Source organism: Paenibacillus sp. SAFN-054 (assembly GCF_051966755.1).
Taxonomy (GTDB): domain Bacteria; phylum Bacillota; class Bacilli; order Paenibacillales; family Paenibacillaceae; genus Paenibacillus_AQ.
Window position 1 is genome coordinate 157,478 of record NZ_JBQCKS010000003.1, and the last position, 57,671, is coordinate 215,148.

Here is a 57,671-nt window from a genome sequence, read left to right on the forward strand (position 1 = left end):
CGCGTCGCCCCATGTGTTCGGATTATCGCATACATTTGCCTCGGTTACTGTCCGCGTCGCATCATGTATTCGAATTTTCGCATACATTCACCTAGTTACGTCTGCGCTGCCCCATGTATTCGTATTATCGCATACATTCCCCTTAGTTACTGTCCGCGTCGCCCCATGTATTCGTATTTTCGCATACATTCCCCTTAGTTACTGTCCGCGTCGCCCCATGTGTTCGGATTATCGCATACATTTGCCTCGGTTACTGTCCGCGTCGCATCATGTATTCGAATTTCCGCATACATTCGCCTCAGTTACAGTCCGCGCTGCCCCATTGTATTCGGATTATCGCATACATTGCCGCTGGTTTGCTGTTCCTGGAGCAGACGAAAAAGAAAATACCTATAAGTTTCAGGAGTATTTCCTGCGTGTCCTGCGTGTGCTGCGTGTGCCGAATCATTCAGCTCGTACGAATGCCTTCAAATGCGTTTGTTACTAATTGCTTTACATAAGGCTCATCCAACGCTTCGCCCGTCACAAGCAGACGATAGAATATCGGACCATAAATGAGATCAATGCAAATGCCAATATCGAGATGGCCCTTTAACTCCCCGCGCTGAACCCCTTTATCCAACAGACCTCTGGCCTCAAGCCGGCGGGGACGGAAGAAACGATCCCGGTAGGCCTCCGCCAAGCCGGAATCAAACTGCCCTTCGCCTAATAGCTGCGTGATGATGGTCCCCTCGCGGCTTGTCAAAAACCGGGTTAAATTCGTGGCGTGAATGAGAATATCGTTAAAAGTCGAGCCCGTATCCGGAACGGGCAGCCTGTCCGTGGCGGCATCCATAAATCCGTCCATGACCACGGCCGCCTTGTTAGGCCACCATTTATAGATCGTCGCCTTGCTTACTTGGGCGCGCTCGGCAATTTTATCCACGGTGACGGCTTGAAAGCCGTTCTCCAGCAATAGCTCATACGATGCGGATAGGATCGACTTTTGCGCTTCTACATTACGCGGTCGGCCTCTTTTTGCATTCATCATCAACATCTCCCTTCATTCTTATCTAATCCTGACAGCCAAAAAATAAACTATACGTTCAGTATACCCCTTATGAATAAAAAATAAAGTTGCGTCCGCCTATTTACAAAACTAAACGTTTAGTATATTATTCACTTATACAAATTAATGAACTAAACGTTTAGTATTTAATTAAATCGAGTAAGAGCCTCGGCCAATCAGAATGCCGAGTATCCCGCTTGTCCGCCAAGTCATGAAGGTGCAGATCGTTGTAACAAAACTATATTCTTATAAGGAGTGATCGAAAGTGATTAATGTAAAAGAGCAATCCAGCGAAAAAAATATCCCGGCATGGCTCATCCTGTTTCTGGCTGCTGCATGCGGCATTATCGTAGCCAACCTGTACTACGCACAGCCCCTGGTGGGGGTCATCAGCTCATCCATCGGCCTGCCCGAGGGCAGTTCCGGATTGATCGTGACGTTGACGCAGATCGGATATGTGGTCGGTTTGTTATTGATCGTCCCGCTGGGAGATATCGTGGAGAATCGGAAGCTGGTAGTCGCATCTTTGCTCCTTACGGGGGCTGCCCTTGCGGTCACGGCATTGTCCAAACAAGTGGTGCCATTCCTGGCTGCTTCGTTTGCCGTCGGTCTGGGTTCGGTCGCAGCGCAGGTACTTGTGCCTTTCGCGTCATACCTGGCTTCGGATTCTTCGCGCGGCCGCGTTGTCGGTAATGTCATGAGCGGTCTGCTGCTTGGTATTATGCTCTCGCGCCCTTTGTCCAGCCTGGTGGCTGACTTCCTGGGCTGGCATGCCGTATTCGCCTTGTCTGCAGCGGCGGTTATTATTCTGGCCATCGTACTGTCCAAAGTGCTGCCTGCACGGAAGCCCGTGACGAATACACGTTATGCGGCTCTGCTCGCTTCGATGTGGCATCTGCTGCGCACCACTCCGATCCTGCGCCGCCGGGCCGCTTACCATGCCTTCGTGTTTGCAACGTTCAGCTTGTTCTGGACCACGGTTCCGCAGCTGCTGTCCGGCCCGCTCTTTCACTTTTCACAGATGGACATTGCCTTGTTCGCTCTTGTCGGCGTCGCCGGAGCGGTTGCTGCACCTGTGGCCGGCCGTTTGGCTGACCGCGGCTGGACGAAGCCCGCAACAGGAATTGCGCTCGCCACGGTCGTCATTTCGATGCTGCTGCCGCTTGTGTTCCATATGGGCTCAATTGCCGGAATCGTTAGTCTCGTCGTTTCAGCCATTCTTTTGGACGCCGGCGTTTCCGCCAATCTTGTGCTTGGACAACGGGCGCTCTTCTCGTTGAGCCCGGAAACACGGAGCCGTCTGAATGGGCTCTTTATGGCGATCTTCTTCTTTGGCGGCGCTATCGGCTCTGCGGTTGGGGGATGGGCGTATGCCACGGGAGGATGGAGCGTCGCGTTATGGATCGGAATGGCTTTTCCGATCGTTGCCATCCTTTATTTTTCAACAGAGAAGAAGTAATCCGGGAATTGGGTATACGCAGGGAATGCGGATATAATGAGACGTAGAGTAATGACTTGAAGATGTCCCATAAGTGCCCGATCGACGAAGCAGTCGGCGTTCGGAGCCGCGGTTCATCATCAAGCGAGAATGTGGATTGAATATAAGTTGCCTCCCTCCGGTATTTGCGCCTCGATTAGGTAAAACCGAAGGGAGTTATACTAGAATAAGCAGTGAATAATCCACTCGAAAAAAGAAACTTAGGAGGGCCTACGTAAATGCGTAACGAAACAGGCTGGAATTTGGACAACAGCTATGCCCGTCTACCGGAATCATTCTATACCCGGATTCAACCGACTCCCGTACGTTCACCGAAGTTGGCCGTTCTCAATCAACCCCTGGCTGAATCCCTTGGCCTACTGGTTCAAAGGCTGCAAAGCGAGGCAGGCGTGTCGGTACTGGCAGGGAATGAAGTTCCGGAAGGCGCGGATCCTCTTGCACAAGCTTATGCGGGGCACCAGTTCGGCTATTTGAACATGCTGGGGGACGGCCGGGCGGTGCTGCTGGGTGAGCAGCTGACTCCCGGTGGCAAGAGGGTGGATATTCAGCTGAAGGGCTCAGGCAGAACGCCATACTCCCGCGGCGGAGACGGCAGGGCCGCACTTGGACCGATGCTGCGCGAATACATCATCAGCGAGGCGATGCACGCTTTGGGCATTCCCACGACACGCAGTCTTGCCGTCGTGGCAACCGGGCAGCCCATCACCCGCGAAAAGACCCTCCCGGGCGCTGTTCTGACCCGTGTTGCTGCCAGCCATATCCGCGTGGGCACTTTTCAATATGCAGCCCATCTGGGTGTGGAACAAGGGCTGCGGGCCCTTGCCGATTACACCATAGAGCGCCATTATCCCGAGGCTAAAGAGGCGGGAAATCGCTATCTGGCGCTGCTTGGGGAAGTGATCAAACGTCAGGCTTCGCTTATTGCCAAGTGGCAGCTCGTCGGGTTTATTCACGGGGTGATGAATACGGATAACATGGCCATCAGCGGCGAAACGATCGATTACGGTCCCTGCGCTTTCATGGATACCTATGACCCGGCCACGGTGTTCAGCTCCATCGATTCACAAGGCCGCTATGCATACGGCAACCAGCCGAACATTGCTGGCTGGAATCTTGCCCGCTTTGCCGAGACGCTGCTGCCGCTGCTGCATGAAGATCAGGAACAGGCCGTTCAGCTGGCGCAGAACGAGATAGCGAAATTTATGGACTTGTATCAAGGCGAATGGCTTAAGGGCATGAGAGCGAAGCTGGGAATATCGAATGAAGAAGACCAGGATGAACAACTCGCTGCTGATCTTCTCCGTCTGATGGAAGAATATCGTGCGGATTATACCAATACGTTCCGTGCATTAACCTTGGGTGCGATCGGAAGCGGAGAGCTGTTCGAGACTCCGGAGTTCACCGAATGGAAGGAGCGCTGGAATGCGAGACTCGCCAGACAAGAGCTATCCGAAGCCGCCTCCCGGCAGTTGATGCAAAGCAGCAATCCTGCGGTCATTCCGAGGAATCACCGGGTCGAGGCGGCTCTGGAGGCCGCAGCGGAACGCGAAGATTACAGCGTGATGGAGCAGCTGCTTGCCGTTCTGTCCAATCCGTACGCATACACCGCGGAGCAGGAGGAATACTGCGCGCTGCCTGTGTCGACCCAGCCTTACCGGACGTATTGCGGGACATAAGCGGGGCGGAGGTACTGCTGTCTGTCATGCTTTCTTTTGCCAGATGATTTCAAATCAATGCGGAGTATGGCAGGCGGTGAACGACATGAAAGACTCCTGGCTTTTTAGGATAGTTGAGCTTGTGATGATCCATAAGTAGGCGGCAGTACTGCGCAAAAAAACCAAGACCCAACCCTGTTCGAAGCAGCCGGGCCAAGGACTTGGTTTTTTTGCGCATCCAAAATGGCATATAACTATTATTTAATAGTGTATAAATTAGTGATATACTAATAAAAGGTTATCATTCATATAGAAAAGGTGTGTAACCGTTATTCTGGCTCGTTTGTGAGAGCGCCTACATCTTTTCTTCAAATATTAGCGTGTAAGGACGGTAAACATGAGTAACAGACAAACCGAAACAGACGTTATTTTAATTGGTGCCGGAATCATGAGTGCGACTCTCGGGACCATGCTGAAAGAATTAGTACCCGACTGGAACATTACCGTGTTTGAGAAGCTGGCAAGCCCAGGCGTCGAAAGCTCCAACGAATGGAATAACGCTGGAACGGGGCATGCTGCGCTGTGCGAGCTTAACTACACGACCGAAAAGCCGGATGGATCGATTGACATCAGCAAGGCGATCCATGTGAATGAGCAGTTTCAAGATTCCATGCAGTTTTGGTCTTATCTCGTTAAAAGTAACCTGATCCGTAATCCGCAAGATTTTATTATGCCATTGTCACATATGAGTTTAGTCCAAGGGGAGAAGGACGTCGCGTTTTTGAAGAAACGTTTTGAAACGATGTCGAACAATCCTCTGTTTCAAGGAATGGAATTTTCCGATGATCCGAAGAAACTGCGGGAATGGATTCCGCTCATTATGAAAGACCGTACATCGAATGAACCGATCGCAGCTACAAAAATGGACTCCGGAACGGACGTTAACTTTGGTGCTTTAACGCGCATGCTGTTCGATCACTTGAAAAATAAAAACGTCAACATCCATTACAAGCATGGCGTTGACGATATTAAACGCACAAGCGATGGCTTGTGGGAATTGAAAGTGCGTAATGCCGATAGCGGTCATGTTGAACGCCATACGGCCAAATTCGTCTTTATCGGCGGTGGCGGGGGAAGTCTGCCCCTGCTTCAAAAGTCGGGCATTCCGGAAGGAAAGCATATCGGAGGATTCCCGATCAGCGGTCTGTTCATGGTGTGTAACAACCCAGAGGTTATTGCCCAGCATCATGCCAAGGTATACGGCAAGGCCAAGGTAGGCGCGCCTCCGATGTCCGTTCCGCATCTGGACACCCGATTCATCGATCATAAAAAGACGCTGCTGTTCGGACCTTTCGCTGGCTTCTCGCCGAAGTTCCTGAAGACGGGTTCCATGTTCGATCTGCTCGGTTCCGTAAAACCGAACAATGTGTTCACGATGCTCGCCGCAGGCGCCAAGAACCTGTCGCTGACCAAATACCTGATCCAGCAGGTCATGCTGTCCAAGGAAAAGCGCATGGAAGAGCTGCGTGAGTTTATTCCAAACGCCAAAAGCGAAGACTGGGAACTGCTCGTAGCCGGCCAGCGCGTACAGGTCATCAAGGATACGGAAGCCGGAGGCAAAGGAACGCTCCAATTCGGCACGGAAGTGGTCAGCGCTGCAGACGGATCGATTGCCGCCTTGCTTGGCGCATCGCCGGGGGCTTCGACCGCGGTTTCCGTCATGATCGAAATCATCCAAAAGTGCTTCCCGCAGCATCTCAAAGCGTGGGAACCAAAGTTAAAAGAGATGATTCCTTCGTATGGCGTCAAATTGTTGAAGCATCCGGAACTAATTCGTGAAATCCACACTTCGACGGCACAGGCGCTCGGCCTTACGAAAGAGCTGCGCTCCGTCAAGTAGACGGTTACCCCTATATCATAACGAATGAAGCGGCCTTTATCCCCAGCTCGACGGGATAAAGGCCGTACTTGCTTTGTTCATCACCGAATAAGAGGTGCAACATGCTGATATCGGACCTGTGAATTATTGGGTGAACATTCGGATCAGGGAGATGAGCGCATGGAAGCAGGAACATTGGAAGGAAAACTTCGCTTTGTCACGGGGCAATGGCTCGATGCGAGCGGCGGGTCAATTGATACCTATCGCGCTCGGTGAAATGCAAATTTGCGGCAACGTATTCCATTCTACAATATAGTTACGGAAAAAGGGGGATCATTCATGTATATGGTATCTCGGCCAAAGCCGCTGCCGGTCAGCCATAATGGAGCGCTTGCGAAGGAAAACGAAGCCTTCTTTCCGCCAGGCTACCCGTTGTTTTTGCATCATTACGGGGAGGGCACCTATAGGGGCTGGATGAATGTGCAGCGGCCGGATACGGAGGTGCTTAAGCCTTTTGCCGAGTATGGCTTATGGGAGCATGACGAGGACAGTCCGATTACGGAGCGTCAGATCGGCGAGTGCACGGCCATAGGGACGACGGTGGACGGCGACTTTCTGGCGGTGCATGCCAAGACGGGGCAACTGCTCTGGCTGCCTCGGCACGGGGACCGCGTGACGGCGATTGCGCTGCAAACACGGGAGCCAGAAGGTGCGGAGACGTATGCGGCCGTGCTGGACGAGATTTATAGCCAGGTGTATGGAACTCCGCAAGCTGGGGCGGTTTATTATGAGCCGTGGACAGGTTCCCGGAATCACCAGTTTTTACGTTTGCCACCGGATCGGAGCGAGCTTACGCTGCCGGAGCTGGCTGGAAAGTGCCGGGAGGCCTTTCTGCCCGATCTCTCTATAGAAACCGAGTATAGCTGCCATTTGTTCTATCGGGAGCTGGGCGGATACGTACGTTTTAATCTGGCCTACGGGCAAGAGGTGGCCGTGATGTATGAACAGGATGAACAGCAGGCCTTTTCTGTTATAGAGAAGTGGCTGTTGGCGATGGGATGCGAAGCGTTGTAAGACAAAGAGGTTCTTCATGAGTAGTGAGCATAACGACGTTAAGCGAGTGCAGCAGCGAGCGGCACTCGCTTTTTTGATGCTCACCCCGGCATGGGGCCAGCTGAATTTTAAGATTTTACCATGTCGTAATACTTTCGCCCTGTTTACGCCGATTGATATGTGGGAAGATGAATCCATCAAAGGTTCAAGGTCATGGACCTGGCGAGCTTTTGATCCTCAGGCTATTGCGATCCTTCCTTCTATATTCAATTTGGTGAACTAGGGTCGCAGCTTCCCTGATGGAGTTTAAACCAGAGAGGAGGCGTCCAGGCTATCATATTCCTTCCTTCTATACTCCTTAAACCCTATTAGGGATATGGCTCTCCTGGACTCTTATCATGATGATGAATTCGATATATGTGAGAAGAGCAAACAAATTGATCGTTAACCAAGCCGAGGGAGTAAACCCACTCCCGGGGGCTTATCTGGCTACGGCTTTGAAAAATATTGAGGAGCTCGGATATACGTTCTCGCATGCTCTCATGCGTGCTTTACGGGCCTTGCCCAAAGAGCGATTCGAAGCGCTGTATCTGCAGCTGGTTGCCGACCTGAAGGTCATGGTGGGCGCACATGTAGAGTATCAGCCGATGTATTCAGGGTTTCCGATGCAGGTGATGGAGGAAGAAGAGGCGGTGCTGTATCTGAACGCCTTATATCATTATCTGACACTGGATTTGCCGGAGTATGAGGCTGCAAGCAGGCTTCCGCTGCCGGATAAGGGCCATCTGAAAGTGATTGATCTCGGCAGCACGGCCGAGTTTCATGTCCTGGTACGCCGAATCATAGAGGCTAAGACCTCCATCTCGGACGCAGACAAACAAGATATCGATGCCGTGTTCGAGTTGGCGGAACCGGAAGACCTGCAAGCGATTCTCCCGGAGGAAATTCCGTTCAAGGAGAACGCCGGCTTCGTGGCCGCGTCCCTTTTGAAGCATGATAAAGCGAATATGACGCTGATAGGACGCTATTTTAAGACGGCGACGGATGTCCTGCGTTTGGCTGTCGCTTGGTCGGATGGCGATGTCAGCTTGGCGGCGCCGGCTCGCTTCCGCAAATTCAAGCGGTCCGAGCGCCGGCTGCTGCTGGGTCTTCTGGAGCAATGCGGGTCGATTACGGAGGATATGCTCCGGTATAAGGAGCGCTGGATTCGGCTGGGCGAAATTTTGCATCCTTCCGAGTACAAGCACCGGTATATGCGCTGCGAGGAAGCTTTTGATATTTTGCGTAACGACAAGCCTTTCACGACCTTTAACGGAAGCGTTGAGCTGGCGTTCCAATATGATCAGATTTGGAACGCGCTCGATTTATTGATGCAGCGTCCGGGAGAATTCGCGCGCCGACTGGATCAGCTGCTGCGGTCGACGGAATACGCCGAATACGTCGTGCTGGCTTTCGGCGAGGTCGCAAGCCGGGTATCGACGCCGGTCCTGCTGCAGGTGAAGAACCATTTTGCCCACCGCCAAGAGCGGCAGAATCTGCGCGTCTTTTTCCCGAAAGGGAACGTGGCCAAGGCGTTTGCCGTTCCGGATAAGCTTCCTGGCATTGATGAAGCGGCATGCGCAGACATCGTGCATTGCTGCGAGGATACGCTGATCCAGCGTTTCGCCGCACTGCCGCCGCTCGGGAAGGCTTATGTCGACGAACGGTTGAAGGATTACCATGTGCCTTTCTCGCAGAGATCGGCAAGCAAGGCGCTGCATACGCTTGTACGGGGAAGCCGTGTGCCGATGCCGGAGGGGGATACCATCCGCTTCTTCAACTGGTGGAAAGAGGGGGAGGTCGGCGGAAAGCCCACGGGCCGCGTGGATATCGACCTGTCCGCCGTCATGTATGACCGCAACTGGCAGTATGTCGAGCATATCTCGTACACGAACCTTCGCTCTTCGAAGTACCTGGCCGTCCATAGCGGGGATATCGTGTCGGCGCCGCAGGGTGCATGCGAATTCATCGATCTGCACATTCCTTCGATCTTCGATTACGGCGGCCGTTATATCGTGGCTACCCTGCACTCGTTTACGAGCCAGCCGTACTGCGATTTGCCGGAATGCTTTACCGGCTGGATGATGCGCAAGAAGCCGGGCTCCGGAGAGATATTCGAGCCTAAGACGGTGGCGAATAAAATCGACGTCACAGCCGATACGCAGATTGCCATTCCCGTCATTATGGATCTGGTGGAACGCAAGGTCATCTGGACCGATCTGGCTTTGACGAGACATCCGCACTATTACAACAACGTCGAAGGAAACCAGAAGGGGATGGTTTTAATGGGCCAAGCGATGACGGCGCTGCGGAAACCGGACCTGTACGACTTATTTATGCTCCATGCGAAGGCCAGAGGGGAAATCGTGAATACGCCGGGTCAGGCGGATGCGACATTTTCGGTGGAACAGGGTGTCACACCGTTTGATATCGAGCACATTATGGCGGATTTCCTGGTTTGAGCATCCGTGCGCATGACGCCACTTAGCGGGAATAGATACGGAATTTTATCCCAAAAGCATGACAGATCGTCGCCGTTCCGGCCTGCCGGAGCGGCTTTTTATATGATCCATCCGAATCCTAACGATTCCTATTTTCCCCGTTGCGCTCGAATAAATATTCTGATAGTATTTAGACGTCCAATATTTTGATATCTAAATATTAGGTATACTACAAGTATAAAATGATGCCAAGATCCTCTGCGAACATGGCATCAACCTAATCGCAGCTCAAAGCTGCAGGATACGAGCGAATGGGGGAACGACAAACGTTATGAGTCACGACAAACGAAAAATTCACTACGCTTGGTGGATTTTGCTGGGGCTTTGCCTGATGGTTGGTCTGGGGAAAGCCGGATTAAATAACTCTGCCGGGCTTTTCTTGAAGCAGGTGTCAAATGAACTGGGCGTGGGAATGGGCAGCTTGTCCCTGTATTTCAGCGTATCAGCCATCATCACGATGATCTTCTTGCCGATTGGCGGTAAATTGATGGCGAAGTATGATACCCGGCTCATTTTGACGATTGCTATTATATTGCAGGCGGGGGCTTTTGCCGCGTTCGGCTTTATGCACTCCGTATGGGGCTGGTACATTCTGGCTGTCCCGCTGGCTGTGGGCGGCGTATTTATTACCGTCATCGCGGGTCCCGTGCTCATCAATCAATGGTTTAAGAAAAGCAAAGGATTGGCGCTTGGGATCATGGGTGCGGCCGGCGGCGTGCTTGGCGCGATTACCCAACCGGTTGTCGGCAACCTGATCGCGGGTCAAGGCTGGAGAGCTTCCTACATGATTGTCGGCATCGCAGTCATCATTATCGTGGTGCCGATCGTGATGCTGTTGATCAGAAAGTCACCGCAGGATAAGAAAACGCTTCCTTATGGAGCGGAATCAGCGGGCGGCGCTCATGAGGCCTCTGCCCATACATCAGCGGATGATAAAGGCGTGACGTTGGCTGCCGCCAGAAAGTCTTCCGCTTTCTATGCGCTTATCGCCTTTTTCTTTCTCATTACATCTGCGGCCAGCTTTTCGATGCATATTCCGACGTACCTAATGAACAAGGGATTTGATGTGTCTTTTGCCGGGAATGTCATGGCAACCAATATGATCGGCGTGCTGATCGGCTCGCTGTTGATCGGGTATGCAAGCGATAAAATCGGCACCCGGAACACGGCGATGGGAACCATGCTCCTTGGCATGCTGTCCATAGGGCTGTTGTTATTCTCGCCTTCGAGCACGGTCGTCATATCGATTGCCGTTCTGCTGTTCGGCTTGGTCTCTGCCTCTATCGGAACGCTTGGCCCGGCGCTTACATCAAGTTTGTTCGGCAATAAGGAGTACAGCCAGATATACTCCAACGCTTCCTTGGGACTGGCCATTTCATCGATCGTTGCTCTGCCGGCATACGGATTCGTATTTGATTACACCGGGAGCTATACGCCTGTATTGTATGCCATCGGAATCATGATGATTATTAATATCGTCTGCATCGGCATGGCCTTCAAAGGCAAGAAGAAGCTGGAGCAGGCAGGCTTGTGGAATTAACGCAGCAGGTATATGGACGGCGGTTCAATCAATGAATGAGAGGAGCATGCGAAATGGGTAAATTGGACAATAAAGTAGCAATAATTACGGGCGGGGCCTCGGGCATCGGTGAATGCATGGTGGATCTGTTCGCGCAGGAGGGCGCCATCGTGATTGCTGCTGATATTAACGAAGCAGCGCTGGAGCAGGCAAGCCGGAAACCGAATGTCTTCGGAATGAAGTTGAATGTGGCTTCGGATGACGATTGGCAGGCACTGGCGAAAGAAGTTCATGATCGCTGCGGCCGGATCGATATTCTGGTGAACAACGCGGGCATTTCTTCTGAGAAGCCTTACGAACAAATCAATGTGGAGGATTGGCAGAAAATGCTCTCCATTAATGGCTTTGGCCCGTTTGCGGGTATTAAGCATGTCGCGCCTTATATGGCTGCCAACAAGAAAGGCTCCATTATTAACATCTCTTCCTACACGGCGATGATCGGCCAGGGCTTTAACCATTACTCGGCGTCCAAGGGTGCTGTTCGCGCATTATCCAAAGCAGCCGCCACGACGTTCGGTCGTCAGGGTGTCCGGGTCAATGCCCTGTTCCCGGGGATTATCGAAACGCCGATGACCCAAGCCTTAAGCGCCTCTAAGGATTTACTGGGTCAACTGATTCAGGCCACGCCTCTGCAGCGGCTAGGTCAGCCGGATGATATCGCCAAGGCGGCATTGTTCCTGGCTTCCGACGATTCTTCTTATATTACCGGCTCCGAGCTGGTTATTGACGGTGGATACTCCGCCCAATAGCGTGTAAAATTGATGACAGTCCTTCGTTGAGGGGCTGTCGTTTTCTTTTTACAAGGAGGATTACATGGAAGAGCAGAGCATTTTTGAACTTATTCACAACATGGAGAATTTTACGAATAAATTGATCGTTCAGTGGAACAAAACATTCAACGAGGACCTCGGCGTTTCCCATGTGCTCGTGCTCGGGCACTTGAAGCAAAACGGACCGAGCCGGCCGTCGGACATCGCAAAAGCGCTGGGGCTTACCCCGCCTACGCTCAGTTATTTATCGGACAAGCTTGTCGCGAAGAAATTAGCCGTCAGAAGCGTCCACGAGTCGGATCGGCGCATTGTGTATTTGGAGATCACGGATCAGGGCGCCGAAGTGTTGAAACGGGCGACATTGGAAGGACAAAGGCTGAAGAGAGACTTGTTCGCGAAGCTAAACGAGCAGGATCGGATACAGATGACGGAGATTTATAAAAGGCTGAACAAGGAGCTCATGGAATCCGGATTTCCATCCTAAAGAAAAGGTATGATGTAGTGAAAGGCTCGACTTAATCCCTGCACCGGAGGGAATTATAGGATGGAGTCTGCCTTAAGATAGCGGGCTTTTGCTTTTCGTGCCATACGTTCCGCACCTATAAAAGATTGCAGCAACCTAAGAATATACAGAACGGAAGGTGCTTCAAATGCTACGCAACATTGCAAGTCGGGTGTATTACATGCCGCATGTGCAGGAGACAGACCGCCCGACGCTGGGACTGATCTGCGGGGACGACTACAGCGTGCTCGTCGATTCGGGCAATTCGCCTGCGCATGCCAAGGATTTGCTGAAGCTGGTCCACAGCATGCATATCGCGCCGGTGAGGTTCGTCATCATCACGCACTGGCATTGGGATCACATTTTCGGCATGAAAACGATAGATTTACCGGCCATTAGCCATGAGGATACGAAAAAAAGAATACAATATTTGAAGACCCTGAAATGGGACGATGCCTCTCTGGATGCACGGGTCGCGACAGGCGAGGAAATTGAATTTTGCAGGGATATGATTAAGCGCGAAATGCCTGTCAGGGATCATTTGGAGCTTAAATCGCCGGAGCTTGCGTTCGAAGACCGCCTCGAGCTGAACCTGGGTGGCGTCACCTGCATCGTTGAACATGTGGGAGGCGTTCATGCGCGGGATTCGTCTATCGTATACATTCCGGAGGCCCAAACGATGTTTCTCGGGGACTGCATCTATCAGGACTTTTATAGCGGCGATTGGAGCTATGATAGGCAGGAACTGGGCATCCTACTGGATAAGATCAGAAAGTACGATGCAAAATGGTATTTGACGGGGCATCAGGCTCCGAAATCCCGAGCGGACATGTGGCGTCTTCTGGACGACCTGTCCCGGATTGGGGAAATCGTAGGAGACGAAACTTCCCTGGAACAGGCTGCAGCCAGGTTTCAAGAGGTACGGAAGGAAGCGCCGGATGAGGAGCAGTCCGAGTACATCCGCAACTTTGTAAGCGGGAACCGAAAGAAGTTTTTACGAAGCGAAGCCAAATAAATGCACTAATAAAGGGGAGATCAGCACGGATGCTGATCTCCCCTTTTTGACGACAAGCGGCCTAGGTTACTTTTTTCCTTTGCGGACCTTCAGCAGCTTGCCTTTGACCGTGGTGTTCTGCATCATTTCGAGCACGAGCGGCCCTTTGCCGTTCAGAATCTCCACGTCCGTCACAAAATCAAGGATGGTAATAATCCCGATGTCGTCTGCGGTTACCCCGTCCAGCTTCGCAATCGTTCCGACAAAGTCTACCGCGCGGAGCTTTTTCTTCTTGCCGCCATTGAAGTTCAGCTTCATGATCTGTTTGTTTAACTGCTCGCGCTTGTCTTTTTTCGGTTCAGGCTTGAACTTCAGCTTCTTCTCGAAATCTCCCCGGTGACGATCCACGTCCTCTGCAGATGGAGCTTCCATCCTCGGTATCTCAAATCCGATATAGGCTTCGATTTCGGCTAATCGATGGGCATCCCTTGACGTCACGAACGTGATGGCTTTGCCTGTCTTGCCTGCCCGCCCGGTACGTCCCGTGCGGTGGACATAACTCTCCTTCTCCAGCGGAATATCATAGTTGATCACATGCGTTATGTTCGTAATATCGATGCCTCTTGCGGCGACATCGGTCGCAATCAGGTAACGGAATTGGCCTCTGCGGAACGCATTCATCACTTCGAACCGCTCGTCCTGTTCCATTCCGCCATGAATGCGGTCGCATGGATAACCGAGGTCGGCCAGTTCTCTGAACAGTCCGTCGACATGTTCCTGCGTGCGGCAGAACATGATGCAGCTGTCCGGGTTCTCGACGATCAGCACGTCCTGAAGAAGGGCCAGCTTGTCCGCTTCTTTGACCTGGATCAGCGCGTGTTCGATCGTCGCCGTCGTCAGGCCGCTCGCCTCAATCTCGATTGAAACGGGATCATCCATATATTCTCGGGCGAGCCGTTCCACATCTTCAGGAAACGTAGCGGAAAACAGCATTGTAACCCGGTCTTGGGGCAGCGCCTGAATGATCGATTGAACCTGTTCGATAAAACCCATGTTCAGCATCTCATCGGCCTCGTCGATGACCAGATAAGCGATCCGGTCCAGCGCCAGCGTGCCGCGCTCAATATGATCCAGCACGCGCCCCGGCGTACCGACGACCATATGAGTTCTTTGCTTGAGCTCCGCCTTTTGTATGTGAAAAGGATGCCTTCCAAAAAGCGGCGTCGCCTTAATCCGCTTAAAGCGTCCAATATTGGAGAGATCTTCGTTCACCTGCAGCGCAAGTTCGCGGGTTGGCGTCAGAATCAAGGCTTGCGGTTTATTCTCGTTCCAGTCGACGAGCTCGCAGAGCGGAATTCCATACGCGGCGGTTTTGCCGCTGCCGGTTTGCGATTTGACAACCAGGTCGCGCTTCCCAAGGGCAACAGGGAGCACTTTCGTCTGAACCTCCGTGGGCGTGTCAAAGCCCAGGTCACTCAGCGCCCGCAGGATTTCCTGGCTTAATGGATAATCTGTAAAGGACTTTGCCGTCATATTTAACCTCTTCTACTTTGATATTCGAATGCTTGTAACCCATTCCCAAACGTTAATCTTCTATATACTGCTCCATTATACTCGAATCCCGGCATTTTTATCGGTACATTCCTGAAAAGGATCAGGAGCGCTTCAGCGCTCACATGCCTGCCTTCACATAATACCCTCGCTTCGTTCATATTCAGTTCATAAAAGTATCTTATGATCCCTTATGTAAACAGCAAAGCAACCGGCAACCGTGTGGGCCTAAGAAGAACGACGCGGTAATATCCGTCTGGCGGACGGAGGTTACTTTCCGGTGCAGGTCCATGTTAGAAATAGCGAATGCGAATTACAGTGATGACGGAAGAGGAGGGTTCTTAAATGAACAATAGGAACGGAATGGAACGAAAAGCGTCCCAAAGCGAATGGGCCGTCGAAGCACGCGGGCTCGTCAAGAATTTCGGGGATAACCGGGCGGTGGACGGAGTGGATTTGAACGTGCGCGCCGGCAAGATCTATGGCGTGCTGGGGCCGAACGGGGCAGGGAAGACCACCACGATCCGCATGCTGGCGACCCTGCTGCGGGCCGACGTGGGCACGACGCGCATCTTCGGGTACGACGTGGCGAAGGATCCCAATATCGTGCGCCAGCTGATTGGCGTCACCGGACAGTACGCCTCCGTGGATGAGTCGCTTAGCGCGACCGAGAATCTGATCATTTTCTCCCGGCTTCTGGGGCTTAGCCGCATGGAAGCGAAGCGCAAGGCAGCAGAGCTGCTGGAGGAATTCAGCTTGACGGAGGCTGCGAAGCGCCCGCTCAAGAACTTCTCCGGCGGCATGCGGCGCCGGCTGGATTTGGCGGCAAGCCTCATCGCGCAGCCGCCTCTGATCTTCCTGGATGAGCCGACGACGGGGCTGGATCCAAGGACGCGCAATCAAATGTGGGATACGATCCGCCGCTTGGTTCAAACGGGGTCTACCGTGCTGTTAACGACACAGTATTTGCAGGAGGCCGATGAGCTTGCGGACCGGATTGCCGTGATCGACCGCGGACGGGTGGTCGCCGAGGGCACCGTGAATGAGCTGAAAGCGTCCGTAGGCACCTCGTCCCTGCACCTTGGCATCAAGCATCCACAGGACATCCAAGAAGCCCGCCGGACGGTGGAGCGGGTGCTGAAGGTCCAGTCGGCGGTGTCGCCGGAAGGCGGCCGGATAACGGCTCCGATGGCGGATGCCGACCGGGTGACGGACCTGCTGATCGCTCTGCGCGAAGCCGGCATTCCGCTCGCGGAGATGAGCGTGCAGAAGCCGACCCTGGACGAAGTTTTCCTCACTATTACCGGCCACGGGGCCGACGGGGATGCTCCGAAGGCATCCGATGAAGCGAAGGAGGCAAGTGCATGAACACGACGACGACCACAATAACCAAGAACGCGAATCGCCAGCTGCGCGGCAGAACAAGCTTGGGGCAATCGATACGCAATTCGCTCACGATGGCTTATCGCGGCCTGCTGAAGATACGGCGCACGCCAGAGCAGCTGTTTGACGTGACGCTGCAGCCGATTATTTTCACCTTGATGTTCACCTATATTTTTGGCGGGGCCATTTCCGGAGACGTTCAGAGCTATCTGCCCTTAATCATTCCGGGCATCCTTGTGCAGACTGTCATCACCACCTCGGTCGTCACCGGCGTCCAGCTCCGGGAGGATATGGATAAGGGCGTATTCGACCGGTTCAAGTCGCTGCCGATCGCACGCATCGCCCCGCTTGCAGGTGCACTGCTGGCGGACACGGTGCGGTATACGATCGCGACCGTCCTGACGTTCGGCATGGGATATGTCATGGGTTATCGCCCGGAAGGCGGGCTCGGCTTCGTCGCTCTCGCAGCCCTGCTCGTGATTGCATGCTCCTGGGCGATCAGCTGGATCTTTGCCTTCTTCGGCGTCATTGCGCGTACGGCTTCAAGCGTACAGGGCATTTCGATGATCGTGCTGTTTCCGCTTACGTTCCTCTCCAATGCTTTCGTCCCTGCGGATACCCTGCCGAGCTGGCTGCAGTGGTTCGCGAAGATCAACCCGATCTCGCACCTTGTGACGGCCGTGAGAGATTTGACCAACTCGGGCACCGCGGGCTGGGACTTAGGCATCTCCCTGATCGGGGCCGCCGTCATCGTGGCCATCTTCGCACCCATTACGGTGCGTGCCTATATGAGACGGACGTAAACCAACGAAGAATGAAGAAAGTACGATGAATAGCATTTCATCCTGAGGGGCTTATATAGCCCTTCTTTTTCATATTCTTCTTTGCAGGGCCGGCCAAGCTGGAGCCGCCTACACCGTTAATGTTATACTTGAAAAAAGGCTTAAATTGGGAGGCATGCACGGTGAGAGAAGATCTTTTGGCACAGCTGGATGCGTGGCATGAAGAAGATGAATACGGGAAAATCGTTGATGCGATCATGGAGATTCCCGAGGAGGAACGGGATTATGAGCTGGTCAGCCATTTGGGAAGAGCGCTGAATAACCTTGAGCAGTATGAAGAAGCGGTAGCGCAGTTCTTAACTATTGCAGAAGAGGGCAAGGAGGACCCGCTTTGGCACTATCGGATCGGACTGGCTTACTATTATCTGGATCGCTACGAGGAAGCGCTTGGAGCATTCGAAGCTGCGCATGAGCTTGATCCCGGGGATGAGGATACGCTGGAGTTCCTGGAAGATATCCGGAGCAAGCTTTCCGAGGAGACAGACGAAGAACAAGATGAAGATCAGGAGGAAGATGATGCGGCATTCGATCTGCCGGGGGAACCTTCCGCAGAACCGGTCGTTCCGGCAACTGCGGCAGAGCCTCTCGTCACCGCCGATTTGGACGTGCCGGTGGAAGCATCCGGCTTCTGGAACGACACTCCGCAGGCAATAGAGCTCTATGTATCCGAGCCGCCAATGGACGAAACGATCTCTGCCGTGGAAGAGAAGCTTGTGTTCAAGCTGCCGGCCTCCTATATCGAGATGATGAAGGTACATAACGGGGGCATTCCCCACAACCGCTGCTTTCCGATCGCGGAGGCTGCATCCGGAGGCGCGGCGTATATTACGATTTCCGGCATTCTCGGGATCGGATTCGATAAAAAGTACTCGCTGTGCGGAGAGATGGGCAGCCGGTCTGTCATTGAAAACGGCGGCTATCCCGAAATCGGCGTCATGATTTGTCCTGCCGATTCGGGCATCGTGATGCTCGATTACCGTGAATCCTTGAACGACGGGGAACCTGAGGTGGTATACGTCGATAAAGAAAACGGCCACAAGGTTACGAAGCTGGCTGCGAATTTCGAAGCTTTTATCAGCGGATTAGTGCATGAGCGGAGCTGCGTGCAGTAAAGCTGACTTATCCTAATGAGCCACTCCATGAACGGAGTGGCTTTTCCGTTTATCATCGTTTTCTCTTGACCCTCACACTAATGTCACGGTTTATAATGATTGCGAAATGAACATTCAGGAGGCATGAATCATGAAAATCGGGGAGCTATCGGCATGTACGGGAGTCAGCATCCGCTCGCTTCGTTATTACGAGCAGCAGGGCTTGCTGACACCGATCCGGCTGGAGAACGGGTACCGGGAATATTCGCCGTTTGCGGAAGAACAGGTACGGACGATCCAATTGTACCTCAATCTCGGGCTGTCGACGGAGCAGATCGCCGGTTTTCTGCACTGCGTCCTGAAGAACAAGGAATCGTTCTGCCAAGAAATCGTTCCGGTATACCGCCAAAAGCTGGAGGAGATCGACGGGCAAATCAAACTGCTGCAGAGCATCAAATCCAATCTGGAGGAGAGAATGCGGTCGATTATGGAAGAACAACCGAGCCATGAGAGGGAGGAATGAACATGAGTGTGCAGACCATTAGCGCAGACCATTTTGAGCATGCGATTCAGGAAAAGGAATTGACGTTCGTCGATTTCGTCACGCCGTGGTGCCCGCCCTGCAAAACGCTGCTCCCCATTCTGGAGGAGATGGTACAGGAGGAGGAGCATCGCTTGTCGATCGTCAAAGTGGACTGCAACGAGTCGCCGGAGCTTGCCGCGAAGTTCGGCGTCATGGGTACGCCGACCGTCATCGTGTTTCATAAAGGCGAGCCCGTGGATAAATTGGTCGGACTTCGGCCCAAGAGCGTGTATCAAGCAGCGCTTTCGCGGTATGCGTAACGGAAGATAACGGTCATCTGCGGATGGATGCCGCCGACTCTGGGCATGTTATATTAAAAATATGTTCCGGGAGTGAGCGAAGCAATGTCCAGAAGAAACCGAAAATACGCGGTGCCGGGAGCCGAACGCGGAATGCAGGCCTTCAAGGCCGAAGTGATGAAGCGCGAGGGCTATGATGTCGATCCGGATCGTCCGGATGACGTGAAATACGAGGTCGCCAGAGAATTGGGAGTCCCGCTGAAGCAAGGCGGCAACGGAGAACTGTCTACCGAATCGGCCGGACAGATCGGCGGCAAAATCGGCGGGTCCATGGTTCGCGAAATGGTCCGGCTTGCCCAGCAGCAGATGGCGAATCAAGAACGCGAGTAGTTACTCCTTAATACAAAACCCCCGAATGGCAGTAAGAAGTCTGCCGTTTGGGGGTTTTTCACACCTGGCTGTAAGAATTCCGCATGGAGTCAAGGAAATGCGGGATAATCTTCAGCTCATTTTACAGCTGCACATAAAAACAGGTTTTTTCGTTGGGCACGCTTCTCGCATAGATCTTTCCCTTATGCTGCTCCACGATCGACTTGGCAATCGCAAGCCCGAGTCCGTATCCGCCATGCTTGCGTGAGCGGGAGGAGTCGATACGGTAAAAGCGGTCAAAGATGCGCTCCAGATGATCGGGAGCGATCCCCGCGCCCGTATTGCTCACGATCAGCAGCAGATGGTTATGCTGCTTTTTCAAATCGAGATGGATTGACCCTTGCGGATTAACATACTTGATGGCGTTATCCAGCAAAATCATGACCACCTGCTTGATCTGCTCGCTGCTTCCCGTCATCATATGGCCCGGTTCGATGTCATAGGTGAATGAGATTTCCTTCTCGAAAATAATGGCTTCCATGGTCAGAATGACGCCTTCCACGGCTTCGCTCAGATCAAAGGGAATGAAGATCCGCCGGCTTTGGGCGTCGTCCATTTGGGTGAGATACAACAGATCGTTCGTGAGCGTCTTCATGCGCTCGGTTTCCGACTTGATGCGCTGGAGCCATTTGGACTGCGACTCGATGGTTTCCTCGCTGGTGGCCAGAAGCACGTCTGCGTTGGTGTTGATGACAGCCAGCGGTGTTTTCAGCTCATGGGAGGCATCGGCGATAAAGCGTTTCTGCTTGTCGAAGGCTTCCTGGACCGGGGCGATCGAGCGATTGGCAAAATAGCGGCTCGTCACATAGATGACGACCAGCATGACCAGGGCCACGACCGAGAAGGTGTAGATCAGGTTAGTGGTGATTTTCAGCTGCGCGGTGACGTCCAGAAACACGATCGTATAACCGTCCGCGCCCTTCTTCACGGTGTACGCCCACCGCGTGTCCTCCAGCGTGAATTGCCCCACCTCGCCTGGATGCGCGGCCGCTTCGTCCCTCGCACTCTCATAAAAATCATCATCCATATCGAACCGGGAATTGACCGAGAGGATATTCCACTCCCGGTCCGTCTTCAGGGCAAAGGAAACCGACAGCTCGGGCGGAGGATTCTGTCCTCCAACCCGGGGTTTGGACAAGTCGGCGCCATCCCCGGGCATGTCTTCGTCTTCTGTAGAGGGTGTGCCGCCTGGATCCGTCCATCCTCCCGAAGGGCCGCTGGCCGGATTTCGGGACGCGCCATCCCCGGGAGCTCCTTGCCGACCGCCGGCATTCTTGCCGACATTCTTATGGTAAAGGTCCGAAACGCGAAGCAGGTCCATTTGGATGTCGCGGTGCACGTTTTGGTACGTAATCGTATAAATCGCCGCGAAGGCGACCAGCATGATGATGGTAATGATGACCATATTCATAAGCAGGAACCGGTTGCGCAGCTTGTTGAACATCAGATGCCAGCCTCCAGTACATAACCCACGCCTCGAATGGTGTTAATCCGCACGGATGCATTCAAGAAGGTCAGCTTTTTCCGCAGAAATGAAATGTATACCTCCACATTGTTGTGTTCAGCCTCCGAATCAAAGCCCCACAGCTTCTCGATCATCTGCTCTTTGGATGTGACCGCCTGCTTCCTCGTCATCAGCAGCTCCAGCAGCTCGCTTTCTTTCAGAATCAGCTTTAGTTCTTTTCCTTGGCAGCTCAGCTTCAGCGTCGAGGTGTTCAGCTCGATATCGCCGAATTTCAATCCGTCTTCGGGGATCACTTCGCCCTTTCGTCGCAGGGCTGCCCGGATCCGGGCCAGCAGCTCCCCTGTCGAAAAGGGCTTCGCAATATAGTCGTCCGCCCCGCAGTCCAGCCCGGCGATGGTATCCGAGGTCTCCCCTTTGGCGGTAAGCATGATGACCGGGGTGGCGATCCCCTCAGAACGCAGCGTCTTCAGCAGCGTGATGCCGTCCATTTCCGGCAGCATGATATCGAGCAGCAGCAGGTCATAAATACCGCTAAGGGCATGGTCCAAACCCGCCCGGCCTTCGTGAACGGCATCCACGGAGTAATGGTTTTTTCTCAATATTTGGGTCAGTGCCTCCGCAAGGTGCACCTCGTCTTCAACGATTAATATGCGCATGGTATGTCTCTCCTTCGTCCCGTGATGAAACGCTGTTGCATGCCCATTATAGGAAGCGAACCTTTAATCAACCTTAATCTTCCCCTTAATCTTCTCTCCTTGTCGCGAGGGGGTTTCCTTCATTACCCGGGCCAGGCCTTGTCTCAATCGAACGTTAACGGAATGTCATCCGTGTGTTTAAGCTTCGTTAAAGGTTGGGGGGTTAAGCTACAGACATGGAAGGGAAACATGAACAATTCTTACCGGCGAAAGGAGTATCGGAAAGCGATGGCGATTGAAGTATTCAACCGTTATGAAAACAAATATTTGATGGACACGAAGGCTTTTTACGACATTTACAATGACCTGATGGCATATATGGAACCCGATGAGAACAACAAGGACGATAAGTTCTACACTATCAGCAACCTGTATTACGATACGGAGCATCACTCGCTCATCCGCACCAGTTTGGCCAAGCCCAAATACAGGGAGAAGCTGCGGATTCGGTCCTACGGCGTGCCGGGCAGCGATGCCAAGGTGTATCTGGAGCTGAAGAAAAAGGTGTCCGGCCTGGTCAACAAAAGAAGAACGTCGCTGAGGCTCCATGAAGCTTATGAGTTCGTCCGGACCGGTCAAGCGCCCGAATACCGCAAGGGCATGAATCAGCAGGTGATCCGCGAGATCGAGTATTTCCTGAGTCGGTACGAGCTGCAGCCGATGGTTTATCTGGCCTATGACCGCATCGCCTTGTTCTGCAAGGGCAACCGGGATCTGCGGATTACCTTCGACACCAACATCCGCTCGCGGCGGTATGACTTAAGGCTCGAGGCCGGCGATTACGGCGAGCAGCTGATGGAGCGGGGACAGTGGCTCATGGAGGTTAAAGCCGAGAAGACCATTCCGGTGTGGCTGTCCAAGATGCTGTCCGAACACCAGATGTACCGTACAAGCTTCTCCAAGTATGGCAATGAATATAAAAAATCGATTCGAAATGCACCGATCGTTGAAAGGGAGAGAGTTGTTTTATGATTGAATCCATCTTTGCTTCGTCCGCTGCGGACACGACCCTATCTTTATCGCATGCGCTTCTGACACTGGCGGTCGCCATCGTGCTGGGTACCATCATCAGCTTTACGTATATGAAGACACAGCAAGCCTATTCCCCAAGCTTCACCTTGACGATGATGGTGCTGCCCGCCATTGTGGCCATCATCATCATGCTCATCGGCAGCAACATCGCCCGTGCCTTCAGCCTGGCGGGAGCGTTCTCCATCATCCGGTTCCGGAGCGCGCCCGGCGACTCCAAGGATATTTCCTACGTGCTGTTCTCCATGGCGGCCGGTCTGTCGGCCGGCGTCGGCGCTTTCGGCTACGCCGTGCTGTTCACGATCATCCTCTGCGCGCTGATGTACGTTCTGAAGCTGATCAAGTTCGGCACGCGAAAAGACGCTTTCAAAACGCTAAAGGTTACCATACCGGAAAATCTGGGCTATGAGGAAGCGTTTGAAGAGGTCTTCCGCAATCATAACGTCGGTTACGAGCTGAAAAAGGTTAAAACGACCGAGCTCGGCAGCCTCTATGAAGTCGTTTATTCGATTCAAATGGGACCCGGCACGAACCAGAAGGAGTTTCTGGATGCCATCCGGACCCGCAACGGCAACCTGGACATTACCCTGACGATGAACCCTGCGGTGCAGGAATAATAAACGAAAAGAGGTTATACGAATGAACCCATCTTATAAAACGAAATTGACGGCGATTCTGATTCTGTCAGCCATGCTGGCCTCCGGCTGCACGACCAATGCGGCAAGCGGCACGATGCCTGAAAGCAATGCGGCAGCGGCGGCCGATTCGGATACGGCAGCGTCGGTGGATGCAAGCACGGCCAATGCCAAGCTGGCGGGATTCCAAATCAAGGATTTGGTAGAGTATGACAACGACGACACGAACACCGATTGGAAAGCCGGGGAGGCGACGACGATAACGCTGAGCGGCACGAGCGCGACCGTTACCGGTGAAGGTGCGAAGGCAAGCGGCGGCGACGTGACGATTTCCGCGGCCGGAACGTATGTGGTCAGCGGCAAGCTGACGGACGGCAGCATCGTGATCGATGCAGGCGAAGACGACATCGTGCATGTGGTGCTGAACGGTGCGCAGATTGTAAGTCCGGACGGCCCTGCCATTCAGGTCAAAAAGGCCGGCAAAACCGTGCTGACGCTGAACAAGGAAACGAGCAATACCTTGTCGGACGGAAAAGCCTACGCGGATACATCGGAGGATGCACCGACGGCGGCCCTGTTCAGCCAGAAGGATCTGACGATCAACGGTACGGGTAAGCTGACCGTGCAGGGTAACTATAAGGACGGCATCACGAGCAAGGACGATTTGAAAATCGTCAGCGGCACTTTGAACGTCAATGCAGCAGACGACGGCATCATCGGCCGCGACCTGGCTGCCGTCAAATCGGGCACCATCCACGTCAATGCAGGCGGAGACGGCTTCAAGACGACATATGACGGCGAGAAGGACAAAGGATACCTGGTCATCGAGGATGGCATGTTCCAGATCGAATCCGGCAGCGACGGATTCCAGGCAGCTGCCACGCTCCTGATCGACGGCGGAACCTACGAGATGGTGAACGGCGGCGGAAGCGCGAACGCGGAGCCGCATCAGGAGGAGAAGCCCATGGGGCGTCCTGATTTCGGCGGCCAGAAGGGAAGCGGAGCCGCAGGCGGGCAGAAGGACGCTCAGAACGCAGGCAGCGATGCGGCTGCAGATGCGAAGGGCACATCCGCCGCATCGGAGAGGAATGCGGCAGCCGCTGAAAGCAGCAGCGCCGCAACCGCTACGGATGCCGCGCAGGCAGGCGATGAAGAGAGCGAGTCCAAGAGCATGAAAGGGCTCAAAGCCGAAGCCGGCATTGCGGTGACGGGTGGTACGTTCAGCATCGATTCGGCTGACGATACGGTGCACAGCAACGGCAGCATTCTGATTTCGGGCGGCCAGCTGGCCCTGAGTTCCGGGGATGACGGCATTCATGGCGACGTATCGATCGTCATTTCGGGCGGCACGCTGAACATCAAGAAGAGCTATGAAGGCATTGAGGCTGCGGATATTAGCATCTCCGGCGGAGAAGTACATGTCGTTGCGAGCGACGACGGCGTGAATGCTTCCGACGGCAGCGGCAGCGGCGAAGGCCCCGGCGGGATGTTCGGCGGCGAACCGCCGGCAGGCATGCCGGATCAAGCGCCAAGCGGCGATCAGGCGCAGGCGGGAGCTTCCTCGAAGACGGGCGACAAGGCCGCGGGTACTGCAGCAAGTAAGGGAGAGCCAGCGGAAGACCAAGGTCCACCGGCCATTCCGAGCGGCGGTCCGGGCGCAGGCTCAGGCACCGCGAAGCTGGCGATCAGCGGCGGCTACCTGACAGTGGACGCGGAAGGCGACGGTCTGGATGCCAACGGCTCCATCACGATGACCGGCGGTACCGTGCTGGTGAACGGCCCAAGCTCGAACGGCAATGGAGCTCTGGATTATGACGGCACCTTCGTACAGTCCGGCGGTCTGCTGGTTGCTGCAGGAAGCGCAGGCATGGCGCAAGCGCCTTCCGAATCCTCATCGCAGCGCGCGGTGCAGATGACGTTCCCAAGCACCGTGAAGGCAGGCACGCTGGTCACGCTGTCTGACAGCAAGGGTACGCCTGTCCTGAGCTTTGCGCCTGCCAAGGATATTCAGTCCATCGTGATGTCTTCTCCGGATCTGAAGTCGGGCGAGACGTACACGTTCTACACGGGTGGCAAATCGACAGGGGCTTCCAAAGGCGGACTGTATGAAAAAGGCCAGCTCACAGGCGGGACGAAGGTCGTCAGCTTTAAGCTCGGCGACACCGTCACTTACGTCAATGAGTCCGGTGTAACGACGGGCGGAGGCAGATTCGGCGGCGGCCGGGGCCAAGGCGGATTCGGTGGCGGCCGAGGCCGTGGAGGATCTGCGGGCCAAAGCGGTGCTAACGGCCAAGGCACCGCCACCAATCAAGACGGGGCGGCTTCAAACTCCGGCAGCACGACGTCAGGGACGGATCAATCCTCCACATAACATAACAAGAAGAAATGAAGGGATTCCTCACGATCCTATTCCTTTATATGAAAGAGCCGGTTTTCCTGAGAATATCCGCAGGAAAACCGGCTCTTTGTTTGTGAGGATGACGGGCAAGGAGTCGTGCTTTAAGCCCGGCCAGCCCGCTTTTACGTCAATCGCTGAATCCGTTACGGCTTTGGCGGCTGAACTATAAAGAAGGGAACCTTCTCAATGCCAACGGCCCGCACATAAGTAAACAGCTGACCCTTATGATGGATTTCATGGTCAACCATATTCTCCAACCATACTTTTCCCGGCGCAGTGAAACCGTTAAAGCTCAGAGGTTGGTTCAATTGCGTATTGGACTGATCAGCGAAAAGCGCTTTGGACAACTCAGTCGATGCCTGCACGATGTTTCTCACATCTTCGATGGTTTCAAATTCTACGGGGATGGAAGGCGGGGTGAACGAACCATTTTGGATGGACCGCAGGAACATCTCCGAGGAGGCCGCTATATGAACGGCTAATGCCCCCAAGGTCAGGGCGTCCTTCCACGGTTTGTAATCCAAATGCTCGCTCCGGATGTCCTGAAGCAGTTGAGTCAAGACTGTGCGGTGCCTCTGCCACCGTTCGAATTGCTGTTGGCTTTCATTACTCATGAATTACCCTCCTTGTTATTGCGGAATAAGTCATTACATGATTGCTCCGTTTGCAGGTTTGTAGAACAATTCGCTAGTCTGAAGGGGAATCCTCCCTCAGGTTTATCTTTACTTATAGTATAGGATTGGCGTAACCTTCTATAGATGGCTATAACCTGACATCCATCTTTTCACATTTAGATAAGACGCGATGGAGGGTTCACCAAAGGCTGAAAGGAAGTTATATGTTGTTCGAAACGCTGCTGCTCAATTTCTTGTTTCTCTTGTTTCCGGTTGTTGCATTTCTGATATTTTTTGAGAATAGAACCGTTGCGTTCAATCAAAAGGCGCTTGTATTGCTGTCGGCCGTAACGATGATTCTATGTATTGCCAAGCCCTTCAAACTGGAGATCGGATTTATTTTCGACTTAAGATACATTCCGTTTATTATCGTCGCCCTTTTCGGAGGGTTTAAACACGTGTTTCCCTTATATGTCATCTTGAATGTTTGCCGGTTTTATGTAGGCGGTGAGGGGACGATGCAGTCCTTCCTGTTTGCCACGATCATGATGATTTTGGTGCCTTTATATAGCAGGAGATTCGTGAAGCTATCTTCCAAACGCCGCATTGCCTGGGCAACGTTGACCTCCGTTCTGGCGATCGGATTTTACCTGTTCACGCTCAGCTTTTCACGGATGACGGTGGACTGGCAGTTCTGGATACTCGCCCTGAACGCGGTGACGACGTATGCGGGAGTCACGTGCGTCATTATGATCCTTATCGAAAAAATCATATCCAATACCAAAAGCCGCGAACGTCTCATGCAATCGGACAGGCTGAATGTGGTCAGCGAGCTGGCCGCCAGCGTATCCCACGAAATCCGAAATCCCCTTACGGTTACTTCCGGCTTTCTGCAATTGTTGAATAAATCCCGGACCATCACGCAGGTTGAAAAGGAATATGTGGAGTTGTCCCTGCTGGAGCTCAAACGGGCGGAAAAAATCGTCAGCGATTATCTTTCCTTTGCCAAACCGCAATCGGATAATATGGTCTATTCGAACATGAGCGAGGAGCTTGAGTATACGAAAAACATCATACTGCCTTACGCTACAATTCATGAGGTCGAGGTCAACTACAGCTTCAACAACACACTGAACAAACATTACGATCAGAACCAGATCCAGCAGTGCTTCATTAATCTGTACAAAAACGCCATTGAGGCGATGAAAGAAACGGGCGGTGGCACGCTATCCATTGAGATATGGGAGAAGAAACGAAATATTATGATCCGTATCGGGGACACCGGCATCGGCATGACTAAGGAGGAGATATCACGTCTTGGCAAGCCGTATTATTCTACCAAAGAGGAAGGGACCGGGCTGGGCATGCTCATGGTCTACAGCACGATCAATAAAGTCAGGGGAAGCATCGAGGTCAAGAGTGAAAAGGGCAAAGGGACAACGTTCTTGATTACGATCCCGACATAAGTCATCAAGTCGAAAAAACCGGCTCCGGATCTACGGGCCGGCTTTTTCGGGTGTTGTTGTATAGGCTGAAAAGGCCATCAGGATTCCGCGGCAGACAGGCTGGCCTCGCTGCTGAACTTGATCTGCGCAGCGGTTTTGGATTCATGGGGTTTAATGGACCGGTGGGCAACATTCGAGGGGCGGCATTGATGAATAATCTCGCGCCAGCTGAAATCTCCCCGCTCCAGCGCATGAACAAGCAGCTCGGCGGTAGCCATGTTGGTCGCGACGGGAATGCCGTATACATCACATAAACGGAGCAGGGCCGTAATATCAGGTTCATGCGGCTGTGAAACCAGGGGGTCCCGGAAGAACAGCAGCAAATCCAGTTCATTTTGGGCAACCAAGGCTCCGATCTGCTGGTCGCCTCCGAGCGGACCTGACATGAATCTGACAATATCGAGGGTGGTATTTTCCATGATACATTTGCCTGTTGTACCTGTGGCGAATAACGTATGATCTTCGAACAAAGACTGATAAGCCATGACAAACTGGACCATTTCCGCTTTCTTGTGATCATGAGCAACAAAAGCCACTTTCATAAAACCACCATCCCACTCCAAATTTAATGTTATTTTATTTAACATAATACACCTTAATTTCAATCTAAACAATGATTATTTAGTAAAAAACCAGTGAAATACCTGTTATTTGTTAATATATATAACATGATTATGACGTGACCCTGGATTAATCAGATCTGCCTATTCAGATCCGTATTCATATTAAGTGGGTGACACGAACAAGCCCTGAAGACCTTGCGTCCTCAGGGCTTGTGGGATTATATAGATGCTGACTCGGCGGCTCTTGGAACCAGCAGCTCTTCGCTTACGGGATGATGCTTTTTCCGCAGCAGGAACAGAAACGGGATCGATACGACGACCAGCGCCGTTCCGACGATAAAGACATCCTGCACGGACTGGGAAAGGGCAAGCTCAGACGCATGTTTGGTGCCGGCACCTCCATCTTGGCGGAGATGGGTTAAGGTTCTGGATGATAGGATGCTGCTGAAAATGCTGACCGACAGCGCCGCCGTTCCTTGCCGGATCCAGTTGGTCACCGCCGAAGCATGCCCGGCAAACTTGCTGGGCACGGCCGCCATGGCAGCGTTCGTGACGGGCATGTTGCACAGGGCGATGCCGATGTAACGAATCGCCAGCCAGAGTGTAATGAACAACGTGGTGGAGGCCAGGCTTAGGCGGCTGAGCTCCCATGTGGCGATGCCCATGATGAGAACACCGATCAGGATCAGGCGGAACGGCCCCACCCGGTCGTATATTTTCCCGACAATAAAGGATAGGATGGCGAGCAGCACGGTGCCCGGCAGCATGACCAGACCGGTGTGCAGGGTATTCGCGTGCTGAATATTCTGCATATAGATCGGAACCAGGAATGTAGCGGCGTACAGCGAGATCGTAATAATGCAGTTAATGATCAGGCTGAACGTGAACCTCGGGATCTTGAATACCCGAAGGTTGAGCAGCGGCGCATGGACCCTCAGCGTACGAACGATGAAATATGCGACGATCGCGATGCCGGCTACAAGAAGCGTGATCGTCTTCCAAGACGTCCAGCCCCAGTTATGGCCTTGGCTAAAGGTGAGCAGAAGCGAGCTGGTTCCGAGGATGACCGCAATGAAACCAACCACGTCGAGCTTAACTGCGCCGCCGATTTTTTGATAAGGAATGAACTTCATTGCCATCAGAATGGCTATCAAACCAATCGGCAGATTCATGATAAACAGGGATTTCCATCCGAAATACTCGGTTAGCCAACCTCCGAGCGTTGGGCCGAAGGCAGGTGCGAGCATGGACGATACGCTCCATAAGCCAATCCCGATCGTCTGTTTGTCTTTTTGGATGAACTGATAGATGATCGTCATGGTGGTAGGCATGATCACACCGCTGCAGAGACCCTGCATGATCCGGAATGCAATCAGGGACTCCATGCTCCAGGCAAAGGTACAGAGTGCCGATGTGAGGGTGAACCCGAGCAGTGCGAATACATAAAGACGCTTGTAGCTGAGCTTATCGCCCATAAAGCCGATGATGGGGGCGATGACGCCCGTTGCCAGCATGAAGCCGGACATCATCCACTGGACGGTGTTCAGCTCGGCGTGGAAATTATTCATAAATACAGGTAAAGCCACGTTAATGCTGGTCGTGCTCAGCGTAGCCATGAAATTACCGAAAAAAACGGCAATGATAATGCTCCAGAACGGAGCAGATCGTTCTCCTTGAATACTCAATTTCTCTCCTCCAGCAATCTAGTGGTTTCGTTCTTGTGGACATCTATGTAGCATATTAAATAATAACGTTAACGTCAACGTTAATTGGGTTGATTTGAACGGGGAGGCGGGCCCGAGTTTGTCGCTACTGAATTCTGTTTAATACATAAGTACATACTATTTCATGCTAAAGCACGTTCTTTTCGTGCGTATTCGGCTCGATAAAATGTAAATGAGGTGATCACATTGATGAATACACCAGTAGCCAATCCAGAGGCTGTCGAAACGGTGCGTGATTTGATCAAAGGAATCGATACCGCCATGCTTACGACCCTGACAGGACAAGGACTCGTATCGCGCCCGATGAAAACCCAGGAGGTCGAGTTTGACGGTGACCTGTGGTTCCTGACGAAGAAGGACACCAATAAATATCGGGAGCTCCAGCAAAACCCGAGCGTGAACGTGTCGTATGTAGGCAAGTCGTACGTATCGATCCGCGGCGAAGCCGAGCTGCTGCAGGACCCCTCCAAGGTAAAAGAGTTCTGGAACGCGGCATATGAGAAGCTGCTTGAGGTTCCTTATGACGATCCGAGCTTGGTCCTGATCAAGATCAAGGCGGAGACGGCTGAATATTGGGAAACGGGCAACAAAACCAAAATGGTCAAAAATCTATTCAAAAAGATGACGGGCAAGGACTCCAAGGACATGGATATGAACAAAACCGTGGAACTGGGCTAATCCAGCAGGGGTTAACCTGCCTTAACAGATGAATAGCCGGTCCTGGGTACGGGGCCGGCTTTTTGATGTGCTTAAAAAAGTGAACTGGTCTAGAAGGGACAACGCTTACCTATTTATCTTGACGGTAATATTTGTAAAATATATACTGATTACCAATTACATAATGAAACGCAAGTGAATGGGATCAGTAAGGAGTCGCTGCGGTATAGAGAGCTGCCGGAAGGTGCAAGGCAGTCCGTTGTTTCCTGAACTCGCCCAGGAGCGGTAGGATCGAAGAAGAAGTAGGTCTTAACGGCTGACCCCCGTTATACGGGTTTGGAGATTCGTTGTTTGATTTTGCGTTCAGCAGCGATCAAGAAGAGTGGTACCGCGAGGGTTCAACCTGTCGCCTCTTTGGAGGCGGCGGGTTTTTCTTTTTTTACCAAATAACCGGTTGGGAGCGTGCTGGAAATGGAAAAGGTGATCGAGTATTACTCGCATTTCGATGAATGGGGAAGGCTGGATCGGGAGCCGATGGAGTTCTTGATTAACCTGCATTTTATCAAGCGGTATCTTGCGGATTCCGCATCCGTGCTAGATAACGGCGCAGGACCGGGCAAATACGCCATGGAGCTGGCGAAGCTTGGACACCGCGTTACGCTGTCCGACTTAACGCCAAGACTGGTTGATATAGCAAGGCAGAAGGCGGAAGAGGAAGGGGTGGCCGGGCAGTTTCAAGGCTTCCACGTCTTGAACGCCACGCATTTGGAGGGTATAGCATCGGAGGCGTACGATGCCTCTCTGATGCTGGGTCCGCTCTACCATTTGCAAAAAGAGGAGGAGCGGGTAGCGGCCGTCAGGGAGCTGCACCGCGTCACCAGATCGGGCGGCATCGTGTTCGTGGCCTTTCAAAGCCGGATGCGTATGGCCGTTACCTCGCTGCAGCATCCGCAGTTTTGGAAGCCGAATGACAGCATGGAAGCGATAGGGGAATTCTTTGAAACCGGAGTGTTCAATCATCAGGATCCCGGGAGATTTACAGGAGCCTATTATGCTCACGTCCATGAGATCAAGCCTTTTATGGAGGCGCATGGATTCGAATCGGTGAATTTGATCGGTTCTTCCAGCATCGGAGCTCTATTGTCGGATGAACAGAAGCAGTATTGGGTCCGGCGCGGCGAGTATGGCCCGTTGATTGATTTTCTCATTTCCGTCGCGAATGATCCGTCCATATTGGGCGTTTCATCCCACTTGCTGTATATCGGTAAAAGAACATAGAAGCAGCAAACGAATAGGATGCCCCATGTTCCTCCGGTTGAATCAGGGTTCTGTTATGACCGGAATCCAGCACGGGATCTGTATGAACAACAGCTGTCTTGAATACTTGTCTTCCGCTGAAATGATATACTATTCGAATGGGTAAAATAAATAAGAGAACGCGCGCATCAGGAGAGGATGGATAAGAACATGTCAAACCGCAAGTGGCTGCTCGGCCTGACGGTTCTCGTGCTGATTTTTGGTTTTGTTCTTGCCCGCTTTTTTGCTTCCACGACAAAGGTGGACGATTTGGTGCGGCGTATGGGGCCGGATAAGTCCGAACAGGCCGCAGCGGTCAAGCATGTGGTCCTCATTGCGCAGGAGCTCGATAACCCGTTCTGGCGGGAGATGGAGCAAGGGGCAAGCGATGCCGCGGGCAAGCTCGGGATGCAAATCGATTACATGGGGCCGATCCGGATTAATCCGGAGGAGCAGCGGAGGCTTCTGGAGAAAGCGATCGCAGCGAAGCCGGATGCGATTCTGGCTCAGGGCATGGGCGATCTGGATTACGGCCTTCTCATGAATAAAGCGGTAGAGCAAGGAATTCCAGTGCTGGCCGTGGATGCGGACGAGCCGGATAGCCGGCGGCTGGCCTATGTCGGAACCGATAATCTGGAGGCGGGCAAACAGATGGGAGAGCTGGTGCTGGAAGAGAACAGCGGCAGCATCGGCGTCATTATCGGCAGCGAAATGGCTGATAATCAGAGGCTTCGACTGGAGGGCTTTCGTTCCGCGATTTCGAACAAACCTGGTTTGAAGATCGCCGACGTCCGCTCGTCGAATATATCGCGAATTGGGGCGGCAAAGCAGACGGAGGCGATGCTGAAGCAGCACGGGGACATTCGCGTGATCGTGGGCTTCAGCGCTTTGGACGCTGCCGGCATTCTCGAAGGGATACAGGCGGCGGGCAAGGAGGGTATTCGCGTATACGGCTTTGACGATATGGAAGCGACGCGGAAGGGGATCGGCGAAGGAACCATCCGCGCTTCGATCGTACAGCAGCCGGCAGAAATCGGTGCAGCGTCGGTGCGCTTATTGGATCAAGTGTTTCGCGGGAAGAAGATTTCGGGGCAGCACTTCGTCCCTGCGAATATTCTGGATCGCAAGCAGCTGCAGACTGGAGGGAGCGGCCGATGAATATGCGCCGAATGCTATTCATTGTCATTCCCCTCCTGTTTATTTTGAACAATGCGGCATCCTTCTTTATTTTTCAAAGCGGCCGGACGGTTCAGCAGAGCTATAATCTGATGCTGGACCGGGTATTATTATACAAACAGATTGATGAGAAGACGGGGGAGAACCTGCGCGCCATGAGCGTCTACATCATGGATCGCAGCAAGCAAAGCCTAGCTTCCTATCAGAACCAGAATAATGAGTTGAAAAGGCTGCAATCGAGCTTTGCCGGGCAGCGTGCGCTTGCTTCCACCGAGCTGACCGTTCGAAGCTTCGGGCATCTGCTGGATACGTTTGTTATCCAGGAGCAAGCCGTGATGGATGCATTGAGCAGCCGAACGCCACTGGCCTATGCCGCCTCCTATGCGGAGGCAGAGAAGACCGCGTCATTCATCCAGGAAGAAGCCTATCAGTTGATCGATCAGGAGCTCAGCTATTATCAGCCATTCTACCGGAAAATCCTCACGCAGACGGAAGTCATGAATGTGTGGGGGATTGCGGTATTTATTACGAATACGCTCATCAGCGTACTGTTCGCTTACTGGATTTCCCTGCGGATTACGAGGCCCATAAAGGAGCTGGTGAATACGGCGGAGCAAATCTCCGCCGGCAATCTGCAGGTCGCCCCTCCCCGGATGGGCCCTCATGACGAGTTCCGGATTCTGTCGGAAGCTTTCGGGCAAATGCAGGAGAACCTGAAGCAGCTGATCCTGAAGGAGAAGGAAGGACTGGAGAAGGACCGCCTCGTGAAGGAGCTGGAACTGGAAGTGCTGCAGAACCAGATCAATCCGCATTTCCTTTTCAATTCCCTGAACGTGCTGTCCAAGCTGGCCTTGATCGAAGGCGCGGAGCGGACAAGCGACCTGACCGTGTCGATGTCGAACCTGCTGCGGTACAACCTGCGGCAGCTTGACCGTCCGGTGCCCCTGCGGGATGAAGTGGAGCATGCCAAGGAGTATTTCGTCATTCAGCAGGCGCGTTTTCGCGAACGGATCCGGTTCGAAACGCAGATTGATGACGCAGGGCTGGATGTGTTGGTACCGGTGCTGACCCTGCAGCCGATTCTGGAGAACATCTTCGTGCATGCGATTGAAGGCATGGAGGAAGGGGCGGTCATCAGGCTGGCTGTTCAGTACTCGCCGGACGAAACCCGGATAGCGATCTCGGATAACGGGATCGGAATGAGCGAGGAGGTCCGGGAGTCTCTTTTACACTATGATGCGGAGCGCCCGCATCCGCGGGAAGACAAGGAGAAAGGACATTCTACCGGCCTTGGGACGCGCAACGTGTTCAGGCGGCTGGAGTTGTTTTATAACCGTAAACATATGATCGACATACAAAGCGAGCAGGGAAAAGGGACGACGGTCCTCATTCGCATCCCTGCTTCCGGAAAGGAGGAGGAACATGTATCGCCTACTGATCGCGGATGATGAAGCGCTGGAGCGGGAGGGCATTGAATGGATCGTCAACCGGATGATGCCGGACACCTTCGAAATTATCCACGCGGAGAATGGCCGCATCGCCATCCAGAAGGCGTCGGAGCTGCATCCTCATATCGTCATGATGGACGTGAGAATGCCCGGCATTCAAGGGCTGGAAGCGCTGAAGGAGATTAAGGCTCACAACCCCGGCGTCAAAATGATCCTGATCACCGCCTATGAGTACTTCGAATATGCCAAGCAGGCGTTATCCCTCGGGGTGCAGGAGTATTTGGTCAAGCCGGCCAAGCGGGAGCAGATCACGGCTGTGCTGGAGCGTTTCGTTCATGAAATCCGTGAGGACCAAAGGCTGCGGAACGAGCAGCTGGCCCTCAGGGACAAGTTCTTTCAGCTGCTCCCGCTGGCGGAGACGGAAATTGCCCTTCACTTGATGTCGGATCAGGTGAACGAAACGGAGGTAGAGTACCTCGCCGACATGCTCGGCCTGTCCATCCGCCAGGGATGCGGGATTGTGCTGGCCTTCCCGGACATCGGGGACGACAAGAAGCGGGTGTACGATACGGTCAAAACCATGACGCATGAGCTGACCAAGGACCGCTGCGGCGCGGTGGTCAGCTCGATGGTATACAGCCATATGGCCGTATTTCTGCTGGGACCCCCGCAAAGTGCGGAGCGAATGATCAGGGAAGGGGCCCTGCAGCTTGGCACGAAGCTTGCTGAGGCGCTTTCAGAGCAATGCGGGATTCAGATTTCCGTCGGCATCGGTTCCGTGCAGGCCCAAGCAGCGGGAATACGCCGGTCTTATTATGAGGCGGTCTTTGCATCCAAATTCGAGAACCGGTGGGGTAGTATCTGCTCCTTCGAGGAATTGACCAAGGCCGGAAAAAACGGCGTGGATCCGGCATCCGTTATGCGGCAACCCGGCGGCGAGGCCGCGGAAGAGAGCACCTATGTGGAGCTCGCCATCCGTCAGATTCGCGAAGAACGGGAACAGAGCACCTCCAATATGCTGGACCGGGCCCTGGCATATATCCGTGAAAGGTTCCGGGAGGACATGTCGCTTGAAGACGTGGCGGAGCATGTGCATCTGAATCCGTACTATTTCAGCAAGGTATTCAAGCAGCAGACCGGCGAGACGTTCATTGACTACGTGACGAGGCTGCGCATTGATAGAGCCAAGGACATGATGAAAGACGGCGAACTCAGCCTGAAAGAGGTATGCTATGCCGTCGGCTATAAAGATCCCAATTATTTCAGCCGCGTATTCAAGAAGGTGACGGGCGTAACGCCGTCGGAGTACCGCATGCAGCTGCGATAGGAACGAGGGTGAGAACAAGGGAGTCCATGCCGGACGGGCATGGATTTTTTTGTGGTTGGAAGACGAATTCGTGCTAGGCTTACGGCTCCGGCGCGGCGCAGATGGAACCCGGAGCAATTTTATGCTGGGATAACTTAAATTAGTGAAGGGATTGGGCAGCGAGCTCCCGCCAGGCCCGTGTTACAATAAATTTAAGCAATATGACGTAAAGATCACATGAAGCAAATTCAGCGAAGAAGGGACATCAGACGATGAGCTCAAATATAAAAGAACAAGACGGACAACAGCAAGTCAGCATGAAGTTCGTTACTTTGGTTTCCATTGTAGCCGCTCTCGGCGGACTCCTGTTCGGATTTGACACGGCGGTAGTGTCGGGAGCGGTTGGTTTCATGAAGGACCGCTTTGACCTGAATGAGTTTCAGGTCGGCTGGGCCGTTTCCAGCCTGATTATCGGCTGTATCGTCGGCGCGCTGAGTACCGGCGTGCTGAGCGAGAAGTTTGGCCGGAAGAAGATTCTGATCACGGCCGCGATTCTATTCATTATCGGGTCGATCGGTTCGGCGATCCCCGATACGTTCAGCGGGTTCATTATTGCCCGGATCGTCGGCGGGATCGGAATTGGCATCACGTCAACGCTGTGCCCTCTCTATAATGCGGAGATTGCGCCTGCGAAATACCGGGGCCGACTGGTCGCACTGAATCAGCTGGCAACCGTAACCGGTATTTTCCTTGTCTACTTTGTTAATCTGTGGATCTCCGGTCTCGGCGACGATGCCTGGGACATTTCCACGGCGTGGCGCTGGATGTTCGCGTTCGGCATCATTCCGGGCGTCGTGTTCCTGGTGCTGTTGTTCTTCGTACCGGAAAGCCCAAGATGGCTGATCAAGCAAGGGCGCGCAGCGGAGTCGCTTCCGATTCTGCTTAGAATCCATGGCGAAGAGCTGGCCAAGCAGGAAGTGCTCGATATCAAGGAATCGTTCAAGCAGGAGAACGGAACGTTCCGCCAGTTGTTCAAACCGGGCCTTCGAATGGCTCTCGTTGTGGGCGTAGGCCTGGCCATTCTGCAGCAGGTGACGGGTATTAATGCCGTCATGTATTACGCACCGGAAATATTCAAGCAGACCGGCGCAGGCACGAATGCGGCGCTGATCCAAACGATTCTTGTCGGCTTGATCAACTTCCTGTTCACGATTCTGGCCATTTGGCTGATCGACAAAGTGGGCCGCAAAGTGCTGCTGCTTGTCGGATCCGCCGCCATGACCATTTGCCTGGCCGTGATCGGAATCGCGTTCCAAACAGGGCATACCTCGGGTCCGCTCGTGCTTATCTTTATTCTGATATACGTCGCCGCTTTTGCGGTTTCCCTCGGACCGGTGGTCTGGGTGATTATCTCTGAAATCTTCCCGAACCGTGTTCGCGGCATCGCGACGTCGATCGCCTCCATGGCGCTGTGGGCAGCCGACTACGTCGTGTCCCAGGCCTTCCCTCCGATGCTCACTTCGGCGGGTCCTGCGATGACCTTCGGCGTGTTCGGTATCATGTCGCTGATTACCGTCATCTTTACATGGCGCGTCATTCCCGAGACCAAGGAGAAATCTCTGGAGGAGATCGAAATGCTATGGGCCCCGAAAAAGGCTTAAAAGCGGCGGTGTGAAGCGTATAAATGGGTCGTTCAACACGGATAACATACAAGCAAAAGGCACCCGCCGGGGTGCCTTTTGCTCGTTATAATGTCTTTTATGATGTCTTTATACTTTATGGAAGAATGTTGCCCGCTGCGCGGTAAATGGCATACCATTCTTCCCGAGTGAGGCGGATGTCGGATGCTTTGCAGCAATCTTTCAGACGCTCGATATTCATCGTACCGATCACCGGCTGCATGTTCGCCGGATGGCGAAGCAGCCAGGCGATGGCGATCGTGGTGTTGCTGACTCCGTAGTTGGCTGCAACCTCATCAATTTTTTGATTCAGCTCCGGGAATTTATCGTTGTCTAGGAACACGCCTTCGAAGAATCCGTATTGGAACGGAGACCACGGCTGGATGGTGATGTCATGCAGCCGGCAGAAGTCGAGTACGCTGCCGTCCCGGTTTACGGCGGCTTCATTCTCCATGTTCACGTTGAAGCCCTGGGAGATCATGGTGGTGTTCGTGATGCTGAGCTGGAGCTGATTGGCCACGATCGGCTGCTTAACATACTTTTGCAGCAGCTGGATTTGCATCGGATTCTGGTTGGAGACGCCGAAGTGGCGCACTTTGCCGGAGCTCTCTAGCAGATCGAAGGCTTCGGCCACCTCTTCCGGCTCCACGAGCGTATCCGGGCGGTGCAGCAGCAGCACGTCCAGATAATCGGTCTGAAGACGCTTCAGAATGCCGTCAACCGAGTTCAGGATATGCTCCTTGGAGAAATCGAACATCCCTTGACGGATGCCGCATTTGGATTGCAAAATGATGTTTTCGCGCACGCCGGGACTCATATGGATGGCTTCCGCGAATCGTTCCTCGGACGTGCCTCCGCCATAAATATCCGCATGCTCGAAGAAATTGGCCCCTTCTTCAAGCGCCGTCTGAACAAAGCGCTCGGTTTGCTGCATGTCCAGCGACCCAATGCGCATGCAGCCTACGGCAACAACAGGGACCTCTAACGTACTGGTTCCCAGCTTCATCGTTCTCATGCCTATGTACCTCCGTTTTTGATAAGTAATACACCATAACACGCGGGGCGTGCAGGACGCCTACACCGTCTATTGTTGCACACGCAGAGAGCGGTTTCAATATGGGTGGGAGAAGCAGCGCTTAAGAATCGGCTTCGTGCCGGAAGGCTGCCGTAAGCCAGCCGGACCGGCGGCACCCGGTTCGTTGCAACGCTTCGGATAATATGCTATGACTGAACTACAAAAATAAAGAGATATAGGTGTGAATAAGATGACAATCAAAGCACTATTCGTGGCCCCATACGCAGCAATGGAAAAGTTAATTGAGGAGTGCCGTGAACAGGAGACCGATATGGATATTCAGATTCGGATCGGGAACCTGCAGGAAGGCGTGGAGCTGGCGAAGCAGGCGGAAGCGGAAGGGTTCGAGGTCATCATCAGCCGGGGCGGAACGGCAAAAATGATTAGCGAGGCCGTGAGAATCCCGGTGATCGATGTGCATGTTTCGGGGTACGATATGCTCCGGGTGCTTACGCTGGCCAATGATTTTCCGAGGAAAAAGGCCATTGTGGGATTTCCGGCCATCACAGGCGGAGCCAAAGCGATTATTGATCTGCTCGACATTCCGATTGACATGTTCACCATTCATGACGAGGATGAAACCGAGGATCTGCTGCACCGGTTGAAGCAGGAAGGGTATGAGCTGATTATGGGCGACGTCGTTACGTTTGAAACGGCATCGAGACTGGGGCTGATCGGGATTTTGATCCAGTCCGGGAGGGAGTCCCTTTTTGACGCGTTCAAGGAGGCGAGGACGGTAGCCCGCTGGTTGTCGGCAGGAAGGCAGGAAATTGAAAGGTACAAGGCCGTTCTGCAGGTAGCGGCGGAGGATATCGTGGTTGTATCCGGGCAAGGTGAGGTTGTATACGAGCAGTGGCAGCATTTCAGCCCCAGGTTGGCCGGGGCCATCGGACTGGACAAGGATGCGTTTCTATTAGACCGCCCCGGTAAGGAAATCGTTCATGTCTCTGATCCGGAAGGGCAGCCGGTCAAAGTGATCAAAACGCCGATCGAGGTGGGCGGATCGCAAGGTTTGGTCTGCGAATTTATCCGGCAGCCGGTTCATCCGTCCGCAAGTGACAAAGTGGAGGTTGACAGGAGCCCGGCGCCCCTGATCATCCATCAAAGCGAGTCCATGAACACCTGTCTGGCGATGGTCGAACGCAGCCTGTCTTACGATGGGTTTGTACTGATCGGGGGAAGAGGCACTGGCAAAAAAATGCTGGCCCGCTATATCCATGACCGGAAGTTTTCGGGCGAAGGCTTATTCGCTTCCGTGAAGGCGCCGGATTTGAAGGAAGTATGTCCGGAGAGCATCGATGCCGAGATCAAAACCTTGTATATTTGTGATTTTGACCGGCTGGAGGACCGATTGGAGGAAGCCCACCTGCGGAACATTGAGGCTTTGAGAAGCAGAGGGTTGGTCCTGATCTTCGCCATGACTGAAGAGCAGCCGGTTGGGGAGAATAGGATATATGATGATGGAATAATCCGGATTCACATTCCTGCATTGTCAGAACGAAAAGAGGATCTGAGGGAGCTCGTGACGTCATGCCTGCTCCATTTCACCCAGACACTGGGGACCTCGGCGATCCGGATGACCGAGAAGGGATTCCGCCTGCTCGCGGATTACAACTGGCCCGGCAATGTTTCGGAGCTGAGGGCACTGCTGCAGGAAGCCGTCATGCTTGAAAAGGGTTATGTCATCGGACATGAGTTAATCGAGCAGCTGCTGGGCCGTAAAGATGGCGAGGGAGGCGTATCCTCCAGACTTCTGAAGGGTACGCTTGCGCAAATTGAGAAGCGAATCATCGAGAAGGTGCTGGAGGAAGAGGGCTTCAACCAAACGAAAGCCGCAAAGCGGCTGCAAATCAATCGCTCCACGCTTTGGCGTAAACTAAAGGAATAGCTTCATACCTGACATTTTAATAATTGTTTAAAAATGCAACGATTTTGATCTGTTACTCGTTAACAGTCTCAAAAGTGTTGCATTTTGTTTTGTAAGCGATTAATATAATGGGTGTAAACGCAATCATTACGTAGCACTGTTGAAAAATACAACACAGGAGATGAGACAGCTATGAAAATCAAGGCAGCCATAGACAAGGTTCCCGGCGGAATGATGTTGATCCCACTGTTGATCGGCGCCATCATCCGTACGTTTTTTCCGGGCATCTTTGATACGCCTGAATTTAAAAGCTCATTTACGGGCGGGCTCCTGACAGGGACCTCCGCGCTGCTGGCGGCTTTTTATATTTGTTTGGGTTCAACGATTCGCTTTCAGGCAACCGGTTACATTCTGAAAAAGGGCGTCAGTCTCTGGGTCGGTAAAATCGGAACCACCTTCATCATCGCCCTGCTGATCAAAGCCATTTTCCCGGATCAGAACAATCTGTTCCTGGGTCTGTCCGCGCTTGCGATTATCGCTGCCTTCTCGGACACAAACGGCGGCCTGTACATGGCACTGATGGGCCAGCTGGGCAAAAAGGCCGAGGATGTCGCCGCTTATTCCATCATGTCGCTGGAATCGGGTCCGTTCTTTACGATGCTGATTCTGGGTGTGGCAGGCTTGGCCAGCTTCCCGATCATGGCGTTCGTCTTCGCGATTGTGCCGCTCGTTCTCGGCATGATTCTCGGCAACCTGGACGAGAAGATGCGCGAGTTTCTCAGTAAGGGCCAGGATGTCATGATTCCACTCTTCTCGCTGGCGATCGGTGCAAGCATCAACCTGGCCAACGTCGTTAAAGCAGGCGCCTCCGGGATTATCTTGGGGCTTGGCGTCGTTGTGATCACAGGCGGCATGCTCTTCCTGATCGACCGTCTGACAGGCGGCGACGGCATCGCCGGGATCGCGGCCTCCTCGACAGCGGGCAACGCGGCTGCCGTACCTGTAGCGGTAGCTGCCGTGTACAGCGGCTACAGCAGCATTGCGGCCACCGCAACGCTGCAAGTGACCGCGGCAGTTATCGTGACGGCGATTCTGACACCGCTCCTGACCACATGGTTTGCCAAACGGGCGCAGCGCCGGAAAGCACAAGGATAGGGGAGTCGGTCTGATATGCAGCATTTCTATATTATTGCAGATGATTTAACGGGGGCCAGCGATGCAGGCGTCCAGCTCTCGAAGAAGGGAATTTCCTCGACCGTATATCTGGACTTCAAGGAGGTCCCGGTACAGCATGGCGGCGATGTGGCCATTATCGATACGGATAGCCGGGCGGTCAGCGGCCAAGAGGCGTATGATCGTGTGAGTGAAGAGAGTGCGGTTTTCCTCAGGCAAGGTTATGAACAGGTGTACAAAAAAATAGACTCCACGCTGAGGGGGAACGTTGCGGCCGAGCTGGCCGCAGTCGTCTCCGTGCATCAGCCGGAACTGGTTGTCGTCGCACCGGCTTATCCGAAGATGAACCGCGAAACGCTTGACGGCTATCAGTATGTCCATGGACAAAGGGTATCCGACACAGAGTTCGGGCGCGATCCGAAAACGCCTGTGAAAGACAGCTTTATCCCGCATTTGTTTCAGCCCTTCGTGGACATCGAGCGGATCTGCCTGATCGGCCGGAAGCTCGTGAATGCTCCAGGCAATCATTTTGTGGAAGAGATCCGCACGAAGATGTCACAGGGAAAAAGCTGGTTCATATGCGATGCGAAGACGGATGAGGACTTGCAAGTCATTGCGAAGGCATTTGCGGATATCGGCAAAAGAACGGTGTGGGCCGGCTCTGCAGGGCTGATTGAGTATCTGCCCGAAGCGCTGCGCCTGGAGCGGAGCGGAGGACATGGCCGGGAGCAGCTTAAAGCCGGCAGAACCTTAACCGTGTCTGCAAGCCTGTCGCAGGTTACCAAGCGGCAGCTGGAGCAGGTGCGGACGATGCCGGACACTTACTTTGTAGAAATCGACCCGGTAGAGCTTGTCCGCGGCACTTACGTAGTGCGGGATGTGATCGATGCGCTAGCCGGGGCGAAGGATAAGAAGCATTTTGTATTGTTCGTGGACGCTTCGGATCAGAATAGAGAAGCAACGAGGAAGCTCGGAACCGAGCTTTCTCTCGGCAAAACCGAGATCAGCGAGGCGATTTCGCAAGAGCTTGGAGCCATCGCCCGCGAAATCACGGATGGCTTCAGCGACGTTCAAGGGCTGGTCCTTACGGGCGGCGACACGGCGAAAGCCGTATGCAGCAGGCTGGGCATGAACCGGATGCAGCTGTGCGCAGAGGTGGAAGCCGGGCTTCCGCTCGGCCAGCTGAAGAACGCAGCAGATACCCGCTCCTACTGGGCCGTGACGAAGGCCGGCGGGTTCGGGGATGAGCGTTCATTAATCAATGTGCTGAAATATATGAGTGGAGAGGATGAATGACATGAATGAACAGAAACCAATGATAGGAATCACGATGGGAGACGGGGCAGGGGTCGGGCCGGAAATCATTCTGAAAAGTCTGCAAAACCGGGAGATCTACGACCTGTGCCATCCGGTGGTCATCGGCGACAGCAAAATCCTTGAACGGGCCAAGTCTTTCGTCAACAGCAGCCTGAAGATCGAGACGGTTACGGATGAGATGCTGGGCCAATTGCCATTCGAGTTCGGAACGGTTTATTGCCTGGATCTGGACCTTTTGAGCGCCGATCTGCCGCTCGGGCAGGTATCCGCGGAAGCCGGACACGCGGCCTTCGAATACTTGGCCAAGGCGATCGATCTGGCGAAGAAGCAGGAGATCGATGCGATCTGCACCGCGCCGCTGAATAAAGAAGCGCTGCATAAAGGCGGCCACCAGTATCCGGGCCATACCGAGATTTTGGCCGATTTGACAGGCACAAGCGAATTTTCCATGATGCTGTCTGCCCCGAACCTTAAAGTCATTCACGTGACGACGCACGTGGGCATCATCGATGCGGTGAAGATGATTAACCCGGAACGGGTTTACCGCGTGATTCAGCTAGCGCATGATACGCTCACCAAGTCCGGGATCGATCATCCGCGCATTGCTGTCTGCGGCATTAATCCGCATGCCGGCGAGAACGGTCTGTTCGGTTACGGAGAGGAAGAGGAGAAGGTGGTTCCCGCTGTCCGGAAGGCACAGGAAGAAGGAATCAACGTGGTTGGCCCGCTGCCGGCGGATACGCTATTTTTCCGCACCGTCCGCGGCGACTTTGATATCGTCGTCGCCATGTACCATGATCAGGGGCATGGTCCCGTCAAAGTGCTCGGGCTGGATGCAGGGGTGAATATCACCGTCGGCCTGCCGATTATCCGGACCAGCGTGGACCATGGAACCGCGTTCGATATCGCGGGCAAGGGCATCGTGGAGGAGAAGAGCATGATGGAGGCGATCCGCCAAGCGGTGGAACTGGCCCCCAAGAGAAATTAGAGCGCAGATTTAGACCCGGGCTCATGCAAAAGAGACCATCCCAGAGGCACCGGATGGTCTCTTTTTTATGGCAGGGCAGTCGGAGCCAGAATGTGAAATGCGGGAAAATTCCGGAGTATTCCGAACATCAGCGTGATGATTAACATCAGCGTCATGATTCCTTTGCTGAGCGGCAGCATGTGTTTCTTGTAAGCAACGAAATATACGGCGTACATGGGAATCAAAGCAAACACAAGCGGGTTAAACCGGAATGCCTGCACGAAGTCCAGGTTCAGCACCGACAAAACGGCCCTTGTAATCCCGCATCCTGGACAATACCATCCCGTCATGGCATGCAGCGGGCAGGGAATGGTCAAGTGCGTCATGGGGACCCATACCTTAAGGTAGAGCAATCCTGCCGCCGCCAGTGAAACACCCCATATCAGCTTGGGGTGCCTCCGTGGATTCAGCTGCTTAAACGAGATTGTTGACATCGTTCTGAACCATGGCATAGGTGACGATGCTGAGCCCGAATAAGTTGAGGATTACATACAGCACCGAGTTGTCCGTTGCCATAAGCCCGCGGTGTCTCTGGGCAACAGCCATATGCTGGCCTACCTGATACGCCCAGATAAAGCTCCAAATGCCACAGGTAACGAGGGTTAGCAGAAAATGTTTCACTCCCGTAAAAGAAGGATCCCCGCTCAGGCTGCCCACCTCATCGGTCAATACAATAAACCAATAAATCCCGTAGATACCACATGTGACGAGGGTAAGAATAATAGCTAACACGATATTTCTCTGATTCAAAGATAGGTCACCGTCCCGATTATTTTTACGCAAATTGGATGAAAACGACAATAAACCTCCAAATTTGACATTATTATATTAGGTGAGGAGGCATATATTGGCAAGGAAAATAATCCCTTTATGATATTCCGCGGCCCCTTGCGAATATGCATACCCAAAAACCCTTGATATTTCCATCCCTTCCCTTCAAAATGAAGAGAACGCTAACCAACAAGGGAGTTATAAGAAAATGATTGATGTTTCAGCACGCAATAACGTCAAGGTGATGGGCCATGGAGAGCGTACCCTGATGTTTGCGCATGGTTTCGGGTGCGAGCAGAGCATGTGGAAATATATTGTACCTTCTTTCGAAAAGGATTACCGTCTCGTATTGTTTGATTACGTCGGTTCGGGACATTCGGATCACGCGGCCTACACATCGGAGAAGTATGGAACGTTCCGCGGTTATGTGCAGGACGTGCTGGATATCGTGGACGTGCTGAAGCTTGAGAACGTGATATTTGTCGGCCATTCGGTCAGCTCAATGATCGGGATGCTCGCATCCATTGAACGGCCGGACATTTTTGATAAATTGGTTATGATCGGACCTTCGCCTCGTTACTTGAACGACGGGGAGGAATATTTCGGAGGCTTTGACCAGAGTGATATAACCGAGCTGCTGGATATGATGGAGATGAATTTCGCGGGCTGGGCCAGCTTTCTGGCTCCGCTCGCGATGAATGCGCCGCAATCGCCCGCGCTCACGCAGGAGCTGGAACGGAGCTTCATTGCGGGAGATCCGGTCATCGCGCGGGAATTCGCGGAAGTCACCTTTATGTCGGACCATCGGAAGGAGCTTCCCAAATCCACGGTGCCGACCCTGATTATGCAGTGCTCGGAGGACAGCATCGTACCGATCGAAGTGGGGCAATATTTGCACAAGCATCTGAAGAACAGTACGCTGCGCCTGATGGAGGCCAAAGGCCATTATCCGCATATCAGCCATCCGGAGGAAACCGTCCGCGATATTCGTGAATTCCTTGGGGTGAACACACAGCGATGACGAACATGGATGAGCGATTGAAATATGCTCCTTGTGGATACATCTCCATTACCCACGAAGGGATTGTGACCGATGCCAATCAGACCTTTCTGGATTTGATGGGATACACCCATGGGGAATTGGTGCAGAAGCATTTCGAATCCCTCATGTCGACGGCCAACAAGCTGATGTTTCATTCCTACTTTTATCCGCAGATCAATTTGGAGGGACGGGTGGAGGAGCTGTTCATAAGCTTGAAGGACAAGCAGCAACAGTCGATGCCATTCATCTTGAACGGAAGGCGTTTCCAGGATCATGGCACCGAGGTGATCGATTGCGTGCTCGTACAGATGAAAAAACGCATTGATTACGAGCAGGAGCTTCGGTCCGCGAAGAAACAGATTGAAGAAGCGTATTGGCAAAAGGATCAGGCTCTCGCCAAACTGGAGCAAATCCATAGGGAGATCGAGCAAAAGCAGGCCGAGCTGATGGAAATCAATGCAATTTTGGTGGAGCTCTCCGAGACGGACAAGCTGACAGGGCTCAAAAACCGCAGATACTTCCAGGAGAAGCTGGACGAGCAGCTGAATGTATATGTCATCACGGGGCAGCCTTTTTCATTGATCATGCTCGACATTGACCATTTCAAGCTGGTGAATGATACGTGGGGGCATCAGACGGGAGATGAAGTGCTGGAGATGCTGTCGAGAATTCTGACTTCCCACGCAGGGAGTGAGGATGTGGTGGCCAGGCTGGGCGGGGAGGAGTTCGTCCTGATTCTGCCTCATACCGATCTGCAGCAGTCGAAGAGAACCGCCGAACGATTGCGGCTGGCCGTCTCCAGCGCCTCGTGGCCGACCGGCAGCCTCACGGTGAGTTTGGGAATTGCGATGGTAAGCCCGGGCGAGACGGGAATATCGCTGCTGAGAAAAGCCGACGAGGCGCTGTATGCTTCCAAGGAAAGCGGCCGGAACCGCGTGACGCATTACAGTGAAATCAAGAATCCGAAAGCATAAAAAACCGGAAGAGCGTCTCTCTAGGAGAGATCAGCTTTCCGGTTTTTTTGATATGAGGGCGAGGGCTCAGCAGCCTCAGGCATGGATCGGCTTGACAGGTCGTCCGTTGCTTCAGGTTTGATCCATCTCTTCTACAAGTAATCCACGGGCTGATCCGACTCGGTATAAACCGAAATCAGAATAACCGCCAGCTCATCTCCGATATTTTTGACGAAATGGGGCGTGCAGGCATTCCATGAGAAGGAATCCCCTTCGGCGAACTCGGCTGAATCCTCACCCTGCTCGGCATAAATCCTGCCTTGTATGACCACGTGTACCTCTTCGCCTTCATGCGCATGCGGCATATCTCCCGTTGAAGCGCCGGGCGGCACCTCCACCCGCATCATGCGCATGTTCTTGGTAGAGCTGAGATGCTCGACCTTCAGCTGCTGCGAACCGCTCGTCGTGATCTTCCGCTCGTCTTTGCGGACGATACGCATGCGTTCTTCCTTTTTGAGAAGCAGGTAAGCCAAAGGCACGTTAAGGGATTGGGCAATATGTTCAAGCGTGGCGATGGAGGGAGAGGTTTTATTGGTTTCGACCTGGCTCAGGAAGCCTTGGGAGAGGCCGGTTTCATCGCAAATTTGCGCAATCGTTATATTTTTTCGCTTCCGGATGGCCCGGATGTTGGAACCGATGTCCATAAACTCACGCGTCCTCTGATATATTGGTAATACTGATTTTATATTTATATTAACAAATTCCCTGTTGACATGCCAACCTCAAGTAAGTTAAATTACTCATATAAAATATAATTTAATATTACTAATATTTTAACGAAGAGGATCTAGTAGCTAAACAAATCGGCTTATTTTTGTTAAACGCTATACGGCTTCATCATAGAGAACCATGAAGGAGTGAATGCATATGATGCCATCTTACTTTTTTGCGCATGGCGCGCCATCGCTTGTGCTTGAACAACATGCGTACACGGATTTGCTGAAACAATTCGCAGCGGATATGCCGAAGCCGAAGGCGATCGTCATCTTTTCCGCCCATTGGGAGGAACGTGTGCAGACGGTAAGCGCGGTGAACCGTTACAGCACGATTTATGATTTCGGAGGGTTTCAGGATGAGCTGTACCTGATGACCTATCCGGCTCCCGGGGACCGTGCTTTAAGCGAACGGATTCAGTCACTGTTCACGGCAAACGGCATTCCGAGCCAGCTAGACGATGAAAGAGGGCTGGATCACGGGTCTTGGGCGGTGCTCAAGCTCCTTTATCCGGATGCGGATATTCCAGTCGTTGCGCTGTCCGTCAACCGTTATCTGACCAACGCGGAGCAGTATGAGATCGGAAAAGCATTAGGCGAGCTGAGGGAACAGGATGTGCTCATCATCGGCAGCGGCGGGACTGTCCATAATCTGCGGAGCGTCAATTGGCGCGCCCAAGGCGTGGATGAATGGGCCGGGGCCTTTGATCACTGGCTGCAGAGTAAGCTGGAGTCCTGGGATACGGCATCGCTGTTTCATTACAAGGAGCTGGCGCCGTATGCCCGGATGGCGGTACCGACCAGCGAGCATTTCGTTCCGCTGCTGATTGCTATGGGCTCCGGGGATGCGAACCGGCATGCCGAGCTTGTCCACCGCAGCTACCAGTACGGCAACTTGAGCTTAAGCTGCTGGAAGTTCAGTTGAACGCAAACAGGACAGCCTTATCGGAGGCTGTCCTGTTTTTGTTTTTGCATGTATTCGATTCCCGTAGCCGTGCACACTGCGATTTATTCGGCGGCAAGTCCCTTCTCATGCTCCAGCAGCCATTGCTTCCGCGTCAGTCCGCCGCCGTATCCGCCCAGGTCCCCGCTGGAGTTAATGACGCGGTGACAGGGAATGACGACAGCCAGCTGATTCGCGCCATTGGCCTGGGCTACGGCCCGGTATGCGGTGGGCTTGCCGAGCGCCTGGGCGATACCTGCATAGGAGCGGGTCTCTCCCGGAGGAATGCGCCTCAGCTGCTCCCATACGCCAGTCTGAAAGGGCGAGCCGAGCAGATGGAGCGGTGTTGCAAATTGGCTCAGCTTTCCGTCGAAGTATAACGTGAGTTCACGCTCAATCGAGCGGATCGGACTCGTCATTCCGGGAATAATCGCTGACTTCGTTCTTTGCCGCAGCCGCTCCACTTCCCGCTCCAAACCCCGCCGGTCCACAAACTCCAGCAGATATAAGGCCTCTTCATCGCTGATCACCATCATGGGGCCAAGACGCGTATCGATCCAGGCGGCCTTCAGCACCTTTCCGTCTTCGATGCGCGTGGGAGCCGCCCCCATAATACGGGAGAAGGCGTCCCGGAAACCGCTGCTGGATTCATATCCGGTCGAGAGCTGCGCGTCCAGGACCGTCTGCCCGGAGCGGATGCTTTTCATGGCCAGCCCCATGCGGCGGGCGCGGGCATACTCGACAAAGGTCATGCCGAAGCGCTTTTTGAATTGGCGGCGCGCCGTGGATTCATCCACCGACAGCGCTTTGAAATCCGCTTCCTTCCATCGCTTCTCCGGATGTGCTTCCACCGCCTCGACAAGCAGACGTACGATATCGGACACGTGATTGGGATGCGACAACGGCCTGCAGCGCTGGCAGGGGCGGTAGGAGGCAAGCAGCGCCTGCTGAGCATTGTCGAAAAATTCGCAGTTCTCAAATTTGGGCTTGCGCGCGGGACAGGTCGGCCGGCAGAACACCCCGGTCGTTTTGACCCCTACGTAAAAGACCCCCTCATACTCCGTTCGCTTCTCCAGCAGCGCTTCGTAAAATTCCCCGTAACGTGCGGCAGACACCATGATTCCACTTCCTAACCTTGGATTGATGTCTTCATTATATCCTCTTGCCGAGCCGGGCGCGGCCGAAAATCAGGCATTTATTTTTTGGAGGCGCCCAAAATCTAGAATACGCGGCGCGCAGTTACGAACCGCTTCTTCCACTGGCCGTCAAAGGACTCCACATGAACGCCGAGCTCTTTGGAATAAGTGTGGAGAATTTGGTTGTTTCCCGCATAGATGGCGACATGGCCGATGTCCAGCTTGCGTGCGCTGAAGAACAGCAGATCGCCCTTGCGCAGGTCGTTCAGGCTGACTTCCTTGCCTGTTGTGGCTTGATCATAGGATACGCGCGGAAGTTCAATTCCAAGCGTGTCCTGGAAGACGCGTTTGACGAAAGAGGAGCAGTCGAAGGTTTGGGTCTGGTCGGAGGAAGCTCCAAAGACGTAAGGCGTACCCAAGTATTTCTTGCCGTAAGCGATCAGTGCGTCACCCTGAAGTTCAGCCAGAGCGGCGCTGGCGTAATCCGTATATTTCGGCTTGGCCGATATGTATCCGGTGCGGCCATCCGAGGTGCGTACTTCAAGCCAGGACGCGTTCACTTCGCGGATGACATGAACCTTGGAGCCCGCCGGCAGCATCTCTAGAGCCGTGCCCTGCTCGGCACTTGGCAGATTCCGCAGGTTCACGCCCCATAGGACGCTTGCCTGGGCGGTGCTTACGGCTGACGTAATCCGAACCGTTCGAGCAGCCTGATCCCACTTCACGGCACTCCCTAATGCCTCGCTGACCAAACGGAGAGGCACCATGGCGGATCCATCCGTAATCCGGCCGGGGATATCGACATGAACCGCCGAGCCGTTCACTGAAGCCGTCTGCTCGCCGATCCGATAGGTCAGCGTAGTCTCGCTTTTGGTTGCCGTGACAGTCTTGGTAACGTTATTCCACGCAATCTTGGCTCCCTCATGCTCAAAGAGATCACGCATCGGCACGAGAACGGTGCCGTTCAAGTTCAGGGGCGCAGGTGCCGGATGAAGCTGCTGGTCGTCTATAAAGATCGTTATAGGTTGTGCCGTCGTTTGGGCGCGGGAGGCCGTTTCGGCGTTCGTCGGGGCAGCATACGCCAAGGAGGCCGTTAATACAAAAAGAAGTGCGGTTTTGCCTTTATTCATCTGTTCATCACCTTGCTGTTGGATTTGTCTTTACGTAAAGAAACCATGTTGCTATTTGGTTTCTATATCATTGGACGAGAGCGGTTAAAATTGGTTTTGCGCCAAATTATGGAATACAGGATGGGAGCCTGACCCAAATGTGTAACCTTCTTCGCTTCATGCACGTCTGAAAGGTAATGGGAAGATGGAAAGGATGGATTCGAGTGTACATGATGAAAAAGCTTGGCTGGATCATCGGTTTTGCTTTGATCTTGGTACTGGCAGCCTGTGGCGGGAAATCCGAAGCGACCAACCAGGAGCAGCCGCCTAAGGAATCATCTCAGCATAAATCGGAGGAAGCAACGCAGCATAAACCGGAGGTTAAACCTCAAGAGGAAGAGGGGAAGAAAGCGGAAGTACCGGCGGATATGGAAGGCGTTCCGCCTACGGCGTTGGAAGCGGCCGCTACCGTGATGAGGGCGCTGAAGAATGGGGATATGGCGACAATTGCCTCTTGGGCACACCCGGAGCAGGGCGTCCGCTTTTCACCGTACGCGCATGTCGATCCGCAAAAGGATGTCGTCCTGAAACGCAGTGAGCTGGAAGGCGCGATGAAGGACCCGTCCAAACGTGTGTGGGGGATAATGGACGGATCAGGTGAACCTATTGAGCTGACATATGCGGATTACCACCGGAAATTCGTATACGACGAGGACTTTGCGGGTAAGGGGGAAGTGGCTCAGAACAAGAGGCTCGGCACGAGCACCACCCTGGACAATTTGGCAGACGTGTATCCTCAAGAACGTTATGACGTCGTGGAATACTATATCAGCGCGATCGATCCGCAGTATGAAGGGATGGATTGGCGCAGCCTGCGGCTTGTTTTTGAAAGAATCGGAGAAGATCATGCGCTGGTCGGCATTGTTCATGATCAATGGACAATATAGACCTTTGACGTTGGATGCTCATCCAAGCGGACAGCGAATGACAAGCGTATCATAGCGTAACGCGAAATCGGAAAAGAGGGGAGACCAATGCCAGCCAAGCCATTAACCAAACAAGAGGAATTAGCTGCTTTCGCTTGGCTGCAGGCGTTGGGAACGAATCTCGCCGCCTTGGGCCAAACCAAGTTGCTATCCAAGCGGAGAAAGCAGCGGGCAGAAGGGAGAAGGCTGGCTATACTGGGTAATGCCCTCCAAAGCATAGCCAATGCGGAGCAGGCAAAGCTGACACAGGAGATGGGCATAACGGCTGTGAACAAGGAGGCCAACAGCCTGAGTGTCACGGGAAACCTGCTCCAATCCATAGGCAATGCCTTGCAGGTTATTGCTGGAGGCATCCATTCGCGTTCTGACGAATGATAACGTACGTTTCGTACAGGATGTTTGGCATCTTCGGCGAATGGGTTGAAAATTCTCGCCAAATAGTTCAATATAAAGATATCAATCATTAAAATTTTCACTTTTCTAAAGCTGCTTACTTTACAGTATAAGAACATAGGAGGCTGACCATGGAAATCGGGATCAGTACATTTGTGGAAACGACGCCGGATGCTCATACCGGCGAGGTGGTAAGTCACGCACAACGGCTGCGCGAGGTTGTGGAGGAAATTGTGCTTGCGGATCAGGTCGGACTGGACGTGTTTGGTGTGGGCGAGCATCACCGGAAGGATTATGCGGCTTCCTCGCCGGCTATGGTACTGGCCGCTGCTGCGCCGCAGACGAAGCGAATCCGGCTCACCAGCGCGGTGACGGTGCTTTCATCGGCAGATCCCGTACGCGTATTCCAGGACTTTGCGACGCTCGATGGCATTTCAAACGGACGGGCCGAGATTATGGCCGGACGCGGCTCCTTTATCGAGTCCTTTCCGCTGTTCGGCTATGACTTGAATGATTACGACGCGCTGTTCGATGAGAAGCTGGAGCTGCTGCTGAAGATCCGGGAGTCCGAGAAAGTAACCTGGAAAGGCGGACACCGCCCGGCGATCAACGCTCTGGGCGTGTACCCGCGACCGGTCCAGGACCCGCTGCCGGTATGGATCGGAAGCGGCGGCAACCAGGAATCTGTCATCCGCGCGGGACTGCTTGGACTACCGCTGGTGCTGGCGATCATCGGGGGCAGGCCGACGCAGTTCGCGCCGCTTGTCCAGCTCTATAAGCGGGCGGCGGCCCATGCGGGGCATGATGCCTCGAAACTGCCGGTCGCGTCGCACTCCCATGGCTTTATCGCCCAAGAAACGGAGCTCGCAGCTGATACCTTCTTCCCGTCCACCCAAGCAGCCATGAACGTGCTGGGACGGGAGCGGGGCTGGGGAGCCTACGACCGCTCCAGCTTCGACTCCGCCCGAAGCTTTGAAGGCGCGCTGTATGTCGGGGACCCGGAGACGGTCGCCAAGAAAATCATTCACCTGCGCAAGAAAGTCGGCATTACGCGCTTTATGCTTCACGTTCCGGTCGGATCGATGCCTCATCACCACGTGATGAAGGCCATCGAACTGCTGGGAACGCAGGCGGCGCCGATCGTGCGCGAAGAAATCGCAAGATGGGAAGCAGCCGGGGAACCGGAGGAATAAAGAAAGACGAAGAGGGAGCCTTCATGGCTCCCTCTTGTTTGATGTAAGAACGTATAAGTGCTGCTAACTCTTATGATATGGAATGCGGATCGTCACGGTCGTCCCTTTGCCTTCCTCGCTTTCGAAACCGATCGTCCCTTGATGGTTTTGTATGATTTTATAGCTGACCATCAGGCCGAGACCTGTCCCTTTATCCTTGGTGGAATAGAAAGGTTCTCCGAGCTTCGCCAGCTTGCTCTCCGATATGCCCGCCCCGTTATCGATACACTGGATGACGATATCCCTGTTCTCCCGGATGCCGGCCAGGACGCTCAACTTTCCGCCGGTCGGCATGGCCTCAATGGCATTCTTCAAGACGTTGATGAACACCTGCTTCAGCTGGTTTTCAACGCAGAGCGCCTTCAGACCGGACTCGAATATCGCCTTCATCTCCACGTTATTCATGTTGGCCTGCGATTCCAGCAGCATCATGACATCCTCCAGAATCGGCTGCAGATCCTTCTCGATGAAATCGACAGCCTGAGGCTTGGCCAGCACCAGCAGCTCGCTGACGATCTGTTCGATGCGGTCAAGCTCATTCAGCATGATCCCGATATAGGATTCGTTTCCGCCTTTCGAAGAAATCAGCTTGGTGAAGCCCTTCAGGGCCGTCAGCGGATTACGGACTTCATGAGCAATACCGGCCGCCAGTTGGCCTACAGCCGACAGCATTTCGGTCTTTCGCAGCATCTCCTCCGCATGCTTCCGTTCGCTGAGATCCTCGGAAAGCTTGACGAAATGAATGATCTGGCCCCTCTTGTCCTTAATCGGAATCATTTTAGCCGATTCAAAGTAATACTCCCCGTTTTTCTTCAAGCCCATCAGTTCGCCCTTCCATAGATCTCCGGCTTTGGCCAGGTGCATGATTTCATCGATGGAATGCTCCCCGGGCGGGGGTTGATTGCAATCTTTTATATTTTGCCCCTTGATTTCGGACAGCGTAAATCCGGAAATCTCCGTAAACTTTGGGTTTACGTACTCAATCGTACCCTTTACGTCCGTAATCATTGTAATGCTCGGGCTTTGCTCGACCGCATAAGACAGCTTCATCAGTTCTTCGTTAACCGTCTTCAGATCGGTGATGTTCACGAAGGTTAACACGACCCCGCTGATGAAGTTGTCCTCGGTACGGTATGGAAGGATTCGCATGCTGTACCATGTGCCGTCCTGGCTCTGGATTTCCTTTTCGAACGGAACCAGCGTATGCAGCACTTCCTTGGCATCGCTGACCAGCGAATCGTATTTAAAATGATGGGAAATATGTTCAATCGGCCTGCCGTAATCCACTTCAAGCAAATGGATTTCCTTCGTGATGGCCGGGGTGAAGCGGCGGACGCACATGCGCTTGTCCAGGAAGATCGTTCCGATGCGCGTGCTGACCAGGAAATTGCTCATATCATTGTTGACATCGGTCAGCTCCTGGATTTTGAACTGGTACTCCGTATTGACAGTCACGAGCTCTTCATTCACCGACTGCAGCTCTTCATTAGCGCTCTGCAGCTCCTCGTTGGCCGCAACCAGCTCCTCGTTCGTGACCTGCAGCTCCTCGTTGGAGGTTTCGAGCTCTTCACGGGTGGCATGGAGGGACTCCTGCGAACGAAGCAGGGCCTGCTCCAGGTCGATGATCTGGGAGCCCAGGTTGCTGTCGAGCGAAGAGGGCTCCATAACGAGCTGGATCGTCGTTTCAGGCAGCTCCGGTTTTTTGAACAGCAGCAGTACATGTTTATCGTATACGCTGGTTTTCAGCGAAAAAGGCCGGATTTGCAAATCCACCGTTTTCTCGCCCTGGTTGGTCTGAATGACCAGCGCATGGTAAGTGAGTCCCCGCCCCTGCTCGCGCACCTTTTGAATGGCGGCGGACACGGCAATGGATGCGGATGGATCGATCATTTTATACAAATTCCAGCTCGGCTTTCCTGGAGACAGATATAAAAATTCATTAACGGCTCCATGCAGATGTATGACATCATTGTTCTGATCCACAATCAGGCCCGGCGAGATGTGCTCCTCAACCAGCGTTCCATAGATGTCATCCAGCCGCTTCGGGGCTGGGTTATCCTTAGGGGGGCTGGGGGCAGGGACCGGTTTGCGGGAAGAGGGACTCAAAAGGCTCCCTTCCATAGAGAAAATTTGCGTTTCGCCGCTTCCTTTGGTATTCCGGTGGGAAAAGATGTTCCAGCGCCGGTCAAAGGCGTCAAACTGGCTGGCGAAACGTCCGATGGTCTCGCTGGGCCCGAGAAAAAGAAACCCTTCCGGATTCAAGGCAAAGTGAAAAAGCGAGAGTACCTTCTGCTGCATTTCCTGCTGCAAATAAATAAGCATATTCCGGCAAGTAATCAGATCCAAATTGCGGAATGGCGGGTCTTTGATAATATTCTGCGGAGCGAATACAACCATCTTCCGGATTTCCTTGCTGATTTGGAACATGTCGTCATCCTTAACGAAAAAGCGGTTCTGGTCCTCTTCCGAAAGATAGCTGATCGAGCTCGTGTTTTCGGAATAAATGCCTTGGCTGGCATATTCGATGGACTCTTTGTCCAGATCGGTTGCAAAAATTTTAATGTTGTACGGCGCCTCCAGCGTATCCGCATATTTCCGCATCAAAATGGCGATGGAGTAGGCCTCTTCTCCGGTAGAGCATCCGGCCACCCAGACGCGTATTTCCTTCAGGAAGCTTTTGCGCTCAAAAATCTCCGGAAGCACTTTATTGTAAATGACATCAAAGGCCTCGGCATCGCGAAAAAAGTTGGTCACGCCGATCAGCAGGTCCTTGCGAAGGGATTGCAGCTCCTCCCGGTGCTCGTCCACATACGACATGTATGCCGAAAGGGTCGGGATATTGTGCATGGACATGCGGCGTTCGATCCGGCGAAGCACGCTGTTCCGTTTATAGTAGGTGAAGTCTACGCCGCAGTCCCGTCTTATTTTCTCGAAGATGAGCTGGATATGCTGCTCCGTCGTAATCGTCTCCCGGATATTGCTTACATCCTCGTAGCCTTCCCCATGAAGATGCAGCAGCAGCCGTTCCGTCATCTCCTTCGGGGAGAGCACGACGTCGGCATTCCCGGTGAGGCGTGCGCTGCTTGGCATGCCGTCGAATTTGGCCGTGTGGCTGTCCTGCACGAGAACGAGCCCGCCGGCTTCCTTCACCTGCTGGATTCCCCGGGAGCCATCCGTGCCTGTTCCGGACATAATGATGGCAACCGCTCTTGAACCGCAGTCCGCTGCCATCGAGCGGAAGAACAAATCGATAGGCAGATGAAGCCCTGTTTCACGAAGTGGTTCGGCAATCTTCAAGCATCCGTCCGCAATCGTCATCACTTTGCGCGGCGGAGTCAGATAGATATGGTTAGGCCTGACCTGCATATTATCCTGGGCCTCTTGTATGGGCATGCTTGTATATTTTCCAAGGATTTCATCCATCAAGCTTTTGTAATCGGGGGACAGATGCTGAACGATAATAAAGGCCATGCCCGTGTTCTCCGGCATATGCTCAAAAAAGCTTTCCAGCGCTTCCAGGCCACCGGCTGAAGCTCCTAGACCCACGATAAATGCCGGCACTTCCTCGCTTGCAGTTTCAGCCTCCAAGGTTTCCTCCAGTGTCGCAGCTGCCTGCGAATCCGTATGCTCATCCCTGATCATGTGATTGTTCCCCTTCCGAAATGGTGAGAGCCGAAAGTCCCGACTCTTGTCCCAGCACCTCGATCGCAGCCGTCAAATATTGCTCATAAGCCTGAATAGAAAGCTTGTCCAAACCCTCTACAGAGGGCAAGGCGTCCTTAATGAAACGGAAATTGATGATGAGCATACGTGTGCTCATACCATATTTAACCAGAATTCCATTCAGCCAAATCGCATAATCCGTAAATATTTTCTCATTTTGAAGCGCCCAAGCTGTTTCCAGGTGACGCAAATGATGCGCGTTGTCTTCTTTGCATTTGCGGACGCCCTTCTCGCCGTACCGGTCCAGAAGAGTCGGATCATCCTCATAGATTAACGCTGTCACGCTATCGATCAATTGTTCATATATACCGGCGGTTTTCATAGC

The 57,671-nt window shown here is 53.4% G+C and carries 50 protein-coding genes, 1 pseudogene and 1 other annotated feature; of the genes and pseudogenes, 36 read left to right on the top strand and 15 right to left on the bottom strand.

The window, feature by feature from the left end:
* Positions 1-448 precede the first annotated feature (448 nt).
* Entirely contained in the window at positions 449-1,027 is a 579-nt protein-coding gene (locus tag ACTHPM_RS16595; RefSeq protein ID WP_440396667.1) for a TetR/AcrR family transcriptional regulator, read from the bottom strand.
* A 289-nt stretch (positions 1,028-1,316) separates the two neighbouring features.
* Between ACTHPM_RS16595 and ACTHPM_RS16600 the strand changes: the two genes are divergently transcribed.
* From ACTHPM_RS16600 to ACTHPM_RS16645, 10 genes are all read left to right on the top strand, one after another.
* The gene (locus ACTHPM_RS16600) at positions 1,317-2,507 is read left to right on the top strand and encodes an MFS transporter (RefSeq protein ID WP_440396818.1); all 1,191 of its coding nucleotides are present in this window, start codon (positions 1,317-1,319) and stop codon (positions 2,505-2,507) included.
* A gap of 257 nt (positions 2,508-2,764) precedes the next feature.
* Positions 2,765-4,222 (top strand): protein adenylyltransferase SelO, encoded by a 1,458-nt coding sequence (locus ACTHPM_RS16605; protein WP_440396665.1) that lies wholly within the window; start codon positions 2,765-2,767, stop codon positions 4,220-4,222.
* A 376-nt stretch (positions 4,223-4,598) separates the two neighbouring features.
* Positions 4,599-6,101 (top strand): malate dehydrogenase (quinone), encoded by a 1,503-nt coding sequence (mqo, locus tag ACTHPM_RS16610; protein WP_440396663.1) that lies wholly within the window; start codon positions 4,599-4,601, stop codon positions 6,099-6,101.
* Between the two features lie 318 nt (positions 6,102-6,419).
* A complete protein-coding gene (locus ACTHPM_RS16615) occupies positions 6,420-7,154 on the top strand; it encodes a hypothetical protein (protein ID WP_440396661.1) in 735 nt (244 codons plus the stop codon).
* Positions 7,155-7,170: 16 nt separating this feature from the next.
* Positions 7,171-7,416, top strand: coding sequence for a hypothetical protein (locus ACTHPM_RS16620; RefSeq protein WP_440396659.1), 246 nt, complete (start codon positions 7,171-7,173; stop codon positions 7,414-7,416).
* A 115-nt stretch (positions 7,417-7,531) separates the two neighbouring features.
* Entirely contained in the window at positions 7,532-9,634 is a 2,103-nt protein-coding gene (locus ACTHPM_RS16625) for a TerD family protein (RefSeq protein ID WP_440396657.1), read from the top strand.
* A 310-nt stretch (positions 9,635-9,944) separates the two neighbouring features.
* A complete protein-coding gene (locus ACTHPM_RS16630) occupies positions 9,945-11,213 on the top strand; it encodes an MFS transporter (protein WP_440396656.1) in 1,269 nt (422 codons plus the stop codon).
* A gap of 53 nt (positions 11,214-11,266) precedes the next feature.
* Complete coding sequence (locus tag ACTHPM_RS16635) at positions 11,267-12,001, top strand: SDR family NAD(P)-dependent oxidoreductase (protein WP_440396654.1); 735 nt, start codon at positions 11,267-11,269, stop codon at positions 11,999-12,001.
* 64 nt (positions 12,002-12,065) lie between these two features.
* Complete coding sequence (locus ACTHPM_RS16640) at positions 12,066-12,506, top strand: MarR family winged helix-turn-helix transcriptional regulator (protein WP_440396652.1); 441 nt, start codon at positions 12,066-12,068, stop codon at positions 12,504-12,506.
* A 166-nt stretch (positions 12,507-12,672) separates the two neighbouring features.
* Positions 12,673-13,539, top strand: coding sequence for an MBL fold metallo-hydrolase (locus ACTHPM_RS16645; RefSeq protein WP_440396650.1), 867 nt, complete (start codon positions 12,673-12,675; stop codon positions 13,537-13,539).
* Between the two features lie 66 nt (positions 13,540-13,605).
* On the opposite strand, the gene ACTHPM_RS16650 is transcribed toward ACTHPM_RS16645, so the two are convergent.
* On the bottom strand, positions 13,606-15,051 hold the full coding sequence (locus tag ACTHPM_RS16650; protein ID WP_440396649.1) for a DEAD/DEAH box helicase: 1,446 nt from the start codon (positions 15,049-15,051) through the stop codon (positions 13,606-13,608).
* A gap of 363 nt (positions 15,052-15,414) precedes the next feature.
* Between ACTHPM_RS16650 and ACTHPM_RS16655 the strand changes: the two genes are divergently transcribed.
* The 6 genes from ACTHPM_RS16655 to ACTHPM_RS16680 all read left to right on the top strand — a co-directional run bounded on the left by ACTHPM_RS16655 (position 15,415) and on the right by ACTHPM_RS16680 (position 19,597).
* Positions 15,415-16,437, top strand: a complete 1,023-nt coding sequence (locus ACTHPM_RS16655) for an ATP-binding cassette domain-containing protein (protein ID WP_440396647.1) — start codon at positions 15,415-15,417, stop codon at positions 16,435-16,437.
* On the top strand, positions 16,434-17,255 hold the full coding sequence (locus ACTHPM_RS16660) for an ABC transporter permease (protein WP_440396646.1): 822 nt from the start codon (positions 16,434-16,436) through the stop codon (positions 17,253-17,255). Before ACTHPM_RS16655 ends, ACTHPM_RS16660 begins: the two co-directional genes overlap by 4 nt.
* Positions 17,256-17,416: 161 nt before the next feature.
* On the top strand, positions 17,417-18,406 hold the full coding sequence (locus ACTHPM_RS16665; protein WP_440396645.1) for an SMI1/KNR4 family protein: 990 nt from the start codon (positions 17,417-17,419) through the stop codon (positions 18,404-18,406).
* Positions 18,407-18,536: 130 nt separating this feature from the next.
* Positions 18,537-18,908: a MerR family transcriptional regulator gene (locus ACTHPM_RS16670; protein WP_440396644.1), complete on the top strand. Its 372-nt coding sequence runs from the start codon at positions 18,537-18,539 to the stop codon at positions 18,906-18,908.
* 2 nt (positions 18,909-18,910) lie between these two features.
* Positions 18,911-19,228: a thioredoxin family protein gene (locus ACTHPM_RS16675; RefSeq protein ID WP_440396643.1), complete on the top strand. Its 318-nt coding sequence runs from the start codon at positions 18,911-18,913 to the stop codon at positions 19,226-19,228.
* Between the two features lie 84 nt (positions 19,229-19,312).
* The gene (locus ACTHPM_RS16680; protein ID WP_440396641.1) at positions 19,313-19,597 is read left to right on the top strand and encodes an alpha/beta-type small acid-soluble spore protein; all 285 of its coding nucleotides are present in this window, start codon (positions 19,313-19,315) and stop codon (positions 19,595-19,597) included.
* Between the two features lie 121 nt (positions 19,598-19,718).
* Here ACTHPM_RS16680 and ACTHPM_RS16685 read toward each other — a convergent pair whose 3' ends face one another.
* Positions 19,719-21,080: a sensor histidine kinase gene (locus ACTHPM_RS16685; protein ID WP_440396640.1), complete on the bottom strand. Its 1,362-nt coding sequence runs from the start codon at positions 21,078-21,080 to the stop codon at positions 19,719-19,721.
* Positions 21,080-21,757, bottom strand: coding sequence for a response regulator transcription factor (locus ACTHPM_RS16690; RefSeq protein ID WP_440396639.1), 678 nt, complete (start codon positions 21,755-21,757; stop codon positions 21,080-21,082). The genes ACTHPM_RS16685 and ACTHPM_RS16690 overlap by 1 nt, the downstream gene beginning before the upstream one ends.
* A gap of 267 nt (positions 21,758-22,024) precedes the next feature.
* Here ACTHPM_RS16690 and ACTHPM_RS16695 point away from each other — a divergent pair, with 267 nt between their 5' ends.
* The 3 genes from ACTHPM_RS16695 to ACTHPM_RS16705 are packed head-to-tail and all read left to right on the top strand — an operon-like array spanning position 22,025 to position 25,831.
* Positions 22,025-22,768 carry a polyphosphate polymerase domain-containing protein gene (locus ACTHPM_RS16695; protein ID WP_440396638.1) on the top strand — a complete coding sequence of 248 codons (744 nt, stop codon included), beginning with the start codon at positions 22,025-22,027 and terminating at the stop codon, positions 22,766-22,768.
* On the top strand, positions 22,765-23,442 hold the full coding sequence (locus tag ACTHPM_RS16700; protein WP_440396637.1) for a DUF4956 domain-containing protein: 678 nt from the start codon (positions 22,765-22,767) through the stop codon (positions 23,440-23,442). The genes ACTHPM_RS16695 and ACTHPM_RS16700 overlap by 4 nt, the downstream gene beginning before the upstream one ends.
* A 22-nt stretch (positions 23,443-23,464) precedes the next feature.
* Positions 23,465-25,831, top strand: coding sequence for a carbohydrate-binding domain-containing protein (locus ACTHPM_RS16705; protein ID WP_440396636.1), 2,367 nt, complete (start codon positions 23,465-23,467; stop codon positions 25,829-25,831).
* A gap of 170 nt (positions 25,832-26,001) precedes the next feature.
* Here the strand turns inward: ACTHPM_RS16705 and ACTHPM_RS16710 are convergent, their stop codons facing one another.
* Entirely contained in the window at positions 26,002-26,472 is a 471-nt protein-coding gene (locus ACTHPM_RS16710) for a DinB family protein (protein ID WP_440396635.1), read from the bottom strand.
* Positions 26,473-26,696: 224 nt separating this feature from the next.
* On the opposite strand from ACTHPM_RS16710, the gene ACTHPM_RS16715 reads away from it, so the two are divergent.
* Complete coding sequence (locus tag ACTHPM_RS16715) at positions 26,697-27,938, top strand: ATP-binding protein (RefSeq protein WP_440421607.1); 1,242 nt, start codon at positions 26,697-26,699, stop codon at positions 27,936-27,938.
* Between the two features lie 176 nt (positions 27,939-28,114).
* Here ACTHPM_RS16715 and mgsA read toward each other — a convergent pair.
* Positions 28,115-28,519 (bottom strand): annotated as a pseudogene (gene mgsA, locus ACTHPM_RS16720) (methylglyoxal synthase); the annotation flags it as partial.
* A 239-nt stretch (positions 28,520-28,758) separates the two neighbouring features.
* Positions 28,759-30,225: an MDR family MFS transporter gene (locus ACTHPM_RS16725; RefSeq protein ID WP_440396633.1), complete on the bottom strand. Its 1,467-nt coding sequence runs from the start codon at positions 30,223-30,225 to the stop codon at positions 28,759-28,761.
* Between the two features lie 228 nt (positions 30,226-30,453).
* On the opposite strand from ACTHPM_RS16725, the gene ACTHPM_RS16730 reads away from it, so the two are divergent.
* The 6 genes from ACTHPM_RS16730 (at position 30,454) to ACTHPM_RS16755 (ending at position 37,808) form a co-directional block, all read left to right on the top strand.
* A complete protein-coding gene (locus tag ACTHPM_RS16730) occupies positions 30,454-30,942 on the top strand; it encodes a pyridoxamine 5'-phosphate oxidase family protein (RefSeq protein ID WP_440396632.1) in 489 nt (162 codons plus the stop codon).
* Between the two features lie 164 nt (positions 30,943-31,106).
* Positions 31,107-31,338: a binding site (T-box leader), on the top strand.
* Between the two features lie 54 nt (positions 31,339-31,392).
* Positions 31,393-32,199 carry a class I SAM-dependent methyltransferase gene (locus ACTHPM_RS16735; protein WP_440396631.1) on the top strand — a complete coding sequence of 269 codons (807 nt, stop codon included), beginning with the start codon at positions 31,393-31,395 and terminating at the stop codon, positions 32,197-32,199.
* Positions 32,200-32,388: 189 nt separating this feature from the next.
* The gene (locus ACTHPM_RS16740) at positions 32,389-33,375 is read left to right on the top strand and encodes a substrate-binding domain-containing protein (RefSeq protein ID WP_440396629.1); all 987 of its coding nucleotides are present in this window, start codon (positions 32,389-32,391) and stop codon (positions 33,373-33,375) included.
* Complete coding sequence (locus tag ACTHPM_RS16745) at positions 33,372-34,841, top strand: sensor histidine kinase (RefSeq protein ID WP_440421609.1); 1,470 nt, start codon at positions 33,372-33,374, stop codon at positions 34,839-34,841. The genes ACTHPM_RS16740 and ACTHPM_RS16745 overlap by 4 nt, the downstream gene beginning before the upstream one ends.
* Positions 34,816-36,168, top strand: a complete 1,353-nt coding sequence (locus ACTHPM_RS16750) for an AraC family transcriptional regulator (RefSeq protein WP_440396627.1) — start codon at positions 34,816-34,818, stop codon at positions 36,166-36,168. The genes ACTHPM_RS16745 and ACTHPM_RS16750 overlap by 26 nt, the downstream gene beginning before the upstream one ends.
* A 251-nt stretch (positions 36,169-36,419) precedes the next feature.
* On the top strand, positions 36,420-37,808 hold the full coding sequence (locus ACTHPM_RS16755; RefSeq protein ID WP_440396626.1) for a sugar porter family MFS transporter: 1,389 nt from the start codon (positions 36,420-36,422) through the stop codon (positions 37,806-37,808).
* Positions 37,809-37,923: 115 nt separating this feature from the next.
* Here the strand turns inward: ACTHPM_RS16755 and ACTHPM_RS16760 are convergent, their stop codons facing one another.
* Entirely contained in the window at positions 37,924-38,841 is a 918-nt protein-coding gene (locus ACTHPM_RS16760) for an aldo/keto reductase (RefSeq protein ID WP_440396625.1), read from the bottom strand.
* 289 nt (positions 38,842-39,130) lie between these two features.
* Here ACTHPM_RS16760 and ACTHPM_RS16765 point away from each other — a divergent pair, with 289 nt between their 5' ends.
* The 4 genes from ACTHPM_RS16765 (at position 39,131) to pdxA (ending at position 44,246) form a co-directional block, all read left to right on the top strand.
* Complete coding sequence (locus ACTHPM_RS16765; protein WP_440421611.1) at positions 39,131-40,789, top strand: PrpR N-terminal domain-containing protein; 1,659 nt, start codon at positions 39,131-39,133, stop codon at positions 40,787-40,789.
* A gap of 171 nt (positions 40,790-40,960) precedes the next feature.
* Complete coding sequence (locus ACTHPM_RS16770) at positions 40,961-41,923, top strand: 2-keto-3-deoxygluconate permease (RefSeq protein WP_440396623.1); 963 nt, start codon at positions 40,961-40,963, stop codon at positions 41,921-41,923.
* 15 nt (positions 41,924-41,938) lie between these two features.
* The gene (locus ACTHPM_RS16775) at positions 41,939-43,237 is read left to right on the top strand and encodes a four-carbon acid sugar kinase family protein (protein WP_440396622.1); all 1,299 of its coding nucleotides are present in this window, start codon (positions 41,939-41,941) and stop codon (positions 43,235-43,237) included.
* Between the two features lies 1 nt (position 43,238).
* Positions 43,239-44,246, top strand: a complete 1,008-nt coding sequence (gene pdxA / locus ACTHPM_RS16780) for a 4-hydroxythreonine-4-phosphate dehydrogenase PdxA (RefSeq protein WP_440396621.1) — start codon at positions 43,239-43,241, stop codon at positions 44,244-44,246.
* Between the two features lie 65 nt (positions 44,247-44,311).
* Here the strand turns inward: pdxA and ACTHPM_RS16785 are convergent, their stop codons facing one another.
* Together ACTHPM_RS16785 and ACTHPM_RS16790 are read right to left on the bottom strand one after the other, a co-directional pair.
* Positions 44,312-44,719: a DUF2752 domain-containing protein gene (locus tag ACTHPM_RS16785; protein WP_440421613.1), complete on the bottom strand. Its 408-nt coding sequence runs from the start codon at positions 44,717-44,719 to the stop codon at positions 44,312-44,314.
* The gene (locus tag ACTHPM_RS16790; protein WP_440396618.1) at positions 44,700-45,017 is read right to left on the bottom strand and encodes a DUF4234 domain-containing protein; all 318 of its coding nucleotides are present in this window, start codon (positions 45,015-45,017) and stop codon (positions 44,700-44,702) included. The genes ACTHPM_RS16785 and ACTHPM_RS16790 overlap by 20 nt, the downstream gene beginning before the upstream one ends.
* Before the next feature lie 247 nt (positions 45,018-45,264).
* Between ACTHPM_RS16790 and ACTHPM_RS16795 the strand changes: the two genes are divergently transcribed.
* Both ACTHPM_RS16795 and ACTHPM_RS16800 read left to right on the top strand, forming a co-directional pair.
* Positions 45,265-46,077, top strand: a complete 813-nt coding sequence (locus ACTHPM_RS16795) for an alpha/beta fold hydrolase (protein WP_440396617.1) — start codon at positions 45,265-45,267, stop codon at positions 46,075-46,077.
* Positions 46,074-47,072: a sensor domain-containing diguanylate cyclase gene (locus tag ACTHPM_RS16800; RefSeq protein ID WP_440396616.1), complete on the top strand. Its 999-nt coding sequence runs from the start codon at positions 46,074-46,076 to the stop codon at positions 47,070-47,072. The genes ACTHPM_RS16795 and ACTHPM_RS16800 overlap by 4 nt, the downstream gene beginning before the upstream one ends.
* 131 nt (positions 47,073-47,203) lie before the next feature.
* On the opposite strand, the gene ACTHPM_RS16805 is transcribed toward ACTHPM_RS16800, so the two are convergent.
* Positions 47,204-47,755 carry a helix-turn-helix domain-containing protein gene (locus ACTHPM_RS16805; protein WP_440396615.1) on the bottom strand — a complete coding sequence of 184 codons (552 nt, stop codon included), beginning with the start codon at positions 47,753-47,755 and terminating at the stop codon, positions 47,204-47,206.
* Between the two features lie 223 nt (positions 47,756-47,978).
* Here ACTHPM_RS16805 and ACTHPM_RS16810 point away from each other — a divergent pair, with 223 nt between their 5' ends.
* Entirely contained in the window at positions 47,979-48,749 is a 771-nt protein-coding gene (locus ACTHPM_RS16810) for a dioxygenase family protein (RefSeq protein WP_440396613.1), read from the top strand.
* A gap of 83 nt (positions 48,750-48,832) precedes the next feature.
* Here ACTHPM_RS16810 and ACTHPM_RS16815 read toward each other — a convergent pair whose 3' ends face one another.
* Together ACTHPM_RS16815 and ACTHPM_RS16820 are read right to left on the bottom strand one after the other, a co-directional pair.
* The gene (locus tag ACTHPM_RS16815) at positions 48,833-49,885 is read right to left on the bottom strand and encodes a bifunctional transcriptional activator/DNA repair enzyme AdaA (RefSeq protein WP_440396612.1); all 1,053 of its coding nucleotides are present in this window, start codon (positions 49,883-49,885) and stop codon (positions 48,833-48,835) included.
* A gap of 101 nt (positions 49,886-49,986) precedes the next feature.
* Positions 49,987-51,033, bottom strand: a complete 1,047-nt coding sequence (locus tag ACTHPM_RS16820) for a C40 family peptidase (protein WP_440396611.1) — start codon at positions 51,031-51,033, stop codon at positions 49,987-49,989.
* Positions 51,034-51,242: 209 nt separating this feature from the next.
* On the opposite strand from ACTHPM_RS16820, the gene ACTHPM_RS16825 reads away from it, so the two are divergent.
* The 3 genes from ACTHPM_RS16825 (at position 51,243) to ACTHPM_RS16835 (ending at position 53,584) form a co-directional block, all read left to right on the top strand.
* A complete protein-coding gene (locus ACTHPM_RS16825; protein WP_440396610.1) occupies positions 51,243-51,959 on the top strand; it encodes a hypothetical protein in 717 nt (238 codons plus the stop codon).
* 87 nt (positions 51,960-52,046) lie between these two features.
* A complete protein-coding gene (locus tag ACTHPM_RS16830; protein WP_440396609.1) occupies positions 52,047-52,373 on the top strand; it encodes a DUF6944 family repetitive protein in 327 nt (108 codons plus the stop codon).
* 149 nt (positions 52,374-52,522) lie between these two features.
* On the top strand, positions 52,523-53,584 hold the full coding sequence (locus tag ACTHPM_RS16835) for an LLM class flavin-dependent oxidoreductase (RefSeq protein ID WP_440396608.1): 1,062 nt from the start codon (positions 52,523-52,525) through the stop codon (positions 53,582-53,584).
* A 63-nt stretch (positions 53,585-53,647) separates the two neighbouring features.
* Here the strand turns inward: ACTHPM_RS16835 and ACTHPM_RS16840 are convergent, their stop codons facing one another.
* Together ACTHPM_RS16840 and ACTHPM_RS16845 are read right to left on the bottom strand one after the other, a co-directional pair.
* A complete protein-coding gene (locus tag ACTHPM_RS16840; RefSeq protein ID WP_440396607.1) occupies positions 53,648-57,265 on the bottom strand; it encodes a chemotaxis protein CheB in 3,618 nt (1,205 codons plus the stop codon).
* Positions 57,252-57,668 carry a hypothetical protein gene (locus ACTHPM_RS16845; protein WP_440396606.1) on the bottom strand — a complete coding sequence of 139 codons (417 nt, stop codon included), beginning with the start codon at positions 57,666-57,668 and terminating at the stop codon, positions 57,252-57,254. The genes ACTHPM_RS16840 and ACTHPM_RS16845 overlap by 14 nt, the downstream gene beginning before the upstream one ends.
* Between the last annotated feature and the right edge of the window lie 3 nt (positions 57,669-57,671).

Coding starts and splice junctions, on each gene's coding strand:
- ACTHPM_RS16700 (WP_440396637.1), top strand. CDS start 22,765: ATGATTGAATCCATCTTTGCTTCGTCCGCTGCGGACACGACCCTATCT.
- ACTHPM_RS16820 (WP_440396611.1), bottom strand. CDS start 51,033: ATGAATAAAGGCAAAACCGCACTTCTTTTTGTATTAACGGCCTCCTTG.
- ACTHPM_RS16810 (WP_440396613.1), top strand. CDS start 47,979: ATGATGCCATCTTACTTTTTTGCGCATGGCGCGCCATCGCTTGTGCTT.
- ACTHPM_RS16775 (WP_440396622.1), top strand. CDS start 41,939: ATGCAGCATTTCTATATTATTGCAGATGATTTAACGGGGGCCAGCGAT.
- ACTHPM_RS16760 (WP_440396625.1), bottom strand. CDS start 38,841: ATGAGAACGATGAAGCTGGGAACCAGTACGTTAGAGGTCCCTGTTGTT.
- ACTHPM_RS16730 (WP_440396632.1), top strand. CDS start 30,454: ATGAATACACCAGTAGCCAATCCAGAGGCTGTCGAAACGGTGCGTGAT.
- ACTHPM_RS16710 (WP_440396635.1), bottom strand. CDS start 26,472: ATGAGTAATGAAAGCCAACAGCAATTCGAACGGTGGCAGAGGCACCGC.
- ACTHPM_RS16715 (WP_440421607.1), top strand. CDS start 26,697: ATGTTGTTCGAAACGCTGCTGCTCAATTTCTTGTTTCTCTTGTTTCCG.
- ACTHPM_RS16785 (WP_440421613.1), bottom strand. CDS start 44,719: ATGTCAACAATCTCGTTTAAGCAGCTGAATCCACGGAGGCACCCCAAG.
- ACTHPM_RS16805 (WP_440396615.1), bottom strand. CDS start 47,755: ATGGACATCGGTTCCAACATCCGGGCCATCCGGAAGCGAAAAAATATA.
- ACTHPM_RS16625 (WP_440396657.1), top strand. CDS start 7,532: ATGATGATGAATTCGATATATGTGAGAAGAGCAAACAAATTGATCGTT.
- ACTHPM_RS16685 (WP_440396640.1), bottom strand. CDS start 21,080: ATGTTCAACAAGCTGCGCAACCGGTTCCTGCTTATGAATATGGTCATC.
- ACTHPM_RS16835 (WP_440396608.1), top strand. CDS start 52,523: ATGGAAATCGGGATCAGTACATTTGTGGAAACGACGCCGGATGCTCAT.
- ACTHPM_RS16605 (WP_440396665.1), top strand. CDS start 2,765: ATGCGTAACGAAACAGGCTGGAATTTGGACAACAGCTATGCCCGTCTA.
- ACTHPM_RS16735 (WP_440396631.1), top strand. CDS start 31,393: ATGGAAAAGGTGATCGAGTATTACTCGCATTTCGATGAATGGGGAAGG.
- ACTHPM_RS16830 (WP_440396609.1), top strand. CDS start 52,047: ATGCCAGCCAAGCCATTAACCAAACAAGAGGAATTAGCTGCTTTCGCT.
- ACTHPM_RS16690 (WP_440396639.1), bottom strand. CDS start 21,757: ATGCGCATATTAATCGTTGAAGACGAGGTGCACCTTGCGGAGGCACTG.
- ACTHPM_RS16840 (WP_440396607.1), bottom strand. CDS start 57,265: ATGATCAGGGATGAGCATACGGATTCGCAGGCAGCTGCGACACTGGAG.
- ACTHPM_RS16740 (WP_440396629.1), top strand. CDS start 32,389: ATGTCAAACCGCAAGTGGCTGCTCGGCCTGACGGTTCTCGTGCTGATT.
- ACTHPM_RS16755 (WP_440396626.1), top strand. CDS start 36,420: ATGAGCTCAAATATAAAAGAACAAGACGGACAACAGCAAGTCAGCATG.
- ACTHPM_RS16620 (WP_440396659.1), top strand. CDS start 7,171: ATGAGTAGTGAGCATAACGACGTTAAGCGAGTGCAGCAGCGAGCGGCA.
- ACTHPM_RS16615 (WP_440396661.1), top strand. CDS start 6,420: ATGTATATGGTATCTCGGCCAAAGCCGCTGCCGGTCAGCCATAATGGA.
- ACTHPM_RS16765 (WP_440421611.1), top strand. CDS start 39,131: ATGGAAAAGTTAATTGAGGAGTGCCGTGAACAGGAGACCGATATGGAT.
- ACTHPM_RS16845 (WP_440396606.1), bottom strand. CDS start 57,668: ATGAAAACCGCCGGTATATATGAACAATTGATCGATAGCGTGACAGCG.
- ACTHPM_RS16770 (WP_440396623.1), top strand. CDS start 40,961: ATGAAAATCAAGGCAGCCATAGACAAGGTTCCCGGCGGAATGATGTTG.
- ACTHPM_RS16680 (WP_440396641.1), top strand. CDS start 19,313: ATGTCCAGAAGAAACCGAAAATACGCGGTGCCGGGAGCCGAACGCGGA.
- ACTHPM_RS16655 (WP_440396647.1), top strand. CDS start 15,415: ATGAACAATAGGAACGGAATGGAACGAAAAGCGTCCCAAAGCGAATGG.
- ACTHPM_RS16675 (WP_440396643.1), top strand. CDS start 18,911: ATGAGTGTGCAGACCATTAGCGCAGACCATTTTGAGCATGCGATTCAG.
- ACTHPM_RS16750 (WP_440396627.1), top strand. CDS start 34,816: ATGTATCGCCTACTGATCGCGGATGATGAAGCGCTGGAGCGGGAGGGC.
- ACTHPM_RS16635 (WP_440396654.1), top strand. CDS start 11,267: ATGGGTAAATTGGACAATAAAGTAGCAATAATTACGGGCGGGGCCTCG.
- ACTHPM_RS16645 (WP_440396650.1), top strand. CDS start 12,673: ATGCTACGCAACATTGCAAGTCGGGTGTATTACATGCCGCATGTGCAG.
- mqo (WP_440396663.1), top strand. CDS start 4,599: ATGAGTAACAGACAAACCGAAACAGACGTTATTTTAATTGGTGCCGGA.
- ACTHPM_RS16800 (WP_440396616.1), top strand. CDS start 46,074: ATGACGAACATGGATGAGCGATTGAAATATGCTCCTTGTGGATACATC.
- ACTHPM_RS16795 (WP_440396617.1), top strand. CDS start 45,265: ATGATTGATGTTTCAGCACGCAATAACGTCAAGGTGATGGGCCATGGA.
- ACTHPM_RS16815 (WP_440396612.1), bottom strand. CDS start 49,885: ATGGTGTCTGCCGCACGTTACGGGGAATTTTACGAAGCGCTGCTGGAG.
- ACTHPM_RS16640 (WP_440396652.1), top strand. CDS start 12,066: ATGGAAGAGCAGAGCATTTTTGAACTTATTCACAACATGGAGAATTTT.
- ACTHPM_RS16670 (WP_440396644.1), top strand. CDS start 18,537: ATGAAAATCGGGGAGCTATCGGCATGTACGGGAGTCAGCATCCGCTCG.
- ACTHPM_RS16650 (WP_440396649.1), bottom strand. CDS start 15,051: ATGACGGCAAAGTCCTTTACAGATTATCCATTAAGCCAGGAAATCCTG.
- ACTHPM_RS16695 (WP_440396638.1), top strand. CDS start 22,025: ATGGCGATTGAAGTATTCAACCGTTATGAAAACAAATATTTGATGGAC.
- ACTHPM_RS16705 (WP_440396636.1), top strand. CDS start 23,465: ATGAACCCATCTTATAAAACGAAATTGACGGCGATTCTGATTCTGTCA.
- ACTHPM_RS16745 (WP_440421609.1), top strand. CDS start 33,372: ATGAATATGCGCCGAATGCTATTCATTGTCATTCCCCTCCTGTTTATT.
- pdxA (WP_440396621.1), top strand. CDS start 43,239: ATGAATGAACAGAAACCAATGATAGGAATCACGATGGGAGACGGGGCA.
- ACTHPM_RS16595 (WP_440396667.1), bottom strand. CDS start 1,027: ATGAATGCAAAAAGAGGCCGACCGCGTAATGTAGAAGCGCAAAAGTCG.
- ACTHPM_RS16630 (WP_440396656.1), top strand. CDS start 9,945: ATGAGTCACGACAAACGAAAAATTCACTACGCTTGGTGGATTTTGCTG.
- ACTHPM_RS16825 (WP_440396610.1), top strand. CDS start 51,243: ATGATGAAAAAGCTTGGCTGGATCATCGGTTTTGCTTTGATCTTGGTA.
- ACTHPM_RS16660 (WP_440396646.1), top strand. CDS start 16,434: ATGAACACGACGACGACCACAATAACCAAGAACGCGAATCGCCAGCTG.